Source organism: Nostoc sp. DedQUE09, assembly GCF_034530915.1.
Classification (GTDB): domain Bacteria; phylum Cyanobacteriota; class Cyanobacteriia; order Cyanobacteriales; family Nostocaceae; genus Nostoc.
The window spans coordinates 1-57,671 of record NZ_JAVRCE010000039.1 but is presented as its reverse complement, the minus strand read 5'-3'; the positions used below and the strand labels follow the sequence as shown (position 1 = coordinate 57,671).

Genomic DNA, 57,671 nt, shown 5'->3' with positions numbered 1-57,671 from the left:
ACCAGGGAGGCATTTACTATCAAAAACGTTGTAGATATGGTAGACGAAATTATTGCAGGAACGTCCCTTGAAGTCAGCTCTTTATAGCAACAGCCAACGTGGTTAGGACATTAACAGATGATAAAACTTAGACACAACAAGACTTTTCACCCAATCCCCAGTCACCAGTCCCCAGTCCCTTGCTATATAAGGATGTTCAAAGAATCCGGTCAGGAAATTGGAACGGATAAAACGAGTCTAAGTTCATCATCAACTTCATTCTGATTATTGTGTTTAAGCCAAGACAGGCTTACCTGTAGAAACAGCCTGCTCAATAATCTCAGCCGCTCGACTTACCCCCCCAGCCGCGAGAGTAGCTGCTTGTAATCTGAGGGCATTCTGTTTATAAGATTCTTTTGTCAACACGCGCTTAATAGCATTTTTCAATCTGGGAACATTCAGTTTTTTGAGGGTGAGAAGCTCACCCGCCCCTGTCCAAGCGATACGTGCTGCTACTCCTGGCTGGTCATTAGCAACTGGAATCGCCACCATTGGCACTCCTTTTTTGAGACATTCCATTGTTGTATTCATTCCCGCATGAGTAATCATGAGGGTGGCTCTTTCCAGCACTTCTAATTGAGGTGCATACTCAACTACTAAAGGATTTCCTGCCAAGTTTGGTAATGATTCTGGTTTAGCAGAACCTCCCAGAGAAATCACTAACTGAGCATCCAAATCTTCACAAGCTGAAGCAATAGTCTGAAAAACCCAAATCAGACGGTTTTGCAATGTTCCCATCGAAGCGTAAATTAACGGTTTCCCCGTTAATTTTTCATAAGGGAAAGAAACAGTTGCTCGACTAGCTGAAGTATGGTAGCTTCCAGTGAAATGGAACCAAGGAGGTAATTCTTCTCTGGGAAATTCAAACTCAGCAGGTGCATTACTTATTTGAGCTAGTGGAGAGTAACCATCTTTAAGACTAGAGTACAGGGGTAATTTCCACTCTCGACGATATTCATTAATCAAATCTTCAAGTGGTTTGACGACGCTATTAAGTAAGGTGTAACCCATTTGGTTGCGTAAACGTGCCCACCCAGATGGACTATACTTCCAAGTTGTGAAAAAAGGAGGAACGCTAGGTTCTCGATTTAGCACCACAGCACTGCACACAGTGATGAAAGGAATTTTGAGAAACTCGGCAATTGTCCCTCCCTCTATTGAACTTTGGTTTACTAGCAAAGCTTCTACGCCTGCTGCTTTAATTGCTGCTGGAGCCTCTTGGAGTGTCACAGATGAAACCCGCTTTAACAGGTCAATAGTGTATCGCAACGCAGCCAATCCCCGCAGTTGACCTAACTTGGTAAAGGATTCTGCTGTTGAGCCAGGGACAAAATCTTTTTCACCAATTGCTTGGAATTCTATTCCTGCTGCCAGTACCTTAGATTGAGTATCGAGTGAGCCAAAGAAGGTGACGCGATGCCCACGCCGTTGAAGTTCTTGCCCCAAGGGAAGCATAGTGTTGAGGGGCCCAGTTGCTGCACCAGGACAGATGATACCAAAATGAGTCATGATCAATGCCTCTACTGAATTTTCAAGAACTTATCCAAAGCTGTAACTAGGCTAGGAGGCCAACGGCGGATATTTTTTACCCAGTCGATATCCTTATAACGGCTATCAAGTCCATAAGCTGCCACCCAGTTGCTTTCGGCTTCGCCTTGTTCTCCGTTTACCCAATATGCAGCGGTGAGGGCGGCACGCACATCAGCAAATTTGGAGTATTTACGGGCGATATTTCGCATCTCGCGGATTGCTTGCTCTTTTTGACCTGTTTCATACAGAGCGAGGGCGTAGTTAGCACGCGCGAAGGCAAAATTCGGGGCTATCTCATTAGATTTTTTGTAGTCTGCGATCGCCGAATCCCATTTTCCTAAACCTGTTTTGGCATTTCCGCGATTGTTATATGCCATCGCATCGTTAGGATCGAGTTCTAAGACATGATTATAATCTGCGATCGCATCGTCCCATTTTCCCATCCCTTCTAACGCCGCACCCCGATTCAAATATGGATCGGTGACATTCGGTGCTAGTTCTATGGCTTTGTTATAGTCTGCCAAGGCCTCTTGTAACTTATTCTGACTTACCCGCGAATTTCCCCGGTTACTCCACGCCCCGGCATTTGTCGGAAATTGCTCAATAATCTTTGTCCAGTAAGTTTCAGCCGTCGCAAAGTCACCTTGATTCGTCGCTATAAACGCTTGATTTGCCCACTCATCACCTTGTTTTAACTGTTCTTGAGTAATGGGCGGCTGAGATTGTGCCATAACTGGTGTACCCCAGCCAAACACAAGTAACAGACTGAGAAGAATAGTAATCAACTTAATCATTTAGGTTTACCTAATTTGTTCTTTGTCATTTGTCATTTGTCATTTGTGATTGAGCATGGGCCAGAGGAATGGAGTTCAAAGACTCATTTACGAGTATTAATGCCTAATGCCCCTCAAGAGTGCTGAGTTCCGAGTTTCGTTAGCGGTAGCGGGGCGTTTAGCCCGTGCTGAATGGGGCAGAGGGGAGAATAACTTTTAACTCCTAACTCCTAACTCCTAACTCTTAACTCAGCACTGTTTTGCCCCCCATGCCCAATATCCATAATTACAATAATGACAACTGTTCATTAGGCGGCGTGAATCCCAAATGCTTATATGCTGCTTTAGTCGCCATCCTGCCGCGATGAGTCCGAGTTAAATACCCAATCTGCATCAGGTAAGGTTCGTACACCTCTTCAATTGTTTGAGTATCTTCACCCGTTGCTGCTGCCATTGTTTCCAACCCCACTGGCCCGCCGTTAAATTGTTCAATGATTACACTCAGCATCTGGCGGTCTGTCCAATCTAAACCGCAAGGATCTACTTGGAATAGTTGCAATGCCTCAGATGCAATGCTTTCATTTATCTCACCAGAATTTTTTACTTCCGCATAATCACGGACTCGCTTAAGTAATCTATTAGCAATTCGTGGCGTTCCGCGTGAACGACGGGCAATTTCTGTGGCACCATCTTCTGTGACAGGGGTTTTGAGTAATTGAGCGGTTCGCAGTACAATTTGAGTCAGTTCGTCAACTTCGTAAAATCGCAGTTTTTGAATTAAACCGAAGCGATCGCGCAGTGGTGAAGTTAAAGCACCCACACGGGTTGTAGCTCCCACTAGAGTAAACTTTGACAGTGGCAAACTTCTAATCCGAGCGCTGGAACCCTTACCAATGGTAATATCTAAGCGATAATCTTCCATCGCCGGATAGAGAATTTCCTCCGTCATCCGCGAGAGGCGATGAATTTCATCAACAAATAAAATATCTCCTGGTTTCATATTCACCAGTAGCCCGACAATATCCCGTGGACGTTCTAGGGCTGGCGCACTGGTAATTTTGTAATTTACCCCCATTTCCGATGCTAAAATCATTGCCATTGTGGTTTTTCCCAATCCCGGCGGCCCATACAGCAACAAGTGATCCAGTACCTCACCACGAGACTTAGCTGCTTTGATGGCAATATCTAGCACATCCTTTAAATCTTTTTGCCCAATGTAATCAGCAAATCGGTGTGGTCGAATACCTTCTTCCTGCTGTTCTTGTTCATCAATCGCAGCTTCAGGCTTCAAAATATTTTCTGTGGATGGTGCTTTCGCCGACTCTCGACGCTGCTTTGGTTCTCCGTTGGGTTCTGGAGGCTGTTTTTTCGAGGAGATTATCGCCATAATTCAGCTATCTATTTTTAAGGGACTAGGGAGTAGGGAGTAGGGAGGCAGGAGGGCAGGGGAGTAGGGGGGCAGGGGAGCAGGGGAGCAGGCTTGCCGTGACTTGTACTGAACGCAGTCGAAGTACCGTAGCCGAACGGGAGCAAGGGAAAAGAGTTTTCTCCTCTGCCCCCTGCACCCCGCCCCTCTGCCTCTTTTCAATTCCCAATGCCCCATGCCCAATACCCATGAAAATTTTCGGTTGAGAATACCCGCGCCAATTTAAAATTTAAATTCCGGTCAATTACCCAGAAGTACAAAAGTTATTATGTTATCTAAAAGAATCTTACCGTGCTTAGATGTGAAGGCGGGACGGGTTGTAAAAGGAGTTAACTTTGTTAATCTTCAAGATGCAGGCGATCCGGTAGAGCTGGCCAAGGTTTACAACGAAGCCGGTGCTGATGAATTAGTATTTCTGGATATTACAGCTACTCATGAAGACCGAGCTACAATTTTAGATGTGGTCTACCGCACTGCTGAACAGGTCTTTATTCCATTGACTGTAGGTGGTGGCATTCAATCCTTAGAAAATGTTAAAGCTTTGTTACGGGCGGGCGCAGATAAGGTTAGTATTAATTCTGCGGCAGTGCGGGAACCAGACTTGATTAATCGGGCCAGTGATCGTTTTGGTAATCAGTGCATAGTTGTTGCTATTGATGCCAGACGCAGAACTAACCCGGAGAATCCAGGTTGGGATGTGTATGTGCGGGGTGGCAGAGAAAATACAGGCTTAGATGCCCTATTGTGGGCACAGGAAGTTGAAAAACGGGGGGCCGGAGAACTGCTAGTCACAAGTATGGATGCTGATGGAACCCAAGCTGGGTACGACATTGAGATCACACGGGCAATTGCCAATGCTGTAGAAATTCCAGTTATTGCTTCTGGTGGTGCAGGTAATTGTGAACATATCTACACAGCCCTAACTGAAGGCAAAGCTGAAGCCGCATTACTCGCATCACTGTTACATTACGGACAATTAAGCGTAGCAGAAATTAAAAGTTACTTGCGCGATCGCAACGTGCCAGTCAGAACATTCTGTTGATCCACTATTACTCATTTAATGACATCCATCTAAGGTTAAACACACTTCCTGAAAAGGGTGTTAATATTATTTTACAAGTATTAACAAATATTAAAAAATATGTTGCTTCCTATATTACTTTTTGATGTAGCCTTGGTAGCGTGGTCGCTGCACTTAATGGAAAAAGCCTATGAGAGTAAAGAATTTTCTCTAATGTTGGCTGGTACATTGGTCGCTCTGGCTGCTGCTGCCATGTTAGTAGTTTACTTTTTGATGGGGCATTGTATGACCTATTTGTTGCAAGTATCCTAGAGAGTGCTGAGTGTCAGAAGAGATATTTAAAATTTAGTTTCCAGAAAGCTTGACAACGTAATAATAACTAAGTAATTGTATAGCTGATTTCAAGAAAATGTTTTAAAAGTAGCACAAAGTATAATTTTTGCCTTATGGACTACGGTAAATACAACGAAAAACCAAGGTTCTCGCTACATACTTAAATACTTGGCTGTGCTAATTATGAGAGCAAAATACTCTTTTAAAATATCCTCTAAGGGGTTATAGCGCAGTTGGTAGCGCACCTTTACATTCACAAATTTAGATTTCGCAATCGATTTCGGCGTTTGAGTAAGGATTATGAGTTGTACACAGAGTTAAGTGAAGCAATGATTTATGGCTCATTGATTCGTCTGATAGTAAAGCGAATTGCACCTTAAGCTTTTCTTGACGAATCAGATATAAGCATAAATATGACTAACCAAACCTTATTAATCCATCTGACTTTTCACGTTATGTGGAAAAGTCCACGAAAAACCTAACCCCCTAACCCCCTTCCCGACGCGGGAAGGGGGAAATTCAAAGTCTCTCTCCTTTTAGGAGAGAGATTTAGAGAGAGGTTTTCCAGATGCCGTGAAAAGTCAGATTGATCCATCACTTTTTGAGTTTGACTTTGTGGAGTAATTCATCTTTAATCCGGTTAAGAATTGAACTCTCATCCAAGTTTGCCAAAATCCGATTAATTACTGCTTTCGGGCCATCAGGCCCCCAAGTTGCGCCATTGGCTAAATAAACTTTGGTAACTTGTCCAATACCGTAAGAAGAAACACCAGCTACTCCTCCTTGGGTAATTGCTACCGATATATAAGGGCCTAGTGCAATGCCACCCGTAGCTGTTGCAGAGATCCCAAGTAAAGTTTTTAATCCACTCAAGCCTAGATTTGCTAACAATTCACTAGCACCGATACCGCCCATACTCAGGGCAATTTTTTGTAGCAATTGTACAGCCCCGGCTTCCGTCATAGAGAAGCCATAGAGTTTAGATAAACCCAAAATCAGAGCAATATCAATTACCACACTACTCAGAATATCTACCACAGTTACAGGATTGAGTGCGATCGCTAATGCTTTAGTCATCACAGCCTTCCAAATCAACTGATTGGCATTCTGTTCCCGAATCATCAGTTTTCGTTCTATCAACTGCTCATTTACGATATCGGCATAAAGCATAGTATTAAGGGCAACCAAGGCTTTGCCCTCACGATGCAGAATCTCCAAGATTTTCAGCTTCAGTTCCTCGACTTGGGCATTCCCTGTACGCAACTGTATGCCCCTCGTACCATCAGGACGACAAATCGCTGTCTTTACCAATGGCGATGCCGCAGCCATCACAATTTCCAAAGGTGTAAGTAATTCCCGTACCCTTTCATCCCGAATTTTGTGATAAATTGCCATCCGGTCTGCTTCTGGATACTGGTCTACCTTGTTAAATACCAGAATGATCGGTTTACCTGCTTCCCGCAACTGAGAAAGGGCGGCGTATTCCAGCTTTGTCATGTCGCCAGATATCACAAACAGAATCAAATCTGCTTGTTTGGCAATCTGTTCAGCTAAGGCGGCGCGGGTTGCACCATCTACTTCGTCTAACCCAGGAGTATCAATTAATTCTACCTGGGATTGACCTACACCAGGAAGAGTGACACGCAAAGCACGTTCATTTTCCCCAATCGCCTCCTCAGTAATACTCCAATTAACTCTTTGTGCAGCACGGGTGACACCGTGCAGTGGCCCAGTTTCAAATACTGTTTGCCCAACCAAAGCATTGAGTAGCGAAGACTTACCACGTCCCACCATGCCAAAAGCCGCAATTTGTACTACCATGCGGTCTAACTTGCCCAGCATGGTTTCCAAATCAGCAATTTCCGCCTCTAACCCAGTTTTTTCCTGGGGAGTGAGGTCAAGATTGGCTACCAAGTTTCGCAGCGCCGTTTGTGCTTGTTTATAGTTCAGTTCCGTTTGAATGTCTTCAAAACTGAAAATAGCACTATCCAGTTCTTCCTCCCAGGTGAGAGAATTTGCGTCAGTGTTAGCGGAATCGCTTTGATGAGGTTCAGGCACGGGCAATGTCGAAGTCATATCAATTTGAGATTGGAAATTTGGGATTTTTAAATTAGCCCTGTCTCTTATCCTAGTTATTTTTAACAGAGGTTTGTGGAGATGAGGGAGCAGGGGAGGCAGAGAAGCAGAGGAGAATAACTACTGACAAATGACCAATGACCAATGACTAATGGCTAACAAAAAGTCATAAACTGAAAAATGCATCTAATATAACGCGTTAGGATCTTGACTAAATTACCTGTGCGGAAAATCGTTATTGCCGGCAACTGGAAAATGTTCAAAACCCAGGCAGAAACCCAGGAGTTTTTACAAGGATTTCTGCCCCACTTAGAGGAAACCCCCCAAGGGCGAGAAGTGATATTGTGTCCTCCTTTCACTGATTTAAGTGTTTTGTCCAAGACCTTGCACGGTAGCCTCATCCAACTGGGGGCACAAAATATCCATTGGGAAGAATATGGAGCCTATACGGGTGAGATTTCTGGCCCGATGCTGACAGAAAGTGGTGTGCGCTTTGTGATTGTCGGTCATAGCGAACGGCGGCAATATTTTGGGGAAACGGACGCTACCGTTAATCTGCGCCTCCGAACTGCTCAAAGGTTTGGTTTGACTCCAATTCTTTGTGTTGGCGAAAGCAAACAACAACGAGATGCGGGAGAAACTGAATCACTCATTGCTCTCCAACTCGACAAAGCCTTGGTAGATATCGATCAGGATAATTTGGTGATTGCCTACGAACCGATTTGGGCGATTGGCACGGGTGACACTTGTGAAGTAGAGGAAGCTAATCGAATAATTGGCTTAATTCGTAGCCAGTTGACTAATCCGAATGTATCAATTCAATATGGCGGTTCAGTCAAGCCGAATAATATTGATGAGATTATGGCTCAACCAGAAATTGATGGCGTCCTCGTGGGAGGAGCAAGTCTAGAACCTGAGAGTTTCGCTCGGATTGTGAATTTTAAATCAGTGTGATGTGCTTTTTTCTCGTTCCCATGCAGAGCATGGGAATGCCTAATGTAGATTTATGCCAAGGAACTTGATAATTCGAGGACGCTGTTTCAATTGGGGACAGCGGACTTATTTGATGGGCATTTTAAATGTAACGCCCGATAGCTTTAGTGATGGGGGTGAGTTTAACACTTCCTCTACCGCTTTAATACAGGCGCAAGCACTGGTGGCTGCTGGTGCTGACATCATTGATGTGGGCGGTCAATCAACTCGACCAGGGGCAAAGCAAATAACTCTGGTGGAGGAACTTGACCGGGTACTATCGGTATTACAGGTGCTAAGACCAGAGATTTCAGTCCCGATTTCTGTAGATACAACCCGTGCTGCTGTGGCCAAGGCATCTGTAAAAGCTGGAGCGGATATTATTAATGATATTTCTGGCGGCACTTTTGACTCAGAAATGTTGGCAACAGTGGCAGAGTTAGGTGTGCCGATGATTTTAATGCACATCCGGGGAACACCACAGACAATGCAACAACAGACTGATTATCAAGATTTGCTTGGTGAGATTTATAGTTTTTTGGCTCGGCAAATTGAGGCAGCAACTACTGCGGGTATTGACCGGGATAAAATTATTATCGATCCTGGTATTGGTTTTGCTAAAAACTATGAGCAAAATTTAGAAATTTTTCGCAGCTTGCGATCGCTTGCACCACTCAACTGTCCTATCTTGGTAGGAGCATCTCGTAAAAGTTTTATTGGTCGCATTTTAAATCAACCAGATCCCAAAGCACGAGTTTGGGGAACGGCAGCAGCTTGTTGTGCTGCTATTTTTAATGGCGCTGATATCCTCCGAGTTCACGATGTTCAAGAAATGCGCGATGTTTCATTAGTCGCCGATGCCCTATTGAGACAGGCTACACAGCATAACTCTTAAGTGTTACCGTTCTTCGATTTTTTTGCCGTTACCTTCTTGATTTACTGACTCGGCTATCAACTCCTGAAACATTTCACTTGAGTTAGCTGGATCTACAAAGACAATTTTGGCATTACTGCTCTCACCAAGTTTTTGGCTAGCATCTACGTAATCTTGAGCCACAAGATACCGCAAAATGTCCCTACTATCGGGATTGGAACGGAGAGCTTGAGAAATGATTTGCACTGAAGCCATAGTTCCTTCTGCTTTCTTAATCGCAGCTTCCTTTTCCCCTTCTGCTTCGGTAATCAGTGCCCGTTTTTTGATGACGGCAGCTTGTTCCTCTTCCCTAGACTTTCGCACACTATCAGGTAGAGTAATTCTCTGAATATCTAACCGGAGAATCTCAACTCCCCAATCTGCCGTTACATGATTCAACTGATCTAAGATAGCTGAGTCCATCTCTGCTCTAGAGACGTTGGTCTGCTCTAGGGTATTTTGGGCAATGATTTCTCGGAGCGTAGTTGTGGTTATCTGTGTTAATGCCCCTTGCAGATCCTCAATCGCGTAAAAGCTTCTCTCGATATCTCGAATACGCCAGTATACAATAGCATCCACTTCTACGTAAATATTATCTTGGGTGATCACATTCTGAGGTTTGATGTCTGTAAACTGCTCTCGTGTAGTATCTTCCATCACAATCTGATCGACCAAGGGAACAATAAAGTTCAGCCCCGGCTTAAGTTTTCGATGATACCGCCCTAAGCGTTCGACTAGGGCTTCATTTCCTTGATTAATCAGTTTTGCAGAACCTAATGCATAACCTATAAGGGCTAAAACTATAGCAATAATTGGCTCCATGTATGCTCCTATTCAGCTTTGGGGAGAATTTAGTGTCAAAGATATGCTACTAGCTTGTCATATCTTTGAGTTTAATGTTTTGAGTCTGTAATTTTATCAACACTGGCAGCGATGTCGAGTCGCTGCATATTTTGTACATATTCTCTAAGTAAGACTATTTTGCGGAATGCGATCGCTATTAAAGCACCTTGATAAAACGCTGGCAAGGACTACTTAATGTAATCAACATTACTTGTACTGGTATTTTCAGACAACCTGATCATTTTTTAAGCATATTTACGTAATTTAAATTAATGTAAGTAAAATTTGCAACATTGTAAAAACCCCACTATAATCGGATAAAAATCGGCTTGGGTCATTAAAAATATCAAAATATTATGGGCAGGTTGTTAATCAAACTTATAGGTTTAATTCTACTTTTCACAGGATTATACTTTTTTGGTCAAAATATCATATTTGTTAGCGGTTACTATTCATATTTTTACCGTAGCTTACCTGCGACAGCTTCAGTTTTAGCAACGATGGTAGGTGTATTTGCATTAGTCTTTTTTCGAAGAGAAACTGGTAACTTGGGATGGATTTTTTTAGGCATTGGCATAGTACTAATTTTCTTAAGCGGTGGAGTTATTTTAAAGCCTACTAGCTTATGGAATTTCATAATTGCTTTTACAGCATTAGCAACTGGATATAAATTACTAAATGAGGGCAGAATAAACTTTTAAAATCTGTTTTCATCATGTATTTTAGTAACTAAGATTACATTATTCCCCAGTTCAGAGTACAGTCAAAAAAATTTACTATTATCATTTCCCCATCTTCTCTATTGGTTCTGAGAGTGCATGAGGGCACTAAGATTAACTTTTAGTTAAGTACCGATTTCAAGAGCCAGAAGCACACATAACCCGCCTCAACCGGACGAATAGCCTCTTAATCATGACTTTAGCTCAGAGGAGTTTTACTAAGGTGGAGGGTAATATTAGAATGGAAACTATTGATAATGAGGAAAAGGGAAGAATGACCCAGGTGGTTCTAGGAGAGAACGAAGGAATAGACTCAGCTTTGCGTCGGTTTAAACGCCAGGTTTCCAAAGCTGGGATATTAGCTGATGTGAAATATCATCGGCACTTTGAAACACCAATAGAAAAACGCAAACGTAAGGCAGTGGCAGCTAGACGCACAAGACGTTTTAAATAAACCTATTTGGTGTGATATCGGCGTTGCTTGAGGTTATCACCGAAAACAGGCAATAGCAAAAGCGCCATTATTCATACAAACATTTAGCAAAGTCTGCCGCACCGCTAATTAGGATGTAAATGAGTTACTTTTCCTATACGTAGAGAGCATTAGAGACTTTATCTTGGTTAGATGGAGCAAGCTAAAATCGCTGCCCATCAACCAAAATAAGCGCCTTTAAACATTGGTTAGCTTTCTTTAATCAGCTGATAGGACAGTATTCATCCAGCCCTAAGACTCAGAATTATTAATGGTGCGGCTATTACAAACATTCATCGCCTTTTCTACTCCTTGCTTGAGGCTTAGTTCAATACACTCAACTACGAACTGAAGTACAAGAGACATCTGCTGATTTTCGGTAGCGGAAAATCGCCCTAGCACATGAGAGATAGCACCAGAATCATCGTTATTAGCTGCATCTTTGGGTTTACCAATACCGATTCGCAAACGGGGAAAGTTTTGGGTACTAAGATGTGCGATCGCACTTTTCATACCGTTATGTCCTCCAGCCGAACCAGATAAACGCAAACGAGTTTTTCCCAAGGGCAAATCCATATCGTCGTAAATTATCAACACTGACTCAGGCGGCAATTTATACCAACTTGTCACTGCTTGTATTGCTTGTCCTGAGCGATTCATATAAGTTAACGGCTTTAGCAAGCGAATCTTACCTCCACCTGGAACCATACCCTCGCCATACTCACCCTGAAACTTGCGGTTTTCTGTTAAGGAAATGTGCCAAGAACGAGAGAGAGTTTCTAAAGCAGCAAAACCGATATTATGGCGTGTTTGGTCATATTTAGCTTCTGGATTCCCTAACCCGACGATTAGTTGTGGAATTACCAAAGCTGGTTGCGTAACAGCTTCTGTCATTTTGCCTACAGTCAATTGATATGCAGCACTCTTCCAGTAGTACGCCTTGGCAACTTAGCGGGGTAAAGGAGCAGGGGTAAAGGGTAAAAGTTTTTTATCCCTTACCTTTTCCCTTTACCCAACCTCCACCTAACATTTTTGGGTTGCCAGACTACTAGTAATGAAGGGTTTGTACTAAGCACTTTAGTGCTTAGAAAATAAGGACTAAAGTCCTTACTACGAACTTGACAGACTAGCTAGGTTGGGAAGAACTAGCGGTATCCTGCTCAGATTTCGCAGGGTGGATTTGCTTAGGTTCCAATTCAGCAGTAGTCTGTACAACTTCTTCTAACTGTTCTGCTTCTTTTTGAAACTCGTTTTGAAACTCCTTAGAAGCTTCTTGGAAACTACGAATTGTTTTGCCCACACTCCGACCGATCTCTGGTAGCTTTTTTGGGCCAAAGATTAACAGCGCCACTACCATAATTACAGCCATTTCCGGCAGACCGATACCAAATATATTCATTTTTTGTCTCCTGTAAACTCTAAAACCACTACAGAAACTCACATATATAGTTAGTCTAGTCGGAAATCGCAACTCACAAAAAAACCCGGAAGAACCGGGTGAAACTTAACTTGTTATCCAAACTCGCTCGCTGTGTATGCGTTAGCGTCCTAAACTGCGCCAATCGACAAATACATCCTGAACCAACAGTGATTTATTGTAAAGTTGCAGAATAATCAGCAGAAACACGAAAAATAGCGCCATAAAAACAGCCATAACAGGGGTAGTACCCCAACCTGGAGCCACTTTTCCATACTCAGAGTTAAGTGGTTTCAGGATATCTCCCAACCTAGTCCTTTGTGCCATAGTTCACCTAAGATTACTTGCCAAAGCTTTTTTTAATCTTCTGTAATATTCTATAAGAATAGCACTCATCATCTATCTCTCAATTATGGAACCCGCAATAGTTCTTAGCATTTCTGTGGCTGCCGTGGTGATTGCCATCACTGGAGTTTCGATTTATACCTCCTTTGGCCCTCCTAGCAAGGAATTGAACGATCCGTTCGATGACCACGAAGATTAAAAGAGTCATATCATGTCCGCATCATTTGTTGGTGCGATGTCTACGATGGTCACTGAACTTGTCGAAGTGCGGGCTACACCTACGTAGACAAGCATTGCTGTTGCTGGTCGGAGTTTCCTCGATGAGCGATTAGCGTGTGGGGTGAAATGACTATGGCAATCATAACTAATTACCCAGACATGATATTTAAAGTGCGTTACGGCTTAAGCCGTAACGCACACTACTTTGGACGTTTTTTAATTGCAAGTCCCTAATGGGTTGCCACTACCTCTCCTTCTAGGCGAACCAGTCGGTCTGCCAAAAGTTTCTCAAGGTCTTCTAGGGCCTTGGTGAAACCTTTAATACCTTCGTCTAGTTTGTCAGTTGCCATGCGGTCAGCAGCATGCATCTTGTCATAGCTGGCTTTGTCAATGGATATCTTTTCGATTGACAAGCTTGCTGCCTTCGCAGGGTCAAGTTTGCGTGGCAGTTCTCCAACAGTTGCTTGCAATTCAGCCAAAAGCGACGGGGAAATGGTCAGCAAATCACTACCTGCAAGTTCAGTAATTTCACCAACGTTACGGAAACTAGCTCCCATAACTTCGGTTTTATAGCCGAATTTCTTGTAATAGTTGTAGATTTTGGTGACAGACAAAACTCCTGGATCTTCGGCTGCTGGGTAGCTATCGCGTCCGGTATCTTTTTTGTACCAGTCAAGAATCCGACCGACGAAGGGAGAAATTAGGGTGATCCCGGCTTCTGCACAGGCGATCGCTTGGTGAAGACCAAATAACAAGGTAAGGTTACAGTGAATACCTTCTTTCTCTAAAATTTCCGCAGCGCGAATGCCTTCCCAAGTGCTGGCAATTTTAATTAAAACGCGATCGCGGCCAATTCCAGCAGCTTTATACTGAGCAATTAATTCCCGTGCCTTAGTGACAGTAGCTTCGGTATCGTAGGACAAACGAGCATCCACTTCTGTAGATACACGACCAGGAATGATTTGCAAAATCTTTAATCCAAAGGCAACTGCCAAACGGTCAAAAGCTAGAGAAACTATCTGTGCTTGGGTGGCTCCGGCTCCAGCATCTTTCTTCGCTTGGAGTAAAGTTTGATCGACAATTTCCTGATATTCTGGCATCTGCGCCGCAGCAGTAATCAGCGAAGGATTGGTGGTAGCGTCTTGGGGTTTGAACTTTTCAATTGCCTGGATATCCCCTGTATCTGCGACCACAACAGTCACTTGTCGCAATTGTTCCAGTAAATTCTTGGACATAAAATACTCCGTAATGTTTGTTTAGGATTTACTTATTCCCCACCAAATTAGTGCTGAGTGCTGAGTGCTGAGTGCTGAGTGAGAAGTTAAGAGTTATTTATTTCCTTGTCTCCTTAGTCTCTAGTCCCCAATCACCAGTTTCCAGTTTCCAGTTCCTTCAATTCTGATTCTGGCAATTTTTCTTAATCATTGCCCAATTTTGCTTACTATCTTCAGCCACAGCCTTATTTTAAGTGCCTTATGCCGAAATTGGCTGTCCAATGGAATGCACTTTGATTAAACTAGTTGTTCCTGATTTACCAATTGGAACACCAGAGGTAATTACTACTTTATCGCCCTTGTTTGCTAGACCCATGTCTACAACTGTGTTCACCACATTGGTAAACATCTCTTCGGCATTGTGGACTGGTGGGATGAGCAAAGCTTCCACACCCCAAGAAAGTGCTAGTTGGCGATAAGCGGTGATGTCAGAGGTTAGGGCAATAATGGGAGAAGTCGGCCGATATTTAGAAACCATTCTCGCCGTACTTCCTGATGAAGTATTACAAAGAATTGCCCGTGAGCCAGTTTCATAAGCGATGCGACAGACGGATTCTGCCACAGATTCGGTAACGCTAAGACTGCCTGCTTCATGACACCAAGCATTTTTGCTACCCTCATCTAGAGCTTGTTCTGTCCGCACGGCGATGTTGTGCATCATCTCGACGGCGGCGATGGGATATTGTCCGACAGCTGTTTCACCAGAAAGCATTACCGCGTCTGTTCCATCCAAGATAGAGTTAGCAACATCGGTTGCTTCGGCGCGGGTGGGGTCAGGAGCGCTAATCATCGACTCTAGCATTTGGGTGGCTGTAATCACCGGCTTGCCAGCACGATTGCAACGGCGAATAATATCTTTTTGAATTAAGGGTACTTCATGAATTGGCACTTCTACCCCTAAATCGCCACGGGCAATCATAATCGCGTCGGCAACTTTTAGAATGGAATCAAAATTCTCTACTGCCTCTGCTCTTTCGATTTTGGCAATTAAGCGGATGGAAGCGCCAGCCGCTTCAATCATCCGCTTGGCGGGTTCTAAATCTTGTGGCGATCGCACGAAGGACACCGCTACCCAGTCTACACCCAACTGAATCCCAAAGCGCAAATCCAGCAAGTCTTTTTCGGTGATCGAACTAACAGGTAAAGGAGTTTGTGGTAGGTTTACTCCTTTGTGTGTAGAAATTAACCCGCCAATTTTTACTTGTGCCCGAATGCGATCGGCATCGCGATCGGTAACTATCAATTTGACGCGACCATCATTAATCAAAATTGGTTCGCCTGGTCGCACCATTGCAAACAAAGTCGGTAATGGTAAGGGTAGTTCGTCGATACTCTCACCCTTTTCTTGCAAAACAAAGGTGACTTCAGTACCAGCTTCTAAATTTAACCCTTCTGGTGGTAAAGTTCCCAAACGAATTTTCGGGCCACATAGGTCTTGCATAATGGCGATCGGCTTTTGCAACTCAGTACTAATCTGCCTGAGATAGTGAGCCGTTTGGGCGTGGAATTCATAAGCTCCGTGGGAAAAATTCAGCCGTGCCACATTCATTCCAGCTTTTACCAAGGCTTGCAGCTTTTCAGGTGCAGATGTAGCCGGGCCAACAGTACAAATGATTTTGGTTCGACGCATAGGGATTGGAGGTTGAGGATTAACCTGCAAATTTGGATGCTTTGAGCGTAGGCGTAGCCCGCACTTCGACAAGCTCAGTGACCATCGTAGACATCGCACAAAACATCCAAATTCACACGTGCTTCATATCACTGGTTTGCTAAATAAAAATACTAGATTCCGTTTTATTTTCGGAGTATTTACCATTTGGCCCAAATCCCAAAAATCTCTAGTCAAGAGTCAGCAGTCAAAAGCTAATGACTAATGACTAATGACTAATGACTAATGACTAATCAAACCACAACCGCTGTCGAGGCGAGTTTTTCCTTCTGTGACATAGACAACATCAGGTCAATCACGCGATTTGAGTAGCCCCACTCGTTGTCATACCAGGCTATTACCTTGAAGAAGTTAGAATTCAACTCAATCCCAGCACCTGCATCGAAGATACTAGAATGGGTATCGCCTTGAAAATCTGTGGAAACTACTTCTTCATCTGTGTAACCCAAAATACCTGCTAGAGAACCTGCCGCAGCCTCCTTCATAGCAGCACGGATTTCCTGATAACTGGTGGCTTTGGCTGTTTTGAAAGTTAAATCAACCACAGAGACATCGGGAGTCGGAACTCGTAATGCCATCCCAGTTAACCTGCCCTTCAATTCTGGTAAAACCAGTGCTACGGCTTTCGCTGCGCCTGTGGAGGAGGGAATAATATTTTGGGATGCACCTCGACCACCCCGCCAGTCTTTCTTGCTGGGACCGTCTACAGTTGGCTGAGTGGCAGTCATAGCATGAACTGTGGTCATCAACCCTTCAGTCAACCCAAAGTTATCATTAATCACCTTAGCTATGGGAGCTAAACAGTTTGTAGTGCAGCTTGCATTGGAGACAATGATATCCTTACCAGGGTCAAATAGGTGATGATTGACACCCATTAACAGGGTAGTAACTCTATCTGGATCTTTGGTGGGAGCGGAAATTACCACTCGCTTTGCACCTGCCTTTAGGTGGTTTGCAGCTCCTTCGTAGTCAGTGAAGAGTCCGGTAGCTTCCACGACATAATCTGCGTCTAGTTTTCCCCAAGGTAACTCTGCTGGATTCCTAACTGACACACAAGGAATGAAATGTTCGTCAATCAGGATGCCGTCTTCCTTGGCTTCAACCTTGTGCTTTAATTGACCGTGGGTTGAGTCGTACTTTAATAGATAAGCGAGGTTATCTGGTGGTACTAGATCGTTAATGCCCACAAACTCAATGTTGGGATTATCGATGCCAGCACGAAGCACAAGTCGCCCGATTCGACCAAAGCCATTGATACCAACTTTTAATTTAGTCAAAATTAAACCTCCCGTTGTGGAAGTTGAACAAAAGGAGAAAGTTAAAAGTCAAAATAGATTGCCTTTTACTCTTTACTCTTTGATCCTGACAGTCTCAGTCAGCTAAGGCATATTTACTTGGCATATTTTAAGGATTGGGCATTAGAAGAGGCAGAGGTGCAGAGGGGCAGAGGTGCGGAGGGGGAAACTGACTGCAACTTCTTTCTTGCTCCCCTGCTCCCCTGCTCCCCACTCCTCAATTCAAGTGGGTTGGACAAACCGCTTAATTTCACCACAGGCAATATAAGACTTGCCATCTGGTGCGGTTTTGACTTCATCAACGACGTAAAGCATTCCTTCTTCGCGAACCGATCGCGGAAAACGCATATTCCAATCCGGTTCATATCCGTCGGAAACCACCCTAGCACGTAGTTTGCTGCCATCTTTGACACACTGAACTAAAATACTGTCCCCTACACTGTCAGTTGTGGGCAGATCGGCAGCACTGGCAGGCCCTTTGGAAGCTTTACCTGTGTTAGCTCGATTGGATTGTCTAGGGGCAACGAAGATATCTGTTTCACCGGGTTGAGCAAAACGGGTAATCTTACCACGTACCCGATAGAAAGTAGCATCGCTTGAGAGTTCCAATCCTTCAACGACATAGCGCGCCCCTTCGGCACGAATGGCACGAGGAAACTGGATGTTCTTGGTTGAATCGTAGCCTTCAGACATGACCTTGACCCGCAGTTTACCGCCTTCACGAACGCAGTGCAATTCAACACCTGAACCGACTTCATTCACAATGGGCATGGCGTACACTTCATCGCCAGTAGTGACACCGCGACCCACCAAATCGCTGCGATTGCGCGTCATCGTTTGGTAAGTCTGATCCCGCATCTCTTTCCGTCCAGAATTACCTAGAGCTTTTTGAGCAATTCGACTGGCGAAATATTCAAGTTGATCGATCTCTTCAGCAATTTCAAAATTCTCGTTCAACCCTTTATCTCGCAAATCTTTCACAAGTGCCCGCAGGGTTTGTTCAGCTTCCTGATGCTTGCCATGTTCAGCGAGATTAAGGCTAGTCTCTTTGGCTTTAGCAATGGTAAGGCGACTCAGTTCCAGAATTATATGGCTTGTAGCAGCAAAAGCTGCTTCCTCAACAGTGCCAACTTTGGCGACGACATCGACTGTACCTGAAACGCTTTGAATGCGGTCATCTTGCACAACATCGGCGCTGTAATGCAGTTTCATCACAGGTAAATCACCAACTTGAGCGCTTGATATCCCCAGACTCAAACCGAGAAGTTTATCTTCGCCCTCGTAAAGCTCTCCCAAGGTGATGACAGTTTGACCTGCATCATTCTGGCTAACTTTAGCCAGACTTAAGGTATCAACCAGGCTGACACCATCGGCCAATTCAAGTGTCAACTTCAAGTTCTGTCCCACTACTGCTCTGAGACTGTCTAGCTCAATACTAAACACTTCAGTTGCTTCGTCAATGCTCTGAATGAAATAGAAGTTGCCCGTAGCTGCCCTAGCCATCCCAATCAGCAGGTCTTCGTTGAAACCCTGAGCAAAACCTAACGTAGTTGTGATAATGCCTTCCTCAGCTTTTTGTCCTGCTGTCGCCGTCAGTATTTTGGGGTCTTGAATGCCCATATTGGCGTGACCATCGGTAAGCAGAAGAACACGGTTGATTTTTTGCGGATCGAGTCGCGTCTTCACGTGTTCGCAGCCTTTGAGCCATCCCCCCGATAAGTTGGTAATACCGCCTGCTCTCACTTTGCGAATGGAGTTTTTCAGGGCGGCTTTGTTAGTCACAGCTTGGGGTGGCACAACACTGTCCACTTCATCGTCGTAAACAACTACTGAAAGAATGTCATCTGGCTCAAGTTGATCTACCACAGACTCAGCGGCTTTGAGTGCGTGATGCAAGGGAGCGCCTGCCATAGAGCCGGAACGGTCAATTACTAGCGAAAGGTTAAGGTTACGTCGAGGAGATTTAGCTATGTCAGCACGAAAACGTAGCAGAATATTAGTCTTTAATGAAGATCCTACGGCGAGGATAGACTGGTCAAATTCGTAACTTGTCTTAATCATTTTTTATATCCCTCACAATTGTCTTTTATCAGCTACAAGCCTTGTAATACATAGACAGTAAATGCTTTATTTAGTTTACCCAGAAATAATTTTAGCCAGTACAAAAATTGAATTTAATGTAAAATTTTATAGTTTTAGTATTTCACCAGCGTAGACAAAGCCCGTCGTAGGCATTCTCGACTCTCCGGTATTGAAAGGCGATCGCACTGGTCACTATTGCGGGAAACTGAAAGCAGATATATTAGGAGAGGAGAACCTAATGAGTTGGACTAAAGTTCTTGCAGCCGATGCACTTTCCCCAGGTACGCGAGAAGTGGTGAAAGTTGGCAACCGGAAAATTCTGCTTTTGAATCACGAAAATCAGCTTTATGCTGTAGATAACAACTGTCCCCACTTAAAATTACCGTTGAAAAGTGGGAAAATCACTGAAAGTGGCGCAATAGTTTGTACCTTCCATCGCAGTGCATTTGACCTGCGGACTGGTGAGGTACAAGGATGGTGTGCCTGGCCACCTGGTGTAGGTAAGGTACTCTCGTTGGTTTCACAACAAAAAGCATTGCCAGTATTTCCAGTTCGTGTGGAAGAAGGCAGTATCTGGGTTGATGTCCAAGAGGAATAGCACTCTCTGCCTGAATTGATACCATTTCTTTGTGAAGCTGCATATCTTTACCCTTGGCTACGCCGTCTCCCAAAGCATCAGGGGATTAACAAGAGGGTCTTTTATATGCATCTTTGTACAGAATTAGTATTACCGAAACAGTGCTAAGTAAAAAACAATAAAAACCCCAGCCGAGGAGTTTAGCTGGGGTTTCTATCAAGATTTACCTATTTCAGAGAGATAGGAACTATTGAATGAGAAAATAGAACCTCTTCTCAAGTAGTTTGAACACTTTGCTATGATGTAATATTGGCTTGTGTGTTACCATTGCCAGCTTCTATAGAAGCTGTAGCACTTTGAGCTTGGCCTAAATTCACTTTGAATACCTTGTTCTGCTCTTGCTCCAGTTTAGGTAAATTCAAAATTAAAATCCCATCTTTCAAGTCTGCCTTAACTTGTTGATTCTGAACTTTGGTTGGTAGAGGTATTACTCTAGTGAAATTGCCATACCGGAATTCAGAATGAACTTTAGCGTTAGATTGTGAATGTTTTTCGTAACGATGCTCACCAGCTATCGAAACTGCATCTTGAGTAACTTGAATATCCAAGTCTTTAGCTTCCACGCCTGGAATCTCAACTCTTAATAGCAACTCTGAGCCATTATCATGTAATTCAACCGCAGGAACCCACGCTGTTCTCGCTGATGCAGAAATCTCGGAGTTATCGCGCTCGGCTACTGTAAGCTCAGAGAATAGTTGATCCATTTGACGACGCAGAATCTCCATTTCACGGAATGGTTCCCAACGAATGAGTGCCATATTTCAATCTCTCCTTAACTTTCTAATTCAATTTTGGGTAATCAAACAAAGTTTTAGAGGTATTTTTTAGAGAGGAGCTTTATTTGCTTTGTTTCTCTCTAGTAAGTAATTTAATAAAAGAAGAATCTAAGAACAGTTGGGTAAACCGTACAGACATAGGTTGGATTTACCGTATCAGACAAAAAAAGGATGAAAAGCTTGAGAATACTTAATGTCAAAGTAAGTAGGCAAGCATAAATTAAACTACATTATGTAATGTAAATTTAATTAAATTAAGTTTGCTTGTAGTCAGAAGTTCTAGCCCGATCTAAGGGTTAGATTGACAAAGACGCTGGACGTAGCTTGCTGTATGAAGACTTGCTAACGCTTTTGGCGTCTCCCCAATGCGAAGGGCTACGGTGTGGATACAAGTAGAAAAAAGCTCCATTTCCCATACGAGCATGGCAATGGCTGATAAGGGGCTGCTGCCTCCAGTCAGACATTGAGTTAGAGACTCAATAAATGCATTCCCAGCCGGAGACTGGGAACGAGTCAAGCCTCATCAAGCTAGGTTTTTAGGACTTGTATGTACACCGTAGCTTTGGCTGTTGGGATTCTTCGGATTTAATTAAGTAATCAAGCGGACATGATATAAACAGTTATCCTGCTTTATATGCAACTTTTCTATACACCCGGCGCTGAACTATGGTTGTAAGCGACGATGATTTTATTTACAATCTGGTGACAGAGTTTTGCTTTCTGATTTCATGTTCAGTTTTATTCCAGAAATTCTTCCTGATTTAAAATTAACTTAGTAACTGATATGGATGCTCAAAAAATAAAAATTTTATTAGTTGACGACAACTTAGAGAATTTACATTTTTTATCAGACATCCTTCAACACCAAGGTTATCAGGTAGAAAGTGTCATTTCTGGGAAATTGGCAATCAATAAGGCACTTGCTTCTCCTCCGGATTTGCTTTTGCTAAATGTTCTTCTTATAGAGAGGGATGGGTATGAAGTATGTCAATATTTTAAAGCTAAGGATCAAACTCCAGAAATTCCGATAATTATCTTCGGAATTTTCGATGATTGTTTTGAAAAAATAAGCGTCTTAAATTTAGGCGATATTGACTATATTACTCAACCATTCCAAACTAAAGAAGTTTTATTACGCGTCCAAAATCAACTCACTATCCAAAGACTGAAAAAACAGTTAAAAGAAAAAAATGCCCAACTGCAACAGGAGATTAAAGAGCGTCAACGGATTACAGTTGAGTTCAATCTTCGCAACAGACAAATAGAAGATATTTTGAAAGAAATTCCCGTTAGTATTAGCAAAGCCTTTTGTAGAGAAGTTTATCAAAGCGAACGCCTTGTAGTCGAAGCCGCCCTGAAGAAGAGTGAAAGTCAGTATCGCCTCCTAGTGGAGACATCCCAGGACATGATTTGGTCAGTGGATATTGATGGACTAATTACCTTTGTCAATCCAGCAGTCAAACAGATTTATGGCTACGAACCCCAAGAAATGATCGGGCGTGCCTTAATTGATTTTATCTCACCTACACAAGTTGCTAAAGATAAAGTAGCCTTTGAGCGTGTTCTTCAGGGAAAGTGTATCTTCCAGCATGAAACTACCTGTGTGGCTAAAGATGGTACCTTACTTTATCTAATGTTGAATGCGATCGCATTACGCAACGAAGAGGGTCAGGTTATAGGCATGACAGGCACTGGTAGCAATATTACGCAGCGTCGAGGTGTAGAAAAATTACTCCAAGAAAGCGCGATTAAGCTCCGCAACCATAATCTCGTACTTACAAAATTGGCACAAAATCAGACACTTTATCAGGGTAATTTGAAAGCAGCCTTGAGTATAATCACAGAAACAGCTGTCAACAATATTGGCGTAGAACGAGCTAGTGTCTGGCTGTATGACGAAACAGGCATGAAAATCCAGTGTTTTGATTTATTTGAGGGCAGTCGCAATCAACATAATGAAGGACTTTTCTTGTCGGCGATAGACTATCCAGTTTATTTTGCAGCTTTGCAACAAAACCAATCAATCGCCGCAGATGATGCTCATACCGATCCCAGAATTAAAGAATTTTCTGCGTCTTATTCAAGATTAAATATTACCTCCATACTCGATACACCCGTTAGGCTGGAGGGAAAGACCGTAGGAGTTTTATGTCTGGAGGCAGTGGGAGTTACTCATCATTGGACGCTAGAAGACCAAAATTTCGCTCGCTCTCTGGGTAATTTAGTATCTTTGGTATTGGAGGCAAAAGAACGCCAACGCGCAGAAGCAGCACGACGGGCTTCTGAAGAAAAGTTAGCATCAGCTTTCCGGTCATCTCCCGATCCAATTGCCTTAATTACTGTTCCCAACAAACGCTACATTGAAGTGAACGAAAGCTTTTGCCGGTTTTTTGGTTATTCTCGCTCTCAAGTGATCGATCGCACCGATGAAGAATTGCATATTTGGGTGAATCCAGAAGAATATAATTTTCTCACCGACATCCTGCAACAAGCAAAAGCCATCCGCAACTATGAGATTGATGTCTGCACAGCAACAGGAGAAATCAGGACAACACTGTTGAGTGCAGAAATGATCGAGATTGATGGGCAATGGTACGTACTGGGAACCGCAAAAGATATTACTGAACGCAAGCAGGCAGAAAATGAAAGCCGTTTGTTACTGTTGACAACCCAAGCTATCACTCGCGCCAGTGATGTCAATAGCGCCTTAGCAGTGGTCTTACGCTTAATTTGTCACACTATTGGCTGGGATTTTGGTGAAGCCTGGATACCTAATAAAGATAGGAATGTTTTAGAACACAGTCTGGGCTGGTACGGGTATGAGAGCAGCTTAGAAGAATTCTGCCAGCAAAGCCAAACGGTGAAATTTGCTCTGGGAGAGGGATTACCAGGAAGAGTCTGGCAGAGTCAAGAACCAGAATGGATAGAAGATGTTTCTAAAGTTACACAACCAGTTTTCTTGCGCTCGCTACAAGCAGCAAAAGTAGGATTCAAAGCTGGTTTTGGTGTTCCCATCCTGGCTGGAAACCAAGTATTAGCTGTTTTAGTGTTTTTTAAACGTAGCTCAGTATTGCTAGATCGGCGTCTGCTTTTGCTAGTCAGTGCTGTTGCGGCTCAATTGGGTGGGTTGATTGAGCGCAAAACCTTAGAACAAGAATTAGCGCTCAGAGAAGCTCGTCTCAATGCCTTTTTTAGCAGTGCCCCCGTTGGTATGAATATTGTAGATAACCAGCTACGGTTTGTGCAAATCAACCAACTGCTAGCGGAGATTAATGGACTACCCCAGCAAGATCATATTGGCAAGACTATCCATGAAGTTATACCCTACATTGCCCCTTTAGTAGAACCAATTTATCAACAGGTTCTAGTAACTGGTCAACCCATTCTCAATCAAGAATTAAGCATCACATCAAGCAAACAACCAGATGTTATCCGCCACTTTTTAGCTTCTTATTTTCCGATTATTGGTGAGGGCGATCGCCCCTCTGGTGTTGGCACAGTTTTAGTAGAAATTAGCGAACTACATGCAGCGCTACGCGAACGCAAACACGTCGAACAAGAACTGCGTTTAGCCAACGAACGCCTACAATATCTGCTCACTTCTAGCCCTGTAGTCATCTATAGTAGCAAAATATCAGAGAACAGCATTACTTTTATCAGTGAAAACGTTAAAGAAATGGTGGGCTATGAAGCGCAGGAATTTATCAATAGCTCCAGTTTTTGGCTTGATCACCTCCATCCACAAGATATTGAACTGATCTCGGAAAAATTTTCTCACCTTATTAAGCAGGAGTACATTTCTTACGAATACCGTTGGTTACACGCTGACGGAACTTATCACTGGTTCTACGAAAAGATGAGGTTAATTCGTGACGAAGCTAACTCCCCGATCGAATGGGTTGGTTATTGGGCAGACATTAACGATCGCAAATTAGCAGAACTAGCTTTGCAGTCAGGTCAGCAACGATATCAACTTCTAGCAGAAGCCTCACCAGCTTGTATCTTTCATACTGATGTAGATGGCAATGTTTTATATTTTAATCAACGCTGGAGTGAAATTACTGGATGTAGTTTAGAAGAATCTCTGGGAATAGGTTGGGCAAATGCCGTGCATCCAGACGACCGCGAGCAGCTATTGTTGGCATGGAATCAAGCAACAGTCGCTAAGTCAACCTATAAGTACGAACATCGTTTCTTACATGATGATAATACAGTCATCTGGGTAATTTGTCATGCTTTGCCAGAATTTAAGGATGATGGAGAAATTAAAGGTTACATCGGTACAATTACAGATATTACTGAGAGAAAATTAGCAGAAGAAGCCTTACGTGAGAGTGCAGAGCGAGAAAGAGCGATCGCTCAAGTGATTCAAAGAATGCGCCAAACACTGGATTTAGAGACGATATTTGCAGCTACAACCGAAGAATTACGCCAAGTACTCAACTGCGATCGGGTTGTTGTCTATCGTTTCAATCCCAACTGGAATGGCGAATTTGTTTCTGAATCAGTGGGTAACGATTGGATTTCTCTCATAGAAGAACACAACAATGACCCTCATCTTACAGAAGGTGTTTTACAAGATGGGCGTTGCCTAGCGAAAATTTTGGATAGCGCGGATAACCAGGTGGAATATCCCGATCTGCAAGTAACTCCAGGTACAAGTTTCCTCTGTGTACCAGATATTTACAACGCTGAGTTTCATCCTGCTTATATCAATCTCTTAGAGCGCTTTCAGGCTAAAGCATACATTATTGTTCCCATTCTACATGGTAGTCAGCTTTGGGGATTGCTGGCGAGTTATCAAAATTCCGATCCCCGCCAATGGAAAACAGGAGAAATCAACATCGTAGTTCAAATTGGCAATCAGTTGGGTGTTGCTTTACAGCAGGCACAATTGCTAGCGCAAACTCAAAGGCAGTCACAAGCATTGCAAGAAGCTGTGATCGTTGCTGATGCTGCTAATCGTGCCAAAAGCGAATTCCTGGCCAACATGAGTCACGAACTGCGTACTCCACTTAACGCCATCCTTGGTTTTACCCAAGTCATGAGCCACGATCGTGATTTATCAACTGAACATCAGCAAAATCTAGCAATTATCAATCGTGCTGGCGAACATCTCCTAAATTTAATCAACGATATTTTGGAAATGTCTAAAATCGAAGCTGGCAGAATAACCTTAAATCTCAACAGTTTTGACTTAATTCGCCTCTTGGAAAACCTCGAAGAGATGTTGCGCTTCCGCGCCACCTCTAAAGGATTGGAATTAGTCTTTGAATATACATCTCACCTTCCCCAATACATCCAAGTTGACGAAAGTAAACTGCGTCAAGTCTTGCTTAACCTCCTGGGAAATGCCATCAAATTTACCGATACCGGCAGAGTGACGCTGCGAGTGGGGATTGGGGAGCAGAGGAGCAGGGGAGCAGGGGAGCAGGGGAGCAGGGGAGCAGGGGAGCAGAGGAAAATAATTAATTCCCAATCCCCGCTTGCCCTGACTTATGCCGAGCAAAGCCGAGGTAGCGAAGCCGTTCGCGTAGCGTCTCGCAGAGAAGGGATGCCCAATACCCAATTCCTAACCTTTGAGGTACAAGACACTGGCCGCGGTATTGCCCCACAAGAAATTGATTTGCTATTTGAAGCTTTTGGGCAAACTGAAACTGGAAGAAAATCGCAGCAGGGAACAGGACTAGGTTTAGCAATTAGCCGCAAATATGTGCAACTAATGGGAGGAGATATTAGCGTCACCAGTACTATTGGTGAGGGAAGTAAATTTATTTTTGATATTCAAATTGGTCTAGCCGCAGCCAGCGAAATCCAGATCCAACAAACTAGACCCCAAGTTATTAGTTTAGCGCCTGCTCAAAGTGAATACCGGATCTTAGTGGTTGATGACTCCACAGACAGCCGCTTAGTGTTAAAGAAAATTCTGACATCTATTGGTTTTGTAGTCCAGGAAGCAATAAATGGCATTGAAGCGATCGCACTTTGGCAGACATGGCAACCACATCTAATTTTAATGGACATGCGGATGCCGATTATGGACGGCTATGAAGCCACAAAAGTTATTAAAACTAGAGAACAAACTTCAATCCAAAATACCGAATCCCAAATCCCCAATTGGAAAACCATTATTATTGCCTTAACTGCCAATGCTTTTGAGGAACAACGAGAGGCAATAATCAAAGCTGGTTGCGATGATTATATTAACAAGCCTTTCCGCGAGGAAGAATTACTAGAAAAGTTGAGCGAATATTTAGGAGTTCAATATATTTATCAAGAAGAAAGCTATCAGTTAACACACCTAAAGCAACAAAGGTCAAAATCAATATTAATGCTCGCGGATTTAGTGAATCTATTATCTGAAATGTCACCTGAATGGGTGAAACAGCTGTACACCGCCGCAGCTCAATGTAGTGATGACCTAATTTTAGAATTGATTGAGCAAATCCCTTCGGAAAATGCTGTACTACAAAATTTTATCAAGAATTTAGCTCATGATTTTCAGTTTGAGAAAATTATGGAATTGACGAGTATTGCAGGAGTCTTATCCAGCTAATCAAAATTGATGGATAAGCGAGTTCGTAGTAAGGACTTTAGTCTTTAATGTTATCAGCACTAAAGTGCTTACTACAAACTTCAATTTTAAATTTTAGATTTTTCCTTCAATTCAAAGTCCAAAATTCAAAATGATTTTACCGTAAACGTCCCGATCGCAATGTACTAATAATTAACCACAAACCCAATAAACTAGCGACTGCAAACAAGATAGTGCTTAAAAAAGATAGCTGAGTTGTTTGCGCTCTGGTGGAAATAATTGCCGCACCCATAATCAGCGAACCCACTAAAATACTAAAAGATAGTCGGTTAGCGGCATCGTCCATAGTGCGCCGTACACCATCTAAACCCCGCAGTGATAGATTCCACTGTAAGGTTTCTGAGGTAACTCGGTCTAATAATAGCTCGATTTGGCGGGGAGATTGGAGAGACAAGCTTTTAATATCCAAGGCTGTCCGTAATAGCGATCGCACTGGATTATCGCCTAGTAACTGCCGACGAAACAAGTCTGTTATTAATGGTTTGACTTCATCAAAAAAATTAAGCTCTGGGTTGAATGTCCGCGCTACCCCTTCTAAATTCGCTAGGGTTTTGGCATACAAACCCATATTACTAGGCAACCTAATTTTATTGTTGCGCGCAACCTGTAAAACTTCATAAATTATCTGACTGAAGTTTATTTGTGTGAGGCTGACATTATGATACTTACGTAACATGCGATCGTAATCATTTTCTAACCGCGACAAAATCACTGGTTGAGCAGAATCTGATAGCTGTAAAGTTAACTGAGCGCATCTTTGAGCATCTAAATCAACGATCGCTAACAACATTTCCGTTAATATCTGCTGTGTCCGGGGATCGAGTCTTCCCACCATGCCACAATCTAAGAGGGCAACACGACCATCTTTGAGATAAAACAAGTTTCCTGGATGGGGATCGGCGTGAAAAAAGCCATCAATATATAGTTGCTGGAAAAATACCCGAAATAACAAAGTAGTTATTTCTTTACGCTTTTCGCCAGGATCTTTAACATTGGGGTCACTATCCAAATCCGCCGCCAAGAACGGTATCCCATCCAGCCATTCCATTACCAGTAACTTTGGTGTGGTCAATTCCCAGTTAATTTCCGCAACCACTATTTGTGTAGGATCGTACCAGCGACTCTGGGATAAGTTGCGCCGCAGTTGGTCTGTAAAACCTGCTTCCCGTGTAAAATCTAACTCGGCTTCTAAGGCTTTGGTAAATTCTTCAGCGATGGATTTGATTTCATAGGTTTGCCCAAAATCAGTCCGCGCCACTAAATCGGCAATACCTTGAATTAAAGCAATATCTTGAGCAATAGTCAGATCAATTCCCGGACGTTGCACTTTCAGAGCGACTTCTCGACCGTCTGCTAGTGTAGCTCGATGTGTCTGGGCAATCGATCCGGCTGCGACTGGGATCGGGTTAACTGTACTGAAGGTTTCTGCTAATGGACGTTTTAATTCTTTACGGAGGATTATTTCTATTTCTGACCAAGGAACTGGTGGTACTTCATCTTGTAAAGTTGACAATTCCTCAATGTAGGAGGCGCTCAGTAAGTCAGGGCGGGTAGACATTAGCTGGCCAAGTTTGACGTAAACTGGCCCCAAGTCTACCAGAATATTTTTTAAAACCGCAGGTGTCGGCAGCTGGGGTTCATCAGCTTTGCCACCAGTAAGTAACCTTCGCATATAGTCCCAGCCATTGCGAAGGAAGACTTCAAGGATTTCTCGTTGACGGGGAACAGTTTGGGTGAGGAACATTTTTGTAAAAAACTGCAAGGATGCAGAGGAGTTAAAGAGGTAAACAGCAGGGGATAACACTACAACGGAAGTCGGCTCTAGCTTTGGTGCAAGTCACAAGTTTTGCTAGCTGTCGCACAGTCTTGAAATCTTTTTATGGATGATTTAGGGCTTCGTGAAGTTTCTGTTCGTTGAGCATTCATTTGATGTAATTAGAGCAGGAATCCTCGCCGTGTAATAAGCTATGGGAACAAGAAAATTCTTTGGACGGAGAAATATATTTTTGATAGGCAGTAGTAGAATCAATTGCCATTGTCTTGGCAAGAGGCTAAAAGTTAATAATGTCCATAACTGTCAGATAAAATAACAGACAGTCAAGTTATAATGTGAAAATAGACTTTTTCGCCTCTGCCAAGGGTTCTAACTTTTATAGCAGGTCAGTAAATCGGGAATCACTCTGGAGAATTTTAAGGATCTGCTTGATTTCCTGGGTACGTTCTTTTTTGACAACGAGGGTGACATTGCGATCGCGCACAATCACCACATCGTCTAAACCAATAGTAACAACTACATCTTCTGGATTTGAGGCGTAAATAATCGCCCCTTGCGTATCTAAACCTACGTGAGTAGCGAGTTCCACGTTTGGAGTCTCTTCCGTTTTCAGTAAGCGTTCGATCGCATTCCAATCTCCTAAATCATCCCAACCAAAATCAACTGGCAAAACGTATGCTAGAGTTGTCTTTTCCATTAACGCATAGTCTATACTCTTCTTAGGCAACTGGGGATAGATATCAGGGCCATGTTGTTCTAAAGGTTCGATAATTTCTGGAGCATGGGTATGTAGTTCCTTGAGAACAACCCCCGCCCGAAAAACGAACATTCCACTATTCCAGCTAAAACGTCCCGTAGATAAAAAAGTCTCTGCCGTTTCTCGGTCGGGCTTTTCAGTAAAGCGGTTCACGTGATAAGCTGGCAACTCATTAAAGCTACCTATTTTTTCACCTTGTTCAATGTAGCCGTAACCGGTTGATGGAAAAGTAGGCTTGATCCCCAGTGTAACGATCGCTGCTGTGCTTGTTGCCAGTTGCGTAGCTGCATTTAATGTGTGTGCAAACGCCTCTTGGTTAGCAATCCAGTGGTCAGCAGGGAAAAAGCCAATCACAGCGTCTTCACCATAGCGCTGTTTGATTTCTAAACTTGTCCAAGCAACGGCTGCGGCAGTGTCTCTGCCTTCCGACTCAATCAGCAAGTTTTCAACTGGTAGATCGGGTAGTTGTTGTCTTACGCCTTCAGCTATCTGACTAGAAGTTATGACCCACAAGGAATCCCACCCGCCACCGAGTTCAATCAATCGATCGGCGGTTGCTTGTAATAGACTTCTAGAGCTACCATCAAGACTTAAAAATTGCTTGGGTCGGTCTTTGCGGCTTAGGGGCCAAAAACGTTCACCTTTACCACCAGCTAGGATTACGGGGAACAATAAAGTATTCATGTTGTCATACACGCCTACCGAAGAACATTACAAGTTTACAGTGAGCTTTTCCACTGGCAATATTTGTAGCTTGGATTAACATACTTTTAGGGAGTGGTTGAGTGGGGAGATAATTGTGATAAAACAAGTCGAATGGTCGGAAAATCCGGTTACGTCTCAGCAAGTAGTAGAGTTTGAAAGTGACGTGCGATCGTCGCAACTTCAACGGACAGAAAATCAAGCAACGCCAGCACCAGTAGCCGACTCAGAGGAGGAGCTGGTCGAACAAAACCAGCCAGCGAATCCGAACCGTAGCGTCATCGAATCTGTGGGCGCGTTTCCCAATCAGCTTTCTGAGAGACTGGGCTTAACCATGCCTCGATGGCTGTTATGGTTTATGACGGTTGTCATTGGCATCATCTTATCTGGGCTGCTGGTGTCAACATTAGCGCTGTGGACTCCTTTATGGAGCAATCTAGATCGAACAGATGAAGATTTAGGAACTACTGCTAAAGACGAAGTAAAAATCCCATTACCAGGGGAGTTATGGGGTAAACTCTCCCAGTACAAGCTTTCACGTCCGATGAATATTTTAATCATGGGGATTGAACCAGTCAGCGGTACCGTTGATGGCTCACCAGAAAGCTTTGCCGGGAAAAGCGACTCCATGCTGCTGGTACGACTTAATCCTAGTGAAAAATCTGTAAGAGTGCTTTCCATTCCCAGAGATACAATGATCGCCATCCCCGAAAAGGGAGAAAAGGGATTAACTAAGGTATCTGATGCCAATGCCAAAGGCGGCCCAGTCTTAGCAGCACGGGTAGTTAGCCGTACCTTAAATAATGCCCCAATCGATCGTTACATCCGTATTTCTACCAGCGGCTTACGGCAGTTAGTCGATCAGTTAGGCGGAGTAGAAGTCTTTGTTCCCCAATCAATGGAATATAAAGACTCCAGCAGTCGGCTATCAATTAATTTAGTCAGTGGTTGGCAAACCCTTAATGGCGAACAAGCAGAACAGTTTGCCCGATTCCGCGAACCAGGTTTGGGAGATTTACCGAGAGTGCAGCGTCAGCAAGCACTAACAGCTGCCTTGCTGCAACGCTTAAATAGTCCCACCATCTTACCCAGGTTGCCTCAATTAACTCGCTTAATGCGAAAATATTTTGATACCAACCTGAAGATGGAAGAAATGATGGCGTTGGTCAATTTCGGACTTAACCTAGATCGGGATAATTTCCAAATGACTGTGTTGCCTGGTACCTTTAGCCGCTTCAGCAAAGACCCTGATAGCTATTGGCTAAATATGACTGGACAACAGAGCCTGTTGAATGATTATGTTGGGGTAAATGTACCTGGTCTAAAACCAGATATGCGTCAGGTTCCTAACCTCAAAATTGCTATTCAAAATGCTTCTAATCAACCTCAGCTAACTGAAAAAGTTATTGCTTATCTTAAACAGAAAGGCTTTAATAATATTTACAAAGTGCCTGATTGGCCAGATACCCAACGTCAAACTCAGATTATTGTCCAAAAAGGCAACCGACGAGTTGGGGCTGATTTGCAAAAAGTCTTAGGCTTGGGTCAAATCGAGGTGTCTGCTATTGGTGATTTAGAATCCGACCTGACAATCCGCATTGGGAAAGATTGGAAATAGCTAAGAGTCATTAGTCATTAGTCATTGGTTAAATGACAAAGCGCAAAATCTGAGCGGAGGAAACCTCCGCTCAGAACTTTGTAAGATAGAACTAATGACAAAGGACTACTGAAAAATAATAAAGTTATGAAAAAGATTTTACTGCGCTTTTTGGGTTTGATTGTAATTTTGCTACTAGCATTTGGGTGGATAATACTTAATCCCAAACCGGCTTTTGCTCAGATAAACACAATTAATTACAACAATATAAATTTAGAAAATCGTGACTTTTCTCATGCTGATTTGGCAGGTGTAACTTTTGTAGCAGCAGAAATGCGGGGGACAAATTTTCAAGGAGCAAATTTAACCAACTCAATTCTCACTAAAGGAGTTTTATTAAAGGCAAATTTGGAAGATGCGAACTTGAGCGGCGCTTTAGTTGATCGCGCCACTATGGATGGTGCTAACCTGAAAAATGCCATCTTTACTGAAGCAACTTTGACCCGTAGCCGCTTTTATGATGCTGATGTCACTGGTGCTGATTTTACCGACGCTTTGATTGACCGTTATCAAGTGTCACTGCTGTGTGAAAGAGCCGATGGTGTAAATCCGGTTACGGGTATGTCAACGCGAGATAGTTTGGGTTGTAGGTAAAGAATCTCGGCGTTGAGCATAAAATAGAGATATTTTATCGGAATATGGAAAATAAAGCTTATTTATTAGATTATGTATTATTAATTACAAATTTGCTTTTATTTTGGTATTTTCACAAAGGTAAAAATCTAAAAATCCATGAGCAAACACAAAATAAACTTAATTTTACTATTCAACCGAAGTTGCTTCGATTTACTGGGTTATTTATTGGACAAGTAGGAATAATTTACTTATTTGCTATTTTTGTGATGATACCAGTTACACAACTTAAATGTGACCGTGTTCCGCAAAATTTAGAAAGTTCCATTATTCAACAAAAATCATCAACAATTATATGTCAACTGACAGAGTTTGATTTTATCGGTCATCAAAAAAGCGAAAAACAAATTTCTGGATTAACTGAAACTCGTTTAGAAAAACAAACTAAAACCGATAAAGAGGGAAAAAATATATATGAATATCAAGTTCAGTTATTGACTAATAAAGAGAGTATTCCATTTAGACGAATTACTTACAGTGATTATTCTTCTGAAGAAGCAGAGTTTATAATATTAAAAATTAAGAATTTTTTAGCACAAACTTTAGAAAAAAGTTTACTAGTTACGCAAGATGACACCATAATCCTTTATGGTGCAATTGGAATAACCCTATTTTGGTTTTTATTAGGTTTACTGATTATAGCAACAGGTTCATTTATCAACTGTAATTTTGATAAAGAATCAAATAGTTTAACTCTCAGCCGCTATCGATGGTTTGGAAAATTGGGAAAAGCCATTTTTTTGTACTCGTTAAATGAAATTGTTGATATTAAAGTTGAAAGTTCTGATTCTAGCGAAGGTGGCTTTGTTTATCGAGTTACCTTAACGTTAGCATCTGGCGAAACCGTGCCTTTGAGTGGGTGCTATAGTTCTGGGTTTGAAGAAAAACAAGAAATAGTTAAGACGATCAAAAGTTTTCTCGCTGCAAATTAGTACCTATTTATACCAATTCTGCCACTTTCTCAACATCAACTCTGCGATCGCATCCTAAAAAATGATCCTAAACTCTAAAGAAAATAAATTCTTATATTGATTCAGGTGGTGCTGCATTAGTCTGTTATGATGCCTTCGGGGAACGGAGGAAACCTCTACTTATCCTGGTTCCCCTATTTAAAATTGACTGAGATTGTCAAAAATCAGTAGCTTCTAATTATCAATGGGAATTTCAATTAAAAACTCTGTTCCTTCTCCTGGTTTAGAGGAACATTTCATCTGACCATGATGTTTCTCGACTACTATTTGATGGCTAATAGACAATCCTAACCCCGTACCTTTACCTGGTGCTTTGGTAGTGAAGAAGGGATCGAATATATGCGATCGCACTTCTTCTGGAATCCCAAGACCATTATCAGCTATTCTAATTACAACCTGGTTATTAACGGCTTGCGTATTAATCCAGATAGTCAAGGGTATTCTCGGACACGTTTGTAATAATTTCAAATACCTTTGCTGTATAGTGTTAAATTTTTCCTCTAATGCATCAATACTGTTACTCAAAAGATTCATAAAAACTTGATTTAATTGCGCGGGATAGCATTCGAGCAAAGGTAAATTGTCATATTGTTTAATAATCTCAATAGCTGGGCGATCGTTATTATTTTTAAGGCGATGCACTAAAATTAGCAAAGTACTATCCAAACCTTCATGAATATCTACTGGCTTCAATTCAGCTTCATCTGTACGAGAGAAGTTTCGCAGTGATAGCACAATATCACAAATGCGCTCTGTTCCTACTTTCATTGACTCAAGGGTTTTGGGCAAATCTTCAATGAGAAAGTCCAAATCACTCTTGTCGATTTGCTCTTGGATAGTTGGCAAGATTGAGGAGTTTTGACGGTAAAGTTTCACTACCTTTAGCAGTTCTTGAGTATATTCATTTAAATGGATAAGATTGCCAAAAATAAAACTAATAGGATTATTTATTTCATGGGCAACTCCAGCAAGTAGTTGTCCTAAACCTGCCATTTTTTCACCCTGAATTAACCGAGTCTGAGTTTGTTTCAATTCTTGCAGAGTTTGAGTAAGTTCTAAGGTTTGACGTTTAGTTTGTTCGAGTAATTCTGCTTGCTGAATCGCAATCCCCAATTGCACCCCAACTTGAGCCAGTAAATTAATTTCCTCTTCTTTCCAATAACGCGGTTGCGAATTTTGATAAGCAACTAATAATCCCCATAATTTTTCACCTTCCCGAATCGGAACAAAGGTTTCGTTACGCGGAAGTTCGTTATCGTCGTCTGTGTCCTCAAAGGTTTCGACAATCATTGGTTGGGCTTGAGCAACAGGCTTCCAACCATCTTTAAAGGAATCTGCCACAAATTTACCACTCCAATCTGAGTTGAATCGGTAAATTGCAACTCGCTCAACTTCAAGCAACTCTCGCACAGCTTGAGTAGTGGTTTTAAAAATAGTTTTAATATCAAGTGACTGGCGAATTTTATCAATAGTTGCAGCCAGTAATTCTTGCCGTTCCATTGCTTTCTCCCGTTCAGTAGCTTCTGCTAACTGGACAACCTGCATTTGAACTTGTTTTAAATAAGAATCCTGTTTTAATGCGACTCCCAATTGCTCGGCTATTTGACTAGTAAATTCAATTTCAGAGTCTTGCCAGTGACGAGGAGCGTTACATTGGTGAATACATAGCAATCCCCAAAGTTCACCTTTTTTTAATAGAGGTGCGACCAGATTTGCCCGCACTTGAAACTTTTCTAGAATTTGGATGTAGCAACCGGGAAACTTTCCTTGATAAATATCAGCGATCGCATTTACTCGACCTTGGGCGTAAAGGGGTGCAAAGTTTTCTCCAAAGCAATAGTCATAAACTTTTTCTGCCATTACCGAGTTACACTCAGGCACAAAATCTTCAGAAATAAATTCTCCTTCCCAATCTTTTTGCGGGTCAAAACGAAAAACTGCTACTCTATCTGCTTGCAGCATTTGCCGTGCCTCAGTGACAGTAGTTTGGAAAATTGTATCTAAATCTAGGGACTCCCTAATCCGAGTAATCACGCTAGTTAATGTTTTTTGTTGCTCTGCTTGGTACTGAGCGTATGCCAGCAACTTATGGTGTCGCACTGCTACACCAATTTGTGTGCCGATTTTGGTCAGTGATTCGACTTCATAAGATTGCCACTCTCTGGGTGAGGCATTTTGGTAGGCAGCGATGATTCCCCAAAGTTGATCTCCTTGAAGAATCGGGGCAGTAGCAAAGGCTTTTGCCTGAAATTGTTCCAACAGAGTTACATGACAGTTTGTTAATTCGGCTTGGTAAATATCATTAACTATAAAAGTCTGGTTGTTAACGTAACGCCCGCCTTGTGTCTGTTGTAAATAAGTATCAGCGATCGCAGCCTGAACCCCAACTAAAGGAGCCCAACCTTCAGCAAATGATTCCGCAACAAAGTCACCACTCCAATCGGGATTGAAGCTAAAGATGGCAACTCGGTCAGCTTGCAACAGCTTACGTATTTCTTGAGTTGTGGTTTTAAAGATAGTTTCAATATCAAGGGGTGAGCGAATTTCATCGACAATTTTAGCTATTACTTGGTCGCGCTGAACTGCTTGAGCCAATTTTGCAGCTTGCAATTGGACTTCATGGAGATGCTTTGCTTGTTGAATCGCAACCACAAGATGGTCAGCAATTTGATGAATAAACTCAATTTCCGATTCTTTCCAGTCACGAGCCTCACTGCACTGATGAATGCAAAGCAATCCCCACAGTTCCTTCTGGCGTGATAGAGGGACAACAAGGTTGGCCTGTACCTGAAATTTACTCAAAATTGCCACATGGCAATCACTCAGTCCCGCCTTGTAAATATCTGCTACTGCTTGCGCTCTACCTTGTTGATAACTGGCAGCAAATTGTTCTCCAAAGCAATGGTCGTAAACTTTTACTGCCATTGCTGAGTCCCAGCCAATGGCAACATCTTCAGAAACAAATTTTCCCTCCCAGCTTTGTTCGCGGTCGAACTGGAAGACTGCTACTCGGTCAGCATTTAGCAACTGACGCACTTGTGTAACGGTAGTTTGAAAAATTGTTTCTAAGTCAAGAGACTCCCGAATTCGGACAATTACACTTGCCAAAGCCTTTTGTTGCTCTAGTTGCTCTTGAAGTTGAGCGCTGGACAAGAGAAGTTGATTTTCCGTGAAATTTGAATTGGGTTCCATTGCTCTGGATTATTTCGTTTTTATACAAGGGTTCCTCATACCAAACTTCACAGGCTTGAAGGGTGTCAAAAGTATGACAAACTGCAAATTTTTACAGTGTTCAACAATTTCCCAGAAGATGGTTATTCTTATAGTTCCCCTTTCTCGATCTATCCTCGTAATGAGTTAAAAAATAGTTTTGGCTTGTACACAACAAAGGAGGCGACTAAGTTAGTATTGCAGGGACAAATCAGAAAAGCGATCTGACCACTTTTGAATCGCGTTCGCTGTATCATAGCAATCTCAGGAATTTAATTCTGGGCGTAGGTATCGCTTTGCTTTTGCCCTTAGCGTAGGCATTTAAAATTACTAATTTGTCAAAATTTACCTGACAGACTGCGGTATTTCAGGTTAAATGTTTTAAAGTATGCACTCTGCAAGAGTTGTCGGGTATTATTCGTGACACAACAAGATCAAAAACCCTCTCGTTCTTTCGCTGGAATTGCTGGCATTGTTGCCGCAGCCACATTAATTAGTAAAGTCTTCGGTTTAGTGCGGCAGCAAGCGATCGCTGCCGCATTTGGTGTTGGTGCTGCTGCCACTGCCTATAGTTATGCCTATGTTATCCCTGGCTTTTTATTGATCTTACTCGGTGGCGTAAATGGGCCATTACACAGTGCGATCGTCAGCGTTTTAGCCAAGCGTCGCCGAGAAGAAGCGGCTCCCCTAGTAGAAACTGTGACAACGCTGGTAGGTGGAGTACTGTTGCTGGTGACATTTGCTCAAGTTTTCTTTGCGGATGCGATCGTTGATTTAGTTGGTCATGGCTTGGAAGCGACAACCAGAGCGATCGCCATTCAACAACTCCGCATTATGGCACCGATGGCTTTATTTTCAGGATTAATTGGCATTGGCTTCGGTACTCTTAATGCAGCAAATCAATATTGGTTACTCTCTATTAGCCCTCTATTATCTAGCATTACCGTTATTATCGGCATTGGGTTGATGACCATGCAAGTGGGCAAGGACATTATCAAGCCAGAATACGCTTTAATCGGTGGTATGGTATTAGCCTGGGGAACCTTGGCAGGGGCAATTCTCCAATGGCTGGTGCAGCTCATTGTTCAGTGGCGGTTAGGATTAGGTACGTTACGCCTGCGGTTTGATTTTAAATCCCCCGGTGTTCAAGAAGTGATTAGAATCATGACTCCGGCAACAATTTCTTCCGGGATGATGCCAATTAACTTTGCTACTGTGCTTTACTTCGCCAGTCCCATCCCTGGTGCTGCTGCTGGCTTTAACTATGCCAATTTGCTAGTGCAAACTCCCTTAGGGATTATTTCTAATATAATTTTGCTGCCTCTATTACCGATATTTGCCAAACTTGCCGAACCAGAAAATTGGGACGATCTCAAATTGCGTATTCGTCAGGGACTCCTACTTAGTGCTGTCACCATGCTACCTCTAGGAGCGTTGATGGTAGTGTTATCTGTACCCATTGTTCAGGTAGTGTATGAGCGGGGTGCTTTCAAGCAAGATGCTACACAGCTAGTTTCCGAGTTGCTAATCGTTTACGGGATTGGGATGTTTGCTTATTTGGGGCGTGATGTCTTGGTGCGGGTATTTTATGCCTTGGGTGATGGGCAGACACCTTTTCGCATCAGTACTTTTAATATCTTTCTCAATGCTGCGCTCGATTGGATTTTAGTTGGGCCTTTTGGTGCTCCTGGTTTGGTGTTGGCAACAGTGGGTGTAAATTGCAGTTCCCTGTTGATGCTGTTATGGTTGCTTGATCGCAAACTCAATGGTTTACCTTGGCGTGAGTGGAGTCTGCCGATTTTGGGTTTGACTGCTGGTAGCGTGGTAGCTGGGGTAGCCAGCTATGGGACTTTGGTTGCTTCTCAACAATTCTTAGGTAGAACGGGTTTACTGGTTCTGCTGTTGCAATTGTGTATATCTGGCTTCGTGGGAATTGCGGTGTTTGCTGCGATCGCATCATGGCTGAAAATACCAGAGGTAAATATTTTTATCTCTCGTCTACGTCAGCGCTTTTTGAAGAAATAACGATCGCTCTAGCCAATGTTAAGAAATATCGAGATATATAGATAGCGTCGGCGCTGCCTGTCGTAGACATCGCCTGTTACTACAAAGTTAGGAATAGAAATATTTTGGGTGGGTGTATAACTACCCCCGCTGCCAAAAGCGTATTTTTTGCTTGATAAAGGGATTGGACTTTGGATGAGTGAAAATTAAGCCTAATGCGTCTTTAATCAAATTTTTTTTTCGTTAACAAACACAGTACTTGTCCATTTTATATAAACTGATAATAAAATTAATTATTATCAGTTTATATTTTTATTATGCTGACTGCCTAATCTGGTTTAAGGATATTAACATTTCTTCTCGATTAATGATTTTAAATATAGGCAAAGTTTTGATGACTTTTTTAAGAAGTTTAAAATATACTATAGTCGTTATAAAAAATAAAAATGATTAAGATTTTATTCTTAACCATCGTCACTTAAGCAACCATTAGATGAGTGTCCAGCATTACAAGTTAATTTTAAAACTTCCTATTATTAGCATAGATAAAATAATGGTCTGTCACTTTTACATCGGTTTTAAAACCAACTTGTATCAAATGCTTTTGCAGTTCATCTTGCTGATAAAAAACTTTCACTATTTTAAATTCTTGCCCATCATTTAACTTCCGGCTTTTGTAGATACTGCTATCATCATTCAGAATATGGTTATTAGCTGTAGATGTGGGTTCGAAGCGCGAGTCAACAATAAATACTTGCCCACCGACACGCACAGATTTATAAACTTTTAGCAAAAACGGTTTCAGTAATTCTGGCGGCACATGAGATAACCAGAAAGAAAAAAATACTAAATCATATTCAGCGTGCGGTTCCCAGGCAAATAAATCAATTTGGTGATATTCTACTTTTTGTGAATTTAATTTACTGCGATTAATTTCAATTACTTCTTCGGAGGCATCAATTGCAGTAATTTTCTGTCCAATTTTTAAAAGCTCTTGTGTCCAAATTCCGGTTCCACAGGCTAATTCTAAGATTTCTTCAGCTTGGACAATTTGTTGTAAATCCTGTTTGACAATATCAACTTCTTTAAACCAACGCTGGTTTAGTTCCTCACCGCGATCGTAACGACCAAGGCGATAAAACCACTGATCGTATTCGTTGGCTCTAGCACGATAGTAGGCAATTTGTTCTTGCAGAATTTGATTGGTCATTGCCAGCTTATCATCAACTCTAGATAAATTTTACAGCTAAAAGTTCTGCTGACTCAATAGCAGTAGATCAAGTATTATCCCAAGGGCAGTGGCTCAATCAATTTAAGCGGGAAATTTATCTACAGCATCTGAGTTCAGGAGATCCTGTCAGTCAATCAGGCTAGTTCCATTCTGTTGGAGATGCTTAAGTAGGTCAGCGTAAATAATTATCCTTGGGATAAGGCAGGGGTAAAAGCGCGATCGCATCCACTACTCGATTTTAAGAGTTTTGAATTTTTCAGTTGTTACACCCAGGTGGGTGAGAAATAATTCAGCCGCTTGGGTGAACCAGGTGCGTGAGGTTACATTTTGTAAAAAAAGAGATTCTAGTACTAGAGAACATTGATTTTACTAACTCTAGTGAGAAGAATTCTATGAAACTTACAAAATTAGCTGCCTCTGCACTTGCTGTTGCTTCCATTATCCTCTCAGCTGGCGTTGCATCTGCTCAAACGGCAGGTACTAACGGTACTAACGGTAACTACATCGGTGCTGGTGTTGCTGTTGGTGCAACCAGTGGCGGACAAGGAAACGATGAAGCACAAATTGGTGGTAATATTCAAGGACGATACGCTGTACCCAATGCCCCTGTTTCACTGCGAGGTTCTGTGCTGTATGGTGGTGATGCTGCTGCAATTATGCCCATAGTGACTTATGATGCACCCATCGCCAAAAATACTAACGTTTACTTCGGTGGTGGTTATTCCTTTGTAACTGACGAAGGTCAAAAAACTCCATTGGGCAATCAGAATTCACCTGTAGTTACCCTTGGCATTGAATCAGAAGTTAGCAAAAATGTCATTGCCTACGGCGATACTAAATGGGGTATTGACGCCTACAGAAATAGTGATGCTGATGCTGTCAGCTTCCAAGCCGGATTAGGCTATCGCTTCTAGTAATTACGAGCTAGAAAAGGGCCTATTCACAAGCTAAAGCAATGCTGTTTACCAGCCGTAATAGTAATTCCTTGTTTCATACCTGAGTATTCTATTCAGGTATGAATAATTTTTATTGATGATTTTGATAAAAAATGATATTGGCTAGTATTGATACTTTCTTTTAAAGTGAAATGAGTAATTGAGAATACACGTATAAGATATTACTCATGAAAAAGATTAATCCCATTTCAGAAATAGTTGGTGAAACAACTGACGTGGAATCTTGGCTGATGCGAGCGGGGCTAAGATTTTCCGACTTAGGTAACGATGCTGCAAGTATTGCAATCCGTAGGCAATGGCGAGAATATCAAGCCGCAGTTCATAGATGCTGTGTAACCCTACATCAACCACCATCACGCGTTCAACTAAGCGGTGACTATGCCAGCTTGAGAATACCTGGCTCGGCATTAACTAATTGTGAGATCGATCGCCTGTCGAGTCGTCCCTAATCCTTAAACTAATAATCCTGTTGTACGCCGTTCACTACTGGCTTAACTTCCGAAAATGGATCGGTGCCACCACCCCAATTAAAATCACTAATTCGGAAGCTGATGCCGCCTAACTCCAACACCGGATTGTAACGCAAGGTGATGCCATAGGTGCGACGGCTATATTCCAAAATGTAGTCCGTGCTACTTTCTCTACCAGTATCCAAGTTTACAGATGTTTGAAAGCCTAAGCGAACAGGGCCGTAGATTTGCTGTGATATTCCAGCGGTCAACACTTTGTTATCAACGGAGCGGTCAAACAAAAAGGGTGATAATCCGCTATTTAACCCTTGAGAGAAACTGACATTAAAGGCGGTATAGTCGAAAAAAGGTCGAGAAAAATGACCAATTTGCCCTTGTAATCCAATTGTACCAGTTAGAGTGCTTTGGTTATCACCATTGGTATAAGAACTGGTAGTGCCTGTAAGGCTAGCGAACGTTTGCAAGTAAGGAACTACAGGGTTAGCCGTGTATCGCAATCCCTCAGTGGCAGTGGGTGGTAATGGTTTTCCTTGCCACAGTAACAGCCCTCTACTGAGAGTCGCACTGGCTTGTAAACGACCAAGTGAAATGCGATTGTTTTCCCGCACTGGTTCTAGCAAGTCTAGGCGATCGGTGTTGGCATCAATATACTGGGCACTTGCCTGGTAGTTGAGGTTGATGCCACTTTTTCCTAAAGGAATCACAGGAGAGGTAATAATCCCGCCAAAACTGCTCTGGACAGTTTGAAAACCCAAAGTACCGTTATAGAGACGATCGCGGTAGTTATATTGCACATTCAATGTGTGGGGAAGGGAAGTGCCTAATGTCTGGCGCAATCCTAAATTCACTCGCAAATTTTCTTCCACGTCATTCAAGTTAAAACTAGTTAACTCCGCAGTTCCCTGAATTATCCTCCGTGGACTCAAAACAGAATTGATCTTGGTCTTCAGACCAAACAGTGCCCCTAAGTCACCCGCGCCTTCTTGCACACCTCTCTGTACTAATAACTGGGGCGTAATTGTCCAGCGTGTCTGCTCTGTATCGATTACTGGAAAACCACGCTCAATGTACAAACCACCCCGATCTTCTGCATCGTAGCCCGGAGAAACTATTGCAGGTGAAACGTCCCGCTCTCGACGGTCAATAGTACGCTCATTCAAGGGAATTGGTAAGGAGACTGTTTGATCCAATACCAAACGCTGTCGCTGTGTCCTGATGCGGTCTACTAAGGGTGATTCTCGCGTCAAAGTTACTTTATCTGCGCGTAATTCTAATTCAGGAGGCGAAAAAGGATCGTTGGTGATGCGGACATTGTTTGCTTGCCAGCCTTGTGGATAAAAGTCAATTTGTTCAGCTTCAAACCTGAGCCGATTGACTGCACCCCCTGTTTTTTGTGGCGGGATATTGCTAGCATCTGCTTGACCACCAAATGTCACATCAATTCCTCCAGGGCTACTGACACCGGAAACGGGCTGATTGGCTCTAATGCGATCGCTAGGCGGACGTTTTGAAACTCCACCAGCACTTATAGCCGTGGGCGAAAAAGCAAAATCTGTTTGTGCTGAAGGTACGTAAATTTCTCCTCTACCATTTTCCAGTTCCCCACGATCTTGAACAAAGTTATAGGTAAAGCGTTGTCCACGCAGTATCTGATCGCCCCGTGTTAAGGTTACGTTGCCTTCCCCCGCAGCGATCAAGTTGTCCAAATTGACTTGTAAGCGATCGGCATCCACCACCGCTCCATCAAATCGCACAATGACATTACCTACAGCTGTAATAATTCGCTGTTTCTCGTCATACTCTTGCCGATCTGAAGTGACTTCTACAGTTCTTGGCCCGGCTGGCGGTGTGGTAGCTGGCGCAGTTGTACCAGATGGTTGAGTTTGTGGCTGAGTGGTATTTACTTGTGGTGTAGGCGTTGGTACTTGGGTTTGTTGCTGGAATTGGGACTTAAATTCTACAGTGATCGGTACTGGGAGTTGGTTTGTGGGCTGACGAGACTTGAATGTTATAAAATTTTGTACTGATTGAGAACTCGGTGCTAGATCGGCAGCAGATAAAGAGATATTGTCTTTTTTTAGAGACTGTTGTGCAGTAAGGTCGCGTTGCTGTTTTTGTTGGGTTAACTTCTCAGCTAAAATTTCTGCCTTGGATTTGCCTAACTTGTTGCTGTTTGTGACAGTTGGGGCAATTTTAAGAGGCCGTGGAGATTGGCCGATAAGGGGAGTTGGAGAAACTTTATAGGTAAAGCTAGAAGAGTCCAAAAAGGTTGATTTTGCTTCACCATTAAAGTTTGGATTTAGCGTAGACGCAAAGCGGCTTGTCGTCAGACATCGCTGATCGAGTTTTTGAGCAGGCTTATCTTTCGCGTCTTGGTCTAAAGCCTCTGCTCCAACTTTCCTTTGCAAAGCCGCAGCTTCTCTTTGCATCTCCCGTTTACGCAGTGCCGACATCAGAAGAATTTCCGAGTGGCGGGGTTCGACGCTCGGACTTATCTTTGTGTATTCTTTAACTTGGCCATTAGAGGTTTTAACCTCCTGCGTGGTATAACCAACAACCAGTGGCTGCCCCAAAAGCCCAGCAGTTGCAGAACTGGGGAGTGGGGAACTTTCTGGTGGAAAGGCTTCTGGTGAATGAGGTACAGAAGAAGTTTTAGCAACTACCAAGTCATCTTGAGTTGAATTAATCGGAGTTGACAATAAAGGATCGCTCTTAGTGTTACCCGAAATTGCCAACTGAGCCAAATTCTTGGGCTGCTTGGATTCGTCTGTTTTTTTGTGTATTCCAGTATCTACACCTGAAAGAAACTTTGTATGACTAGCAGATGAGGCGGGATTTACAGGTTGTAAAGATTCAACGATAGGAGGCGGATTAGGTGGCAGAACTGGATGAAGCATAAGTGAGCAAAATCGGGCTAACAAACAGCCAAATGACAAAGGGAAGGATTAAACATACATTTTGCCTTCCGACTGTCGCCTTCTGCTACCTACAGCAAGCTACTTGGAGGAAGAAACTTACTAAATTTTCGCTTAGTAAGTTTCTGTGGCGTTTAGTATTTTCCGCCTTCCAAAGTCGCGGATGATTTATCGCCCTTTTACTCTAAGTCCCGACGGCCGGGGTTACGAGCTGGATCGTTCGACAAAAATCCGAAGATGAAGATAGTTACGAAGAAGGCAACAACAATATAAACAGCGATTTTTAAAGTCAGCATAGAAATATCTCCAACGGGTAAAACAAAGAAAGCTTTTCTTTCAGTATCTGCAATGCAGAAAAGATAGCTACTTTATATTACCCAAATCTCGTCCCTTTTTGAGAGGACTATGGGGACTCAGGACTAGCAATGCTTATCCTACGGTTATTAATAACGTACAAGATGTAAGTTGTCTGACTTGTAGATGCCCTTAAGAAAGTAACTCAGAGACGTTTACCATTGTGACGTTGACTGATGGCAAAGGTTTCCCAAAAAAGGCAACAGGTTACAGGGGATAGTTACTATTCCCCATACCCTTCGGGAGTGCTGAGTGCTGAGTACTGAGTGGGGAATAAGGAAGGTGGAGACAAGGAAGCAGGGGAGATGGATGAGGGGGACAAGGGGACAATGGGGTAAACAAAACTCTTAACTCTTAACTCTTAACTCAGCACTCAGCACTCAGCACTCCCAATGCCCTATGTCTTAACTTGAAGCTTGGCTATATCTTTGCCAGTTCGGTTTTTGATTACTCGTGCAGGTATGCCGACAGCAACAGAAAAAGGAGGAATATCTCTATTAACAACTGCTCCCGCACCAATAACGCTGCCTTTGCCGATAGTAACGCCATCTAATACTGTTACTCCATGTCCTAGCCAACAATCATCCTCAATCACAATTCCCTTGCGAGTAACACCTTGGTATTTAATTAGCTCCATCGGATCGGCAAAATTATGATTATTGGCATATATCCCTGAGTGGGCGGCAATCAAGCAGTGTTTACCAATTTTAATGTCTCCTGGCCCCTCAATACACACGTTGGGAGCAATGAAAGTGTCTTCATCAATATGTATATACGTATCTTCCAAACACCCTATATCAACGTTACGCTCAATCGCGACTCTATTTCCTAGATGAATTCTATTATTTTTGTGTCCTCTTGCATCCATCCGCACACCCTTGAAAATATAGACTCCTGCGCCGATCTCAATACAAGAAGTACCGTTAAATTCAACACCATTTTGAATATATACTGGACTGCCTATCTGGCTAAAGATACTACGATATCCTAAATTACGCAACTTTGGACCGAGAAGAAGTGTTGGAATATCTCCTAACACTGTAGTTACTAAAAGTTCTTGCATGCGCTGCAATTTGGAAAAATATTGCTCGTTCTGCATGGCTACATATCTCTTTAATCAATTGTTGTTGACAGTGTTGAAAGTTGTTTTGGCTGTATTCTAATCTTCTGTCAATACCAATAGGCTCTGTGTGTATTAATACATGAGCTAAGGTATCAAGATCACCAAAATTTCCTAAGATTTTTAGATGGTTTCCAACATTTGAAAAACCATAGTCTGGCTCTGACTATGCGAGCAATTCTTGAGGCTAGGTGTGTAGAATTACTCAAGTAATATGCACAATTACGTTAATTCGTTAGCAGATTTTGTACTATATGCACGTAAAAGTTTGGCTTATTTTTCACAAAATCAATTAACAAAACAATTTAGTGCATTGCTGGGTCAAAACTCAGGCTTTTAAATTGTCTGATGGAAAATTTGCTGATTTAGATAGACTACTGTTTTGGTTCTTTGGCAAATTTTAAAAGCTTGCTACCGCTAACACCACTCCTAAAGCAAATAGAGGTAGTGTTGTTTGTCTTGAGGCTATTTCCTCTCGAGCTGTTTTATTCTTTTGAAACAACTTCGTTTCAAAAGTTATTTTGCAACAAAAAATACATTTAACTAGACTATATTTAAAGTTTAGATAAAATTTATGCCTAGCATAACAATGTAATTATTGTTGGATTTTTCTGGGTATTTTTGCCCAAAAAATCCAATTAAGGTGGATTATCTCCCACATCAGCCATCACATTGAAGTTAACCATCGGTGCAAACAAGTAAGCGCTTCCCCGACTGCTATGACGGCTTTCTTGCAACGAATTTCTAGAGTATGCTGCTCCAATCATGTTGCACACGGATGATTTACAGACTAACCAATTCAAGTTTGTAATGACATGAATGGTTTTTAATAACAATTGTTTTTAACGATAACACATTTTATTTTTAGTGGAACACTCTCACCAACTTAGTTGATTTCCAGATTTATTGTTGATGATAATGGTAGAAGTAAGTTAACTTTTTTACTAGAGCAATCGCTACTTTGAAATACTTTTATACACTTAAATGGCATTCATTCAGGCCGGAAATTTAAAAATGTTGTAAGTGGTTATTAGCATTTTTGTCTATATTTCTACCGTTACTATTTTATAATTAGGCGTTAAACTCAGAATGATATCTACTATACTTGTGACACCCTCTTCGTTAAAAAGCTAAAGTAGCTGAAAATTTTCCTCTTCCCTATTACTGATATCTAAAAATTTATAAATCACCCGAATGGGTGAGCCAAGCGGGTGATGCGTGCTTGTTACTACTTATTATAAATTTTATTAAAAGAAAGCTAAAAGTAGCTTAGTTTCGAGGATAAATCACAAAAAAACATCTAATTTTCCAAATTGAGGTATCGGTTTTAACTCACACACTTGGTTCAAATTATGGCTTTAATTAAAGAAATTGTACAAGAAGCTCTAACTATCGGCTATCTGAGTGTTGTAGCCGAAGATCAACTGCGATCGCAGCTTCAAGGGAATTATGACTCAGAAGACCTAGATGCCTGGATAATTTTACAGCGAGCTATTGCAGCAGGTGATGTCAAACAAGAGTCGCGCCGAAAAAAAGCTTCCCCATCTCCTAAAGCCAAGGACACTTCATCAAGTATCAAACTTGCTTATCAAATGGCAGCGGAACTGGCTTATGCAGCAGCTGTAGCTCTGACAATGACAAAAAGTACTAAAGATCAGCCTTCACTAGGTGCATAAAATAACACCTTTATAAGTTATTTTCCTAGTGTAGTGCAAATATTTCATACCAAGTAGTTAGTGTAGGCGTAGTCCGCACTTCTCTATAAAACGCTGCGCGTAGCTTGCTTCCCCGGAGGGGTACGACAAAGCTACTTCGACTGCGCTCAGTACAAGTCAGTGACCACCGCAGGCATCGGTTTTCTTGATTAACTGCTTGGTAAGGCTTTCATCCGATTATTTATGGGGTTTCCTTTCTGCTCCTGACTTGAAAGTGCTGAGTGCTGAGTGAAAATCCCAGTCTTTAGAAGATTTTCATGCAAGGCTTTTGAAACTCGTTTTATCTGGACTGCCTTCTTTGACAGGGCAGTTTTATTAAAAAATAATTAAAAATTTTAACTTTACTAGACCCAGGTATGGGGAATTTTCACCCTCAGTCAAGAATCTCGAATTGATCCCCGGAAGCAATACTAAAATAAATATAAATTATTTATTCAAAATTGAATTTTTTTAAGTGATACATACCAGTAAATGATTAAATCTTGATATACCAAGTACATGGCTCAGAGTAAGGCATAGAATTAGAAACACCTTGGTGTAAACTTTAGCAACGAGGTTAAAAATAATTCTCAATGCTTAACAAAGTCATCGCTTTTTCACAAACTACTGTATAAAGAATTGGCAACATTGGTAAAGAGAGTAAACAATAACCATAGCTAAACTTGGAGTTTTGCCAACTTATGCAGCCAATTCGTACATTTAACGTATCCCCTTCACTACCGCCGCGACTCGAACCACTACGGCGGCTGGCATATAACTTGCACTGGGATTGGAACGTTGATACTAAAGACTTATTTCGTCGCTTAGACTCTGACCTGTGGGAGTCTAGCCATCATAACCCAGTGTTAATGTTGGGTACAATCTCTCAATCGCGGCTTCTGGAAGTTGTCGAAGATGAAGGCTTTTTAGCGCAAATGGATCGAGCTGACCGTCAGTTAGACGATTATTTGCAAGAGCGCACCTGGTATCAGAAACAACGCGAGCAGAAACCGAAAGAATGCTACGCCTATTTTTCGGCGGAATTTGGACTTGTAGATTGTTTGCCCGTCTATTCTGGGGGTTTGGGCGTTCTGGCGGGGGATCACCTCAAATCTGCCAGTGACTTGGGTTTACCGCTTGTCGGTGTAGGTTTGCTGTATCAGCAAGGCTACTTTGCTCAGTATCTCAATGCCGATGGCTGGCAGCAAGAACGCTACTTGCTCAACGATTTCTACAATATGCCCTTGCATCTAGAGCGCAATGCCGATGGTTCAGAACTGCGGATTGCGGTAGATTATCCAGGACGTAAGGTATATGCCAGAGTTTGGCGCGTACAGGTAGGAACGGTTCCCCTGTATCTCCTGGACACTAACATTGAACCCAACAACACTTACGACCACGACATCACAGATCAACTGTATGGTGGCGACATCGATATGCGTATCCACCAGGAAATCATGCTGGGGATCGGTGGTGTGCAAATGCTCAAAGCTTTGGGGTTGAAAGTTACCGCTTACCACATGAATGAAGGCCACGCCGCCTTTTCTGCTTTAGAACGCATCCGCTTGCTGATTCAGGAAGAAGGACTGAATTATCCCCAAGCTAGACAGGTAGTGGCTTCCAGTAATATCTTTACTACCCACACGCCAGTACCGGCAGGAATTGACTTGTTCGCTCCCGACAAAATGCTGCACTATCTGGGGTACTATGCAGAGATATTTGGGTTGCCCAAAGAGCAATTTTTAGGACTGGGGCGTGAGAATACAGGCGATTTATCTGGGCCTTTCAGTATGGCAGTGCTGGCGCTGAAAATGGCAACATTTTCTAACGGTGTCGCACAACTGCATGGTGTGGTATCGCGGCAAATGTTCCAGGGCTTATGGCAGAAAGTGCCAGTGGAGGAAGTGCCGATCGCAGCAATTACCAACGGTGTTCATGCTCGGAGTTGTGTGGCCAAATCGACTCAAGAATTGTACGATCGCTACCTCGGCCCAAATTGGTCATCAGCAGCACCAGATAGCCCATTGTGGGAGCGGATGGACGCCATACCCGATGAAGAGTTGTGGCGCAATCACGAACGCTGCCGCTTAGATATGATTTTGTATGTGCGTGACCATTTGGTTAAGCATTTAACCGATCGCGGCGCTTCCGCTTCCGAAATTACCCAAGCCCAAGAAGTTTTAGATCCTTACGCTTTCACCATTGGTTTTGCCCGTCGCTTTGCCACCTACAAACGTGCCACCCTTTGGATGCGCGATTTGGAGCGGATTAAGCGGCTTTTACTGGCTAACAAAGACCGGAAAGTGCAATTTGTGATTGCTGGTAAGGCACATCCCAAGGATATTCCCGGCAAAGAGTTGATCCGCGAGATTAATCACTTTATCCGTGAACAGCGTTTAGAAAAACAGGTAGTGTTTGTTCCCAATTACGACATTCACATCTCCCGGTTGATGGTTGCGGGTTGCGATATCTGGTTAAATACACCGCGTCGTCCAAGAGAAGCTTCTGGTACCAGTGGCATGAAAGCAGCAATGAATGGCTTGCCGAATTTAAGTGTACTAGATGGCTGGTGGGATGAAGCTGATTACGTCCGCACAGGCTGGGCGATTGGACATGGAGAGAATTACGACGATCCCAACTACCAGGATGAAGTAGAAGCCAACGCTCTCTACGAGTTGTTAGAGAAGGAAGTTGTACCGCTATTTTATGAACATCGGGATACTGATGGTTTGCCCCGTCCGTGGGTTGCCAAAATGAAGGATGCAATTCGGTTGAATTGTCCGTTCTTTAATACAGCGCGGATGGTAGGAGAATATGCACAAAGGGCTTATTTCCCAGCTAGCGATCGCTATCATACCCTGACTGTTGATAACTATGCTCCAGCGAAAGAACTAGCTGCTTGGAAAGAAAAACTAAGCGAACACTGGTTCAACATCAGAATCAAAGATGTTGATGTATCGGCAGCTTCAGACATTGAGGTTAACCAAACCGTTGCTGTCAAAGCCAAGGTTGACTTGGCAACTTTGACGAATGATGATGTGCAGGTGGAGTTATATCAAGGTGCGATCGATGCCAATGGTGATATTGTCAACGCTGTGCCAGTGGTGATGGATTACCAAGGCGAAGATGGACAGCAATTGAGTATTTACACTGGTAATATCATCTATACCGCTTCTGGTTTACAAGGCTTGTCTTTGCGTGTATTGCCGAAAAATAAAAATCTGGCTAATCCTTATGAACCAAGGTTGATTGCTTGGGCAGAGTAAGAGTATTGAGTAGTTATTGAATACTCAAGATTAGGCGTTGCTGACTTAAGTTTAGCAACGCCTTTTCTGTTAAACATTTTCTGCTATAGCTAAGTGCTGAGTGCTGAGTGCTGAGTAAAAATCCAGTTTTTTCAGGACTTTGAGCAATCAACACTGTCCTAATCTGTGTGACTACGGCTATAGATAGTTAATATCTAGTAGCTGTTCTAAAGTGTAACTACAAGATTGAGGTAAGTTATCTAGTTTGCCATCACTTTTCTCAATTACATATCCTAAGGCATCATCATAAATTGATGCTAATTCATTTTCTAAGTATTGATATAAATTCGTTGTTAAGTTACGTTTTAATTGATTCCTGAAACTTCTAATTTCTGCTTTCCAATGTCCAGAATTATATTGAGTTTCTTCTGTCCAATATTGTAATAATAAAAGGTGTCTAATAATTTGTTCTAATAAACTAGCAACCTTGGCTTTGTCTCTACGACCCAAATTTTCTAGCTCCTCAATTAAATTTTCTAAATCTAGTTCTTCTAAATGGTTAGCTTTCAATAGCTTGATTGTTTCCTCTAACCAGAGATGATCATCAATTTCATAAAGCTCTTTTAAACTCAAGTTAGAACTAACTCTTTGCATAAAACCTCTTTGAGTTAAATCTTACGAGATTACAATTTTAAGCTAACATTCTTTGAGGGATGACAATGTAACCAGTAGTGCGATCGCCTAATACCAAATTACGTTCTTCTCCCCAATACCACCAGTATGCAGCAACGTAAGCGCAAATTAGGCTATCCAGTTTATCTTCGATTGCTTTGAGGGCTGCGCCTGTGGTGGGTATTTCCAGAAGGAACGTAGGGCTATCGCAGAAGCGCAGAGCAGGAGAAAAGGAGGGGAGGATATCGAGAAGATAATTTTGAAGTTTGATTAATTCTAGGCGACGCTCATTGAGGCGCCCTTTTTTGTATTTGAGGATGCGTTCTAAGTTGAATAAGTTAACGATTGCTGGGTGGGGAAAGACTTCTATTTGATATCTGCTGAGTTTTTGCGGTTCTATGGTGGGGGCGTGGGCAAAACCGCGTGATTCTAATTCTAAGCCAAAGTTGATGGTGCGATCTGCGAAGGGTAGGTTTTGATTAGCTGGGTAGCAACCTGCATGATATTTGCCAAAGTACTTGTGGCTAAGTTTGTCAGGGAGGCGGCTTCCGGTGGCGTTGGGTATGAGGGTAGGTGCATCTACGGCGATGATGGCTGGTTCGTCTGGTTGGACGCTTTGATCGATCCAGGTGAGGATGTCTGCAATGGCTTCTTTGCGGTCTAAATCGAGTAATTGCAGTTGTCCATCTACCCATTCTAAACAGCATAGTCCACTTGGTTGCGATCGCCAGCCTAAATCAATGCCAATAAATTTCATTGTAATAACACGAATTTGCGATTATTCTCGCATTTACTGACAACCATTTACCTAAATTTACTTGCTCAAAATCTTGATAAATAATCTTATAATCTTAAAAAGATTGTCTTAATTTATTTCATCTCGCAATAAATTAATCAAGATTATTCCAATGAAAATCTTATTTTTACATCCCAATTTTCCCTCGCAATTTCGCAACCTAGCAATAGTTTTGGGTAAAGATCCTAATTGCCAAGTTGTCTTTGGGACAAATCGTCGTGAAGGGGAAATACCTGGCGTTTTCAAAGCTATTTATACCCCTTCTCGTGAAGCTGCGCCTCAAACTCACCACTACGTTCGCAACCTGGAAAATGCTGTTCTTACCGCTCAAGCTGTCTATCGCGTGGCAGAAAAATTAAAATCCGAGGGTTTCTTTCCAGATATAGTTTATGGTCATTCTGGTTGGGGACCGACTTTATTTATGAAAGATGTTTTTCCCAAAGCAGAATTATTGTGTTATTTCGAGTGGTTTTATCACGCTCACGGTTCCGATGCAGATTTCGATCCCAACGATCCGTTGAATGCTGATGATGAATGCCGTATCCGCGTGAAAAATGCGCCGATTTTGACTGATTTATATAGCTGCGATCGCGGACTTTCTCCAACCAATTGGCAGCGTCAGCAGTTTCCCAAAGAATATCATAGCAAACTCACTGTAATTCATGATGGTGTTGATACCAATTATTTTGTTCCCAAACCAGGTGCAAAGTTAGTTTTACCAAGAATAAATCTGGATCTTTCCCATGTGGAAGAGTTGGTAACTTATGTAGGACGAGGAATGGAACCTTATAGAGGTTTTCCGCAGTTTATGGAAACGGTGGCGCTAATTCAGCAGCGACGGCCTAAGTGCCATGTGGTAGTTGTGGGAGAAGATCGGGTTGCTTATGGTAAAAATCTCCCCGATGGTCAGACTTATAAACAATTAATGTTAGAAAAATTAAAATCATCTTTGGATTTATCGAGACTGCACTTTACAGATAGGCTTCCTTACAATGAGTACCTTCAGGTTTTGCAAGCTTCTTCTGCCCATGTTTATTTAACCCGTCCTTTTGTTTTATCTTGGTCAATGTTAGAAGTAATGGCAGCAGGATGTTTACTAATAGCTTCTAAGACTTCACCAGTCTTGGAGGTCGTACAGGATGGGGTGAATGGACTGCTGGTAGATTTCTTTTCTCCTCAGAATATTGCTAATCGGGTTGAAGAGGCGCTGAATCATCCTCAAGAGATGAAAGCAATTCGTGCGAATGCGCGAGAGACAATTCTGAAGCGTTATGATTTGGCGAGACTGTTACCACAGCATTTGCAATGGATGTTCGCTGGTAAAACTTCTGATAATTTGAAAAAGCGCCCAAGTTCTAAAGGATTTGGCAAAAATTAGTCATTGGTCATTGGTCATTTGTCATTTGTCACTTGCATAAATATTTTTTGCCTCAAGCAAACGTGCAAATAAAAGCTTGAAAATAAAGACTTTTGCAAGAAGTAGATTAATCATTAATTATTGCTCTTGAGCAAATGACAAACGACAAATGACCAATACAACGTTTGGAGAGGCTGTACCACCGACTAAGCTTAGTACAAATGACCAATGACCAATGACAACAACTCTTAGAGAGGCTGCACCAACAATTAAGCTTAGTACAAATGACAAATAAAGATAAAAGTGATATTGAAAATGCGAATTATTTTTACCATTGCCCATTTTTTCAAACCTAGCAATGAGGGTCGTCATGCTTCCCAACGCAAAGACCCCCAACCTCGCTTGGAGGCGTTAACTAAAAGCATTACTGCTTTACATCAATTATTTGGCAAATCTCAAAGTATTATCAACATTGCTCAACGACTAGCTTTCCCTGCTAATCAGCCGCAGTCTCACGAACTAGATATTGTTATTTGTACAACTCAAGATAATCATCTTCTGAATCAGCTTCCCTTACCATCCCATTTATATAAGCATCATTCTACTAATGTAGAACCTCTACTTTTGGGGTTTGAGTGCCAAGCTATTCTGCAAACCTGTATCGGTCAGTATGATTATTACTGCTTTCTTGAAGATGACTTAATTATTCATGACCCTTGGTTTTTTATAAAATTAAACTGGTTTACTCAACAAGCGGGCGATTTAAATTTGCTCCAGCCAAATCGTTATGAAGTCTCTCCCCACGGTTTGGTTCACAAAGCTTATATTGATGGGGATTTGGCTTTGCGAGTAACTGCTCCTTTTCAAAATATACAGGAGCAACAGGAACTCAATGGTGCAATCATGAATGCACCAATTACCTTTCGTCGTGCCCTCAATCCTCACGCAGGCTGCTACTTTTTAAATGCAAATCAAATGGCTTACTGGGCTAATCAAACCTATTTTCTGAACCGAGATATTAGTTTTGTTGGGCCTCTAGAAAGTGCTGCTACTTTAGGAATTATGAAAACATTCCGAATTTACAAAACATCGCCGGAGCAAGCAAGCTTTTTGGAGATTCAGCACTTTGGAACTGGATTTTTGGGGCTAATTGGTGGACAGGTAGGTTTGGCTCAAAGGTAAATCGAATTTAAAAGTTTAGTTTTTGTGAGCATAATTTATGCGATCGCTATTGATAAAAACACAATAAAAACACATTAGCGATCGCTGAACAATCAACTAATATTAAATTGTGACTAATGGTTTTTCAACAGGTGTAGGCGTAGTCAGGGGATCAAATCCTAATTGCTCAGTAATGCGCTCTCTGGCTAAAAGGCGATATTCCCAAAAATGCTCGCCAGCAGCACATAAACCCAAATACATATTCACAAATTGCGGCTTGGTGCAAAGAATAGCCCAAAGCTGTTGCCAAAATTGACCGCGAATTTCTTGCCGTTGCCAACCTTGTCGCCAGAGTAAGTGTGCAAGTAGTCGCAGTCCTTTGCCAGGAGGAAAATACATTGTCTGCTGTAGTTGGGGATTAGGTGTAATCTTAAGGCACTGTTCAAAACAACGTCGGAGATAGTTTTTGGGTTCGTACATTCTCCAAATTGCCTCTAAATATTCTTTAGCAACTTCAGCCATCGGACGGGTAGGAACAAAATTCATTAAGGAATTCTGATCCCCCGTCTCTAAACCTCCAAATCCTTCTAATAATCGCTCCTCTCGTTTTAGTCTTTCCCAGAGGGCAGTATTGGGAAGGGCTTGCAGTATACCTAGCATCGGTTGAGGAATGCTAGTTTCTTCAATAAAAGCTTGAATTCGCTCCCCAGCGCCAGTTTTTTCTCCATCAAAACCAATGATAAATCCTGCATAGATTAATAATCCAGCTTGATTGATGGTACGACAGGCTTCTAACAGGGGATTGCGGGTATTTTGAAACTTGCGAGTCACTTGCAGGCTGTCTTGGTCTGGTGTTTCAATACCCAAAAAGACTGCGTAGAAACCAGCTTTAGCCATTAGTTCTAATAGCTCAGTGTCTTCTGCTAGGTTGACGGAAGCTTCAGTCAGGAAGGTGAAGGGATAATTATGTTCCTGCATCCACGGAATTAACTCTTGTAAAAGACGTTTTACATTGCGTTTATTGCCAATGAAGTTATCATCCACTACGAACAGAGATCCGCGCCAGCCTAAATCATAAAGGGTTTGGAGTTCTGCTAGGGTTTGACTGGGTTCTTTAGTCCGTGGTTTGCGACCGTATAAATTGATGATGTCACAGAATTCGCATTCAAAAGGACAACCGCGAGAAAACTGGATTGCCATCATTAAGTAATCATCTCGCTTGAGTAAATCAAAGCGGGGGATGGGGCTTTGGGTGACATCTGGTTTTTCAAGAGCGCGGAAGGTTCCTTGTTTTTCACCTTTAGCGATCGCATCTAAAAATTGCGGAACTGTAATCTCTCCTTCATCTAAAATCAAATAGTTAGCTCCTGCTTTTTCGGCAGGTTCTGGCACTGAGGTTGGATAAGGGCCACCCACAGCAACTTTTTTCCCTAGTTGGGCTGCTTTGTGAATTTGGGCGAGAAAGTCTTCTTTCTGTGCAAGCATGGCAGAAAGAATCACGATGTCGCACCATTGCCAATCAGCATCCGTTTCTTGGTTAACATTGCGGTCATAAAACCGAACTTCCCAGTCTGTTGGTAGCATCGCAGCAACAGTCAAAATCCCTAACGGTGGAATAAATGCTTTAAGTCCCGCTATTTTCATGAATTCGTCGTAAGACCAAAACGTTTTAGGAAAGCGGGGGTAAAGTAAGAGTACTTTCATTGCTGTAGTCCTCTAATTAAATTTTGGTTGAAAAATTTTTTACTTTTGACAAATCCGAGTTTTGGATGGTCATTGCAGAGATGATGCTACGATCCCACTAGCTTTATTTTTGCTCTATCTATTTTTAGATAGACATTTGCATCGTCAAAGATAATTTTGTAGTCAGCTAGCAGGATTACCGCCGTTGTTATAAAATATAATGGCGGATTTGTGAAACGAAAAACTGCCAGACCAATCGTCTGCTAGTAAATCCAGAAATAATTGAGCATTTTTATAGATCAGAGTAGTAAAGCTTTCATCAGCAGACTCTCCTGAGTGAAAAAATTAACTCATAATGTTGAGGTTACTGCTACTTTCTCTGAAAAAAATTTAAATTTTGTCTATTTTTGTAAATCAAAAGTACATAAACTGCTTTGATGAGGAGAAAAAGCTTTCATTACGGCGTTTTGTAGTTGAGTATTTCTATTGTTGTGTTATGTAAACGCAACCTTTTGCAATGCCATTACATCAAGCGGCCATGCCATTACATCAAGCGGCCATGCCATTACATCGAGCGGCCATGCCATTACATCAAGCGGCCATGCCATTACATCGAGCGGCCATGCCATTACATCGAGCGGCCATGCCATTACATTGAGCGGCCATGCCATTGCATCGGCTTTTTATTTACAACAAACTACAGTCAAGCTTTACAATGCCCACTCTATAAGTCGAAAGTCGGGGTGCAAAGCCTTCATTGGTGTCAATTTAACGTGAAACCCGCTTGGTGAGAACGTTTTGTCCTCACCCACAGCCTCTCTCCCCAAGGGCTACGGTGTACACACAAGTCTGAAATAGCTGATTAACCAGGGTTTTACCCCAC

48 protein-coding genes and 1 pseudogene are annotated in these 57,671 nt (G+C 42.4%); 20 read left to right on the top strand and 29 right to left on the bottom strand.

Features of this window, described 5'->3' with window-relative positions; genetic code table 11:
* Nucleotides 1-273 precede the first annotated feature (273 nt).
* From RMY27_RS22525 to ruvB, 3 genes are all read right to left on the bottom strand, one after another.
* On the bottom strand, nt 274-1,548 hold the full coding sequence (locus RMY27_RS22525; RefSeq protein ID WP_322666955.1) for a glycosyltransferase: 1,275 nt from the start codon (nt 1,546-1,548) through the stop codon (nt 274-276).
* An 11-nt stretch (nt 1,549-1,559) separates the two neighbouring features.
* Nucleotides 1,560-2,363 carry a tetratricopeptide repeat protein gene (locus tag RMY27_RS22520; RefSeq protein ID WP_322666953.1) on the bottom strand — a complete coding sequence of 268 codons (804 nt, stop codon included), beginning with the start codon at nt 2,361-2,363 and terminating at the stop codon, nt 1,560-1,562.
* 265 nt (nt 2,364-2,628) lie between these two features.
* A complete protein-coding gene (gene ruvB / locus RMY27_RS22515; protein ID WP_322666951.1) occupies nt 2,629-3,729 on the bottom strand; it encodes a Holliday junction branch migration DNA helicase RuvB in 1,101 nt (366 codons plus the stop codon).
* A gap of 307 nt (nt 3,730-4,036) precedes the next feature.
* On the opposite strand from ruvB, the gene hisF reads away from it, so the two are divergent.
* The 3 genes and pseudogenes from hisF to RMY27_RS22500 all read left to right on the top strand — a co-directional run.
* Nucleotides 4,037-4,810, top strand: coding sequence for an imidazole glycerol phosphate synthase subunit HisF (hisF, locus tag RMY27_RS22510; protein ID WP_322666949.1), 774 nt, complete (start codon nt 4,037-4,039; stop codon nt 4,808-4,810).
* 99 nt (nt 4,811-4,909) lie between these two features.
* Nucleotides 4,910-5,101, top strand: a complete 192-nt coding sequence (locus RMY27_RS22505) for a hypothetical protein (RefSeq protein ID WP_094348875.1) — start codon at nt 4,910-4,912, stop codon at nt 5,099-5,101.
* Nucleotides 5,102-5,394: 293 nt separating this feature from the next.
* Nucleotides 5,395-5,502 (top strand): annotated as a pseudogene (locus tag RMY27_RS22500) (IS5/IS1182 family transposase); the annotation flags it as partial.
* Nucleotides 5,503-5,716: 214 nt separating this feature from the next.
* Here the strand turns inward: RMY27_RS22500 and RMY27_RS22495 are convergent.
* The gene (locus tag RMY27_RS22495) at nt 5,717-7,198 is read right to left on the bottom strand and encodes a GTP-binding protein (protein WP_322666947.1); all 1,482 of its coding nucleotides are present in this window, start codon (nt 7,196-7,198) and stop codon (nt 5,717-5,719) included.
* A 222-nt stretch (nt 7,199-7,420) separates the two neighbouring features.
* On the opposite strand from RMY27_RS22495, the gene tpiA reads away from it, so the two are divergent.
* Together tpiA and folP are read left to right on the top strand one after the other, a co-directional pair.
* On the top strand, nt 7,421-8,152 hold the full coding sequence (gene tpiA, locus RMY27_RS22490; RefSeq protein WP_322666978.1) for a triose-phosphate isomerase: 732 nt from the start codon (nt 7,421-7,423) through the stop codon (nt 8,150-8,152).
* Between the two features lie 52 nt (nt 8,153-8,204).
* Nucleotides 8,205-9,065: a dihydropteroate synthase gene (folP, locus tag RMY27_RS22485; protein ID WP_322666945.1), complete on the top strand. Its 861-nt coding sequence runs from the start codon at nt 8,205-8,207 to the stop codon at nt 9,063-9,065.
* Nucleotides 9,066-9,068: 3 nt separating this feature from the next.
* On the opposite strand, the gene RMY27_RS22480 is transcribed toward folP, so the two are convergent.
* Together RMY27_RS22480 and RMY27_RS22475 are read right to left on the bottom strand one after the other, a co-directional pair.
* Nucleotides 9,069-9,905 carry an SPFH domain-containing protein gene (locus RMY27_RS22480; protein WP_322666943.1) on the bottom strand — a complete coding sequence of 279 codons (837 nt, stop codon included), beginning with the start codon at nt 9,903-9,905 and terminating at the stop codon, nt 9,069-9,071.
* A 71-nt stretch (nt 9,906-9,976) separates the two neighbouring features.
* The gene (locus tag RMY27_RS22475) at nt 9,977-10,111 is read right to left on the bottom strand and encodes a hypothetical protein (protein WP_322666941.1); all 135 of its coding nucleotides are present in this window, start codon (nt 10,109-10,111) and stop codon (nt 9,977-9,979) included.
* A 171-nt stretch (nt 10,112-10,282) separates the two neighbouring features.
* On the opposite strand from RMY27_RS22475, the gene RMY27_RS22470 reads away from it, so the two are divergent.
* A complete protein-coding gene (locus tag RMY27_RS22470) occupies nt 10,283-10,627 on the top strand; it encodes a hypothetical protein (RefSeq protein WP_322666939.1) in 345 nt (114 codons plus the stop codon).
* A 292-nt stretch (nt 10,628-10,919) separates the two neighbouring features.
* Nucleotides 10,920-11,099, top strand: coding sequence for a 30S ribosomal protein S21 (rpsU, locus tag RMY27_RS22465; protein ID WP_069073049.1), 180 nt, complete (start codon nt 10,920-10,922; stop codon nt 11,097-11,099).
* Nucleotides 11,100-11,369: 270 nt separating this feature from the next.
* Here the strand turns inward: rpsU and pth are convergent, their stop codons facing one another.
* From pth to psbH, 3 genes are all read right to left on the bottom strand, one after another.
* Entirely contained in the window at nt 11,370-12,011 is a 642-nt protein-coding gene (pth, locus tag RMY27_RS22460) for an aminoacyl-tRNA hydrolase (RefSeq protein ID WP_322666938.1), read from the bottom strand.
* Nucleotides 12,012-12,243: 232 nt separating this feature from the next.
* Entirely contained in the window at nt 12,244-12,516 is a 273-nt protein-coding gene (locus tag RMY27_RS22455; protein ID WP_094348881.1) for a TatA/E family twin arginine-targeting protein translocase, read from the bottom strand.
* Nucleotides 12,517-12,657: 141 nt separating this feature from the next.
* Entirely contained in the window at nt 12,658-12,861 is a 204-nt protein-coding gene (gene psbH, locus RMY27_RS22450) for a photosystem II reaction center phosphoprotein PsbH (RefSeq protein WP_094348882.1), read from the bottom strand.
* Between the two features lie 85 nt (nt 12,862-12,946).
* Between psbH and psbN the strand changes: the two genes are divergently transcribed.
* A complete protein-coding gene (psbN, locus tag RMY27_RS22445; RefSeq protein ID WP_292866665.1) occupies nt 12,947-13,078 on the top strand; it encodes a photosystem II reaction center protein PsbN in 132 nt (43 codons plus the stop codon).
* Nucleotides 13,079-13,328: 250 nt separating this feature from the next.
* Here psbN and RMY27_RS22440 read toward each other — a convergent pair whose 3' ends face one another.
* The 4 genes from RMY27_RS22440 to RMY27_RS22425 form a co-directional block, all read right to left on the bottom strand.
* Entirely contained in the window at nt 13,329-14,333 is a 1,005-nt protein-coding gene (locus RMY27_RS22440) for a transaldolase (protein ID WP_322666934.1), read from the bottom strand.
* A 238-nt stretch (nt 14,334-14,571) separates the two neighbouring features.
* Complete coding sequence (pyk, locus tag RMY27_RS22435) at nt 14,572-16,002, bottom strand: pyruvate kinase (RefSeq protein WP_322666933.1); 1,431 nt, start codon at nt 16,000-16,002, stop codon at nt 14,572-14,574.
* Between the two features lie 272 nt (nt 16,003-16,274).
* Entirely contained in the window at nt 16,275-17,318 is a 1,044-nt protein-coding gene (gap, locus tag RMY27_RS22430; protein ID WP_322666931.1) for a type I glyceraldehyde-3-phosphate dehydrogenase, read from the bottom strand.
* A 240-nt stretch (nt 17,319-17,558) separates the two neighbouring features.
* Nucleotides 17,559-19,397 (bottom strand): vWA domain-containing protein, encoded by a 1,839-nt coding sequence (locus RMY27_RS22425; protein ID WP_322666929.1) that lies wholly within the window; start codon nt 19,395-19,397, stop codon nt 17,559-17,561.
* Nucleotides 19,398-19,656: 259 nt separating this feature from the next.
* Between RMY27_RS22425 and RMY27_RS22420 the strand changes: the two genes are divergently transcribed.
* On the top strand, nt 19,657-20,016 hold the full coding sequence (locus tag RMY27_RS22420; RefSeq protein WP_322666927.1) for a Rieske (2Fe-2S) protein: 360 nt from the start codon (nt 19,657-19,659) through the stop codon (nt 20,014-20,016).
* A gap of 275 nt (nt 20,017-20,291) precedes the next feature.
* On the opposite strand, the gene RMY27_RS22415 is transcribed toward RMY27_RS22420, so the two are convergent.
* Both RMY27_RS22415 and RMY27_RS22410 read right to left on the bottom strand, forming a co-directional pair.
* Complete coding sequence (locus RMY27_RS22415; protein WP_322666925.1) at nt 20,292-20,813, bottom strand: Hsp20/alpha crystallin family protein; 522 nt, start codon at nt 20,811-20,813, stop codon at nt 20,292-20,294.
* A 307-nt stretch (nt 20,814-21,120) separates the two neighbouring features.
* Nucleotides 21,121-21,348, bottom strand: coding sequence for a hypothetical protein (locus RMY27_RS22410; RefSeq protein WP_322666923.1), 228 nt, complete (start codon nt 21,346-21,348; stop codon nt 21,121-21,123).
* Nucleotides 21,349-21,615: 267 nt separating this feature from the next.
* Between RMY27_RS22410 and RMY27_RS22405 the strand changes: the two genes are divergently transcribed.
* A complete protein-coding gene (locus tag RMY27_RS22405; RefSeq protein ID WP_322666921.1) occupies nt 21,616-27,387 on the top strand; it encodes a PAS domain S-box protein in 5,772 nt (1,923 codons plus the stop codon).
* A gap of 136 nt (nt 27,388-27,523) precedes the next feature.
* Here the strand turns inward: RMY27_RS22405 and RMY27_RS22400 are convergent, their stop codons facing one another.
* Together RMY27_RS22400 and RMY27_RS22395 are read right to left on the bottom strand one after the other, a co-directional pair.
* Nucleotides 27,524-29,170: an AarF/ABC1/UbiB kinase family protein gene (locus RMY27_RS22400; RefSeq protein WP_322666919.1), complete on the bottom strand. Its 1,647-nt coding sequence runs from the start codon at nt 29,168-29,170 to the stop codon at nt 27,524-27,526.
* Nucleotides 29,171-29,576: 406 nt separating this feature from the next.
* Nucleotides 29,577-30,641, bottom strand: coding sequence for a mannose-1-phosphate guanylyltransferase (locus RMY27_RS22395; RefSeq protein ID WP_322666917.1), 1,065 nt, complete (start codon nt 30,639-30,641; stop codon nt 29,577-29,579).
* Between the two features lie 115 nt (nt 30,642-30,756).
* Here RMY27_RS22395 and RMY27_RS22390 point away from each other — a divergent pair, with 115 nt between their 5' ends.
* The 3 genes from RMY27_RS22390 (at nt 30,757) to RMY27_RS22380 (ending at nt 33,881) form a co-directional block, all read left to right on the top strand.
* The gene (locus tag RMY27_RS22390; RefSeq protein WP_322666916.1) at nt 30,757-32,277 is read left to right on the top strand and encodes an LCP family protein; all 1,521 of its coding nucleotides are present in this window, start codon (nt 30,757-30,759) and stop codon (nt 32,275-32,277) included.
* Between the two features lie 126 nt (nt 32,278-32,403).
* Nucleotides 32,404-32,910 (top strand): pentapeptide repeat-containing protein, encoded by a 507-nt coding sequence (locus RMY27_RS22385; RefSeq protein WP_322666914.1) that lies wholly within the window; start codon nt 32,404-32,406, stop codon nt 32,908-32,910.
* Between the two features lie 44 nt (nt 32,911-32,954).
* Nucleotides 32,955-33,881 carry a hypothetical protein gene (locus RMY27_RS22380; RefSeq protein WP_322666912.1) on the top strand — a complete coding sequence of 309 codons (927 nt, stop codon included), beginning with the start codon at nt 32,955-32,957 and terminating at the stop codon, nt 33,879-33,881.
* A 213-nt stretch (nt 33,882-34,094) separates the two neighbouring features.
* Here the strand turns inward: RMY27_RS22380 and RMY27_RS22375 are convergent, their stop codons facing one another.
* Complete coding sequence (locus tag RMY27_RS22375) at nt 34,095-37,112, bottom strand: GAF domain-containing protein (RefSeq protein WP_322666910.1); 3,018 nt, start codon at nt 37,110-37,112, stop codon at nt 34,095-34,097.
* A gap of 438 nt (nt 37,113-37,550) precedes the next feature.
* Between RMY27_RS22375 and murJ the strand changes: the two genes are divergently transcribed.
* Nucleotides 37,551-39,155: a murein biosynthesis integral membrane protein MurJ gene (gene murJ, locus RMY27_RS22370; protein WP_322666908.1), complete on the top strand. Its 1,605-nt coding sequence runs from the start codon at nt 37,551-37,553 to the stop codon at nt 39,153-39,155.
* 499 nt (nt 39,156-39,654) lie between these two features.
* Here the strand turns inward: murJ and RMY27_RS22365 are convergent, their stop codons facing one another.
* Nucleotides 39,655-40,344: a class I SAM-dependent methyltransferase gene (locus RMY27_RS22365; RefSeq protein ID WP_322666906.1), complete on the bottom strand. Its 690-nt coding sequence runs from the start codon at nt 40,342-40,344 to the stop codon at nt 39,655-39,657.
* A 413-nt stretch (nt 40,345-40,757) separates the two neighbouring features.
* Here RMY27_RS22365 and RMY27_RS22360 point away from each other — a divergent pair, with 413 nt between their 5' ends.
* Together RMY27_RS22360 and RMY27_RS22355 are read left to right on the top strand one after the other, a co-directional pair.
* A complete protein-coding gene (locus tag RMY27_RS22360; RefSeq protein WP_322666904.1) occupies nt 40,758-41,279 on the top strand; it encodes an outer membrane beta-barrel protein in 522 nt (173 codons plus the stop codon).
* 209 nt (nt 41,280-41,488) lie between these two features.
* On the top strand, nt 41,489-41,770 hold the full coding sequence (locus RMY27_RS22355; protein WP_322666902.1) for a hypothetical protein: 282 nt from the start codon (nt 41,489-41,491) through the stop codon (nt 41,768-41,770).
* Between the two features lie 8 nt (nt 41,771-41,778).
* On the opposite strand, the gene RMY27_RS22350 is transcribed toward RMY27_RS22355, so the two are convergent.
* The 4 genes from RMY27_RS22350 to RMY27_RS22335 all read right to left on the bottom strand — a co-directional run bounded on the left by RMY27_RS22350 (nt 41,779) and on the right by RMY27_RS22335 (nt 46,947).
* On the bottom strand, nt 41,779-44,688 hold the full coding sequence (locus RMY27_RS22350; RefSeq protein ID WP_322666900.1) for a DUF3769 domain-containing protein: 2,910 nt from the start codon (nt 44,686-44,688) through the stop codon (nt 41,779-41,781).
* Nucleotides 44,689-44,885: 197 nt separating this feature from the next.
* The gene (locus RMY27_RS22345) at nt 44,886-45,002 is read right to left on the bottom strand and encodes a photosystem II reaction center protein I (protein WP_041566417.1); all 117 of its coding nucleotides are present in this window, start codon (nt 45,000-45,002) and stop codon (nt 44,886-44,888) included.
* A gap of 455 nt (nt 45,003-45,457) precedes the next feature.
* Nucleotides 45,458-46,159, bottom strand: coding sequence for an acyltransferase (locus RMY27_RS22340; protein ID WP_322666898.1), 702 nt, complete (start codon nt 46,157-46,159; stop codon nt 45,458-45,460).
* A gap of 659 nt (nt 46,160-46,818) precedes the next feature.
* Nucleotides 46,819-46,947 carry a hypothetical protein gene (locus RMY27_RS22335; RefSeq protein WP_256091202.1) on the bottom strand — a complete coding sequence of 43 codons (129 nt, stop codon included), beginning with the start codon at nt 46,945-46,947 and terminating at the stop codon, nt 46,819-46,821.
* A gap of 585 nt (nt 46,948-47,532) precedes the next feature.
* Between RMY27_RS22335 and RMY27_RS22330 the strand changes: the two genes are divergently transcribed.
* Both RMY27_RS22330 and glgP read left to right on the top strand, forming a co-directional pair.
* Complete coding sequence (locus tag RMY27_RS22330) at nt 47,533-47,856, top strand: hypothetical protein (protein ID WP_322666897.1); 324 nt, start codon at nt 47,533-47,535, stop codon at nt 47,854-47,856.
* Nucleotides 47,857-48,575: 719 nt separating this feature from the next.
* Nucleotides 48,576-51,140, top strand: a complete 2,565-nt coding sequence (gene glgP / locus RMY27_RS22325; protein WP_322666895.1) for an alpha-glucan family phosphorylase — start codon at nt 48,576-48,578, stop codon at nt 51,138-51,140.
* 13 nt (nt 51,141-51,153) lie between these two features.
* Here the strand turns inward: glgP and RMY27_RS22320 are convergent, their stop codons facing one another.
* The 3 genes from RMY27_RS22320 to RMY27_RS22310 are packed head-to-tail and all read right to left on the bottom strand — an operon-like array spanning nt 51,154 to nt 52,548.
* Nucleotides 51,154-51,294 (bottom strand): hypothetical protein, encoded by a 141-nt coding sequence (locus RMY27_RS22320; protein WP_322666893.1) that lies wholly within the window; start codon nt 51,292-51,294, stop codon nt 51,154-51,156.
* A 23-nt stretch (nt 51,295-51,317) separates the two neighbouring features.
* A complete protein-coding gene (locus tag RMY27_RS22315) occupies nt 51,318-51,773 on the bottom strand; it encodes a DUF29 domain-containing protein (protein ID WP_322666891.1) in 456 nt (151 codons plus the stop codon).
* A 37-nt stretch (nt 51,774-51,810) separates the two neighbouring features.
* A complete protein-coding gene (locus tag RMY27_RS22310; protein ID WP_322666889.1) occupies nt 51,811-52,548 on the bottom strand; it encodes a DUF429 domain-containing protein in 738 nt (245 codons plus the stop codon).
* Nucleotides 52,549-52,699: 151 nt separating this feature from the next.
* On the opposite strand from RMY27_RS22310, the gene RMY27_RS22305 reads away from it, so the two are divergent.
* On the top strand, nt 52,700-53,965 hold the full coding sequence (locus tag RMY27_RS22305) for a glycosyltransferase family 4 protein (RefSeq protein WP_322666887.1): 1,266 nt from the start codon (nt 52,700-52,702) through the stop codon (nt 53,963-53,965).
* Between the two features lie 117 nt (nt 53,966-54,082).
* Here RMY27_RS22305 and RMY27_RS22300 read toward each other — a convergent pair whose 3' ends face one another.
* Complete coding sequence (locus RMY27_RS22300; RefSeq protein WP_322666885.1) at nt 54,083-54,235, bottom strand: hypothetical protein; 153 nt, start codon at nt 54,233-54,235, stop codon at nt 54,083-54,085.
* A 24-nt stretch (nt 54,236-54,259) separates the two neighbouring features.
* Between RMY27_RS22300 and RMY27_RS22295 the strand changes: the two genes are divergently transcribed.
* Nucleotides 54,260-55,126: a calcium-binding protein gene (locus RMY27_RS22295; protein WP_322666883.1), complete on the top strand. Its 867-nt coding sequence runs from the start codon at nt 54,260-54,262 to the stop codon at nt 55,124-55,126.
* Between the two features lie 102 nt (nt 55,127-55,228).
* Here RMY27_RS22295 and RMY27_RS22290 read toward each other — a convergent pair whose 3' ends face one another.
* Both RMY27_RS22290 and RMY27_RS22285 read right to left on the bottom strand, forming a co-directional pair.
* On the bottom strand, nt 55,229-56,809 hold the full coding sequence (locus RMY27_RS22290; RefSeq protein ID WP_322666881.1) for a B12-binding domain-containing radical SAM protein: 1,581 nt from the start codon (nt 56,807-56,809) through the stop codon (nt 55,229-55,231).
* A gap of 473 nt (nt 56,810-57,282) precedes the next feature.
* Nucleotides 57,283-57,459, bottom strand: coding sequence for a hypothetical protein (locus RMY27_RS22285; protein WP_322666879.1), 177 nt, complete (start codon nt 57,457-57,459; stop codon nt 57,283-57,285).
* Between the last annotated feature and the right edge of the window lie 212 nt (nt 57,460-57,671).

Excerpts from the sequence above, each read along its gene's own strand:
- RMY27_RS22525 (WP_322666955.1), bottom strand. The coding sequence starts at position 1,548 with ATGACTCATTTTGGTATCATCTGTCCTGGTGCAGCAACTGGGCCCCTC.
- RMY27_RS22520 (WP_322666953.1), bottom strand. The coding sequence starts at position 2,363 with ATGATTAAGTTGATTACTATTCTTCTCAGTCTGTTACTTGTGTTTGGC.
- ruvB (WP_322666951.1), bottom strand. The coding sequence starts at position 3,729 with ATGGCGATAATCTCCTCGAAAAAACAGCCTCCAGAACCCAACGGAGAA.
- hisF (WP_322666949.1), top strand. The coding sequence starts at position 4,037 with ATGTTATCTAAAAGAATCTTACCGTGCTTAGATGTGAAGGCGGGACGG.
- RMY27_RS22505 (WP_094348875.1), top strand. The coding sequence starts at position 4,910 with ATGTTGCTTCCTATATTACTTTTTGATGTAGCCTTGGTAGCGTGGTCG.
- RMY27_RS22495 (WP_322666947.1), bottom strand. The coding sequence starts at position 7,198 with ATGACTTCGACATTGCCCGTGCCTGAACCTCATCAAAGCGATTCCGCT.
- folP (WP_322666945.1), top strand. The coding sequence starts at position 8,205 with ATGCCAAGGAACTTGATAATTCGAGGACGCTGTTTCAATTGGGGACAG.
- RMY27_RS22480 (WP_322666943.1), bottom strand. The coding sequence starts at position 9,905 with ATGGAGCCAATTATTGCTATAGTTTTAGCCCTTATAGGTTATGCATTA.
- RMY27_RS22470 (WP_322666939.1), top strand. The coding sequence starts at position 10,283 with ATGGGCAGGTTGTTAATCAAACTTATAGGTTTAATTCTACTTTTCACA.
- rpsU (WP_069073049.1), top strand. The coding sequence starts at position 10,920 with ATGACCCAGGTGGTTCTAGGAGAGAACGAAGGAATAGACTCAGCTTTG.
- pth (WP_322666938.1), bottom strand. The coding sequence starts at position 12,011 with ATGACAGAAGCTGTTACGCAACCAGCTTTGGTAATTCCACAACTAATC.
- RMY27_RS22455 (WP_094348881.1), bottom strand. The coding sequence starts at position 12,516 with ATGAATATATTTGGTATCGGTCTGCCGGAAATGGCTGTAATTATGGTA.
- psbH (WP_094348882.1), bottom strand. The coding sequence starts at position 12,861 with ATGGCACAAAGGACTAGGTTGGGAGATATCCTGAAACCACTTAACTCT.
- psbN (WP_292866665.1), top strand. The coding sequence starts at position 12,947 with ATGGAACCCGCAATAGTTCTTAGCATTTCTGTGGCTGCCGTGGTGATT.
- RMY27_RS22440 (WP_322666934.1), bottom strand. The coding sequence starts at position 14,333 with ATGTCCAAGAATTTACTGGAACAATTGCGACAAGTGACTGTTGTGGTC.
- pyk (WP_322666933.1), bottom strand. The coding sequence starts at position 16,002 with ATGCGTCGAACCAAAATCATTTGTACTGTTGGCCCGGCTACATCTGCA.
- RMY27_RS22425 (WP_322666929.1), bottom strand. The coding sequence starts at position 19,397 with ATGATTAAGACAAGTTACGAATTTGACCAGTCTATCCTCGCCGTAGGA.
- RMY27_RS22420 (WP_322666927.1), top strand. The coding sequence starts at position 19,657 with ATGAGTTGGACTAAAGTTCTTGCAGCCGATGCACTTTCCCCAGGTACG.
- RMY27_RS22415 (WP_322666925.1), bottom strand. The coding sequence starts at position 20,813 with ATGGCACTCATTCGTTGGGAACCATTCCGTGAAATGGAGATTCTGCGT.
- RMY27_RS22405 (WP_322666921.1), top strand. The coding sequence starts at position 21,616 with ATGGATGCTCAAAAAATAAAAATTTTATTAGTTGACGACAACTTAGAG.
- RMY27_RS22400 (WP_322666919.1), bottom strand. The coding sequence starts at position 29,170 with ATGTTCCTCACCCAAACTGTTCCCCGTCAACGAGAAATCCTTGAAGTC.
- RMY27_RS22395 (WP_322666917.1), bottom strand. The coding sequence starts at position 30,641 with ATGAATACTTTATTGTTCCCCGTAATCCTAGCTGGTGGTAAAGGTGAA.
- RMY27_RS22385 (WP_322666914.1), top strand. The coding sequence starts at position 32,404 with ATGAAAAAGATTTTACTGCGCTTTTTGGGTTTGATTGTAATTTTGCTA.
- RMY27_RS22380 (WP_322666912.1), top strand. The coding sequence starts at position 32,955 with ATGGAAAATAAAGCTTATTTATTAGATTATGTATTATTAATTACAAAT.
- RMY27_RS22375 (WP_322666910.1), bottom strand. The coding sequence starts at position 37,112 with ATGGAACCCAATTCAAATTTCACGGAAAATCAACTTCTCTTGTCCAGC.
- RMY27_RS22365 (WP_322666906.1), bottom strand. The coding sequence starts at position 40,344 with ATGACCAATCAAATTCTGCAAGAACAAATTGCCTACTATCGTGCTAGA.
- RMY27_RS22360 (WP_322666904.1), top strand. The coding sequence starts at position 40,758 with ATGAAACTTACAAAATTAGCTGCCTCTGCACTTGCTGTTGCTTCCATT.
- RMY27_RS22355 (WP_322666902.1), top strand. The coding sequence starts at position 41,489 with ATGAAAAAGATTAATCCCATTTCAGAAATAGTTGGTGAAACAACTGAC.
- RMY27_RS22350 (WP_322666900.1), bottom strand. The coding sequence starts at position 44,688 with ATGCTTCATCCAGTTCTGCCACCTAATCCGCCTCCTATCGTTGAATCT.
- RMY27_RS22345 (WP_041566417.1), bottom strand. The coding sequence starts at position 45,002 with ATGCTGACTTTAAAAATCGCTGTTTATATTGTTGTTGCCTTCTTCGTA.
- RMY27_RS22340 (WP_322666898.1), bottom strand. The coding sequence starts at position 46,159 with ATGCAGAACGAGCAATATTTTTCCAAATTGCAGCGCATGCAAGAACTT.
- RMY27_RS22335 (WP_256091202.1), bottom strand. The coding sequence starts at position 46,947 with ATGATTGGAGCAGCATACTCTAGAAATTCGTTGCAAGAAAGCCGTCAT.
- RMY27_RS22330 (WP_322666897.1), top strand. The coding sequence starts at position 47,533 with ATGGCTTTAATTAAAGAAATTGTACAAGAAGCTCTAACTATCGGCTAT.
- glgP (WP_322666895.1), top strand. The coding sequence starts at position 48,576 with ATGCAGCCAATTCGTACATTTAACGTATCCCCTTCACTACCGCCGCGA.
- RMY27_RS22315 (WP_322666891.1), bottom strand. The coding sequence starts at position 51,773 with ATGCAAAGAGTTAGTTCTAACTTGAGTTTAAAAGAGCTTTATGAAATT.
- RMY27_RS22310 (WP_322666889.1), bottom strand. The coding sequence starts at position 52,548 with ATGAAATTTATTGGCATTGATTTAGGCTGGCGATCGCAACCAAGTGGA.
- RMY27_RS22305 (WP_322666887.1), top strand. The coding sequence starts at position 52,700 with ATGAAAATCTTATTTTTACATCCCAATTTTCCCTCGCAATTTCGCAAC.
- RMY27_RS22295 (WP_322666883.1), top strand. The coding sequence starts at position 54,260 with ATGCGAATTATTTTTACCATTGCCCATTTTTTCAAACCTAGCAATGAG.
- RMY27_RS22290 (WP_322666881.1), bottom strand. The coding sequence starts at position 56,809 with ATGAAAGTACTCTTACTTTACCCCCGCTTTCCTAAAACGTTTTGGTCT.
- RMY27_RS22285 (WP_322666879.1), bottom strand. The coding sequence starts at position 57,459 with ATGGCATGGCCGCTCAATGTAATGGCATGGCCGCTCGATGTAATGGCA.